This window comes from Mesorhizobium sp. M0833 (genome assembly GCF_040319905.1).
Taxonomy (GTDB): domain Bacteria; phylum Pseudomonadota; class Alphaproteobacteria; order Rhizobiales; family Rhizobiaceae; genus Mesorhizobium.
On record NZ_JAMYOQ010000006.1, the window covers coordinates 1 to 55,932 of the forward strand.

The 55,932-nt window shown below is 63.2% G+C and carries 51 protein-coding genes and 3 pseudogenes (1 of these 54 only partly in view); 22 read left to right on the forward strand and 32 right to left on the reverse strand.

Features of this window, described 5'->3' with window-relative positions; translation table 11 throughout:
• Positions 1-108: 108 nt before the first annotated feature.
• From NKH98_RS08800 to NKH98_RS08810, 3 genes and pseudogenes are all read right to left on the reverse strand, one after another.
• Positions 109-528, reverse strand: coding sequence for a VOC family protein (locus NKH98_RS08800; protein ID WP_352897721.1), 420 nt, complete (start codon positions 526-528; stop codon positions 109-111).
• 73 nt (positions 529-601) lie between these two features.
• Positions 602-1,430: pseudogene (locus NKH98_RS08805) on the reverse strand (helix-turn-helix domain-containing protein).
• 110 nt (positions 1,431-1,540) lie between these two features.
• Positions 1,541-1,711: a hypothetical protein gene (locus tag NKH98_RS08810; RefSeq protein WP_254818195.1), complete on the reverse strand. Its 171-nt coding sequence runs from the start codon at positions 1,709-1,711 to the stop codon at positions 1,541-1,543.
• A 190-nt stretch (positions 1,712-1,901) separates the two neighbouring features.
• On the opposite strand from NKH98_RS08810, the gene NKH98_RS08815 reads away from it, so the two are divergent.
• Positions 1,902-2,333 (forward strand): tellurite resistance TerB family protein, encoded by a 432-nt coding sequence (locus tag NKH98_RS08815; protein ID WP_352505767.1) that lies wholly within the window; start codon positions 1,902-1,904, stop codon positions 2,331-2,333.
• A 10-nt stretch (positions 2,334-2,343) separates the two neighbouring features.
• On the opposite strand, the gene NKH98_RS08820 is transcribed toward NKH98_RS08815, so the two are convergent.
• The 5 genes from NKH98_RS08820 to NKH98_RS08840 all read right to left on the reverse strand — a co-directional run bounded on the left by NKH98_RS08820 (position 2,344) and on the right by NKH98_RS08840 (position 8,916).
• Positions 2,344-3,966, reverse strand: a complete 1,623-nt coding sequence (locus NKH98_RS08820) for an ABC transporter ATP-binding protein (protein ID WP_352897723.1) — start codon at positions 3,964-3,966, stop codon at positions 2,344-2,346.
• A complete protein-coding gene (locus tag NKH98_RS08825) occupies positions 3,963-4,832 on the reverse strand; it encodes an ABC transporter permease (RefSeq protein ID WP_352897725.1) in 870 nt (289 codons plus the stop codon). Before NKH98_RS08825 ends, NKH98_RS08820 begins: the two co-directional genes overlap by 4 nt.
• On the reverse strand, positions 4,829-5,776 hold the full coding sequence (locus NKH98_RS08830) for an ABC transporter permease (protein WP_352897727.1): 948 nt from the start codon (positions 5,774-5,776) through the stop codon (positions 4,829-4,831). The genes NKH98_RS08825 and NKH98_RS08830 overlap by 4 nt, the downstream gene beginning before the upstream one ends.
• A gap of 241 nt (positions 5,777-6,017) precedes the next feature.
• A complete protein-coding gene (locus NKH98_RS08835; RefSeq protein WP_352897728.1) occupies positions 6,018-7,496 on the reverse strand; it encodes an ABC transporter substrate-binding protein in 1,479 nt (492 codons plus the stop codon).
• Positions 7,497-7,626: 130 nt separating this feature from the next.
• Entirely contained in the window at positions 7,627-8,916 is a 1,290-nt protein-coding gene (locus tag NKH98_RS08840) for an acetylornithine deacetylase/succinyl-diaminopimelate desuccinylase family protein (protein WP_352897730.1), read from the reverse strand.
• Positions 8,917-9,138: 222 nt separating this feature from the next.
• On the opposite strand from NKH98_RS08840, the gene NKH98_RS08845 reads away from it, so the two are divergent.
• Complete coding sequence (locus NKH98_RS08845) at positions 9,139-9,567, forward strand: L,D-transpeptidase (protein ID WP_254818202.1); 429 nt, start codon at positions 9,139-9,141, stop codon at positions 9,565-9,567.
• Between the two features lie 150 nt (positions 9,568-9,717).
• Here the strand turns inward: NKH98_RS08845 and NKH98_RS08850 are convergent, their stop codons facing one another.
• The 5 genes from NKH98_RS08850 to NKH98_RS08870 form a co-directional block, all read right to left on the reverse strand.
• Positions 9,718-10,710, reverse strand: a complete 993-nt coding sequence (locus NKH98_RS08850) for a lipid A biosynthesis lauroyl acyltransferase (protein ID WP_352897732.1) — start codon at positions 10,708-10,710, stop codon at positions 9,718-9,720.
• A gap of 2 nt (positions 10,711-10,712) precedes the next feature.
• Positions 10,713-11,741, reverse strand: a complete 1,029-nt coding sequence (locus NKH98_RS08855; protein WP_352477635.1) for a zinc-binding dehydrogenase — start codon at positions 11,739-11,741, stop codon at positions 10,713-10,715.
• Positions 11,742-11,776: 35 nt separating this feature from the next.
• Entirely contained in the window at positions 11,777-13,048 is a 1,272-nt protein-coding gene (locus NKH98_RS08860; protein ID WP_352897734.1) for a beta-ketoacyl-ACP synthase, read from the reverse strand.
• Between the two features lie 76 nt (positions 13,049-13,124).
• A complete protein-coding gene (locus NKH98_RS08865; RefSeq protein ID WP_352897735.1) occupies positions 13,125-14,312 on the reverse strand; it encodes a beta-ketoacyl-ACP synthase in 1,188 nt (395 codons plus the stop codon).
• Positions 14,313-14,350: 38 nt separating this feature from the next.
• On the reverse strand, positions 14,351-14,635 hold the full coding sequence (locus NKH98_RS08870) for an acyl carrier protein (protein WP_023719977.1): 285 nt from the start codon (positions 14,633-14,635) through the stop codon (positions 14,351-14,353).
• 714 nt (positions 14,636-15,349) lie between these two features.
• Here NKH98_RS08870 and NKH98_RS08875 point away from each other — a divergent pair.
• Positions 15,350-16,510 carry an alpha/beta fold hydrolase gene (locus NKH98_RS08875; protein WP_352897987.1) on the forward strand — a complete coding sequence of 387 codons (1,161 nt, stop codon included), beginning with the start codon at positions 15,350-15,352 and terminating at the stop codon, positions 16,508-16,510.
• 217 nt (positions 16,511-16,727) lie between these two features.
• Here the strand turns inward: NKH98_RS08875 and NKH98_RS08880 are convergent, their stop codons facing one another.
• The 3 genes from NKH98_RS08880 to NKH98_RS08890 all read right to left on the reverse strand — a co-directional run bounded on the left by NKH98_RS08880 (position 16,728) and on the right by NKH98_RS08890 (position 18,289).
• Positions 16,728-17,276 carry a histidine phosphatase family protein gene (locus tag NKH98_RS08880; RefSeq protein WP_254818209.1) on the reverse strand — a complete coding sequence of 183 codons (549 nt, stop codon included), beginning with the start codon at positions 17,274-17,276 and terminating at the stop codon, positions 16,728-16,730.
• A gap of 105 nt (positions 17,277-17,381) precedes the next feature.
• The gene (locus NKH98_RS08885) at positions 17,382-17,549 is read right to left on the reverse strand and encodes a hypothetical protein (RefSeq protein ID WP_352897737.1); all 168 of its coding nucleotides are present in this window, start codon (positions 17,547-17,549) and stop codon (positions 17,382-17,384) included.
• 92 nt (positions 17,550-17,641) lie between these two features.
• Entirely contained in the window at positions 17,642-18,289 is a 648-nt protein-coding gene (locus NKH98_RS08890; RefSeq protein WP_352897739.1) for a caspase family protein, read from the reverse strand.
• A gap of 149 nt (positions 18,290-18,438) precedes the next feature.
• On the opposite strand from NKH98_RS08890, the gene NKH98_RS08895 reads away from it, so the two are divergent.
• The 3 genes from NKH98_RS08895 (at position 18,439) to NKH98_RS08905 (ending at position 22,263) form a co-directional block, all read left to right on the forward strand.
• The gene (locus tag NKH98_RS08895; protein WP_352897741.1) at positions 18,439-19,389 is read left to right on the forward strand and encodes an AEC family transporter; all 951 of its coding nucleotides are present in this window, start codon (positions 18,439-18,441) and stop codon (positions 19,387-19,389) included.
• Between the two features lie 310 nt (positions 19,390-19,699).
• On the forward strand, positions 19,700-21,157 hold the full coding sequence (locus NKH98_RS08900) for an NAD-dependent succinate-semialdehyde dehydrogenase (RefSeq protein ID WP_352897743.1): 1,458 nt from the start codon (positions 19,700-19,702) through the stop codon (positions 21,155-21,157).
• Positions 21,158-21,237: 80 nt separating this feature from the next.
• Positions 21,238-22,263: an aldose epimerase family protein gene (locus tag NKH98_RS08905; RefSeq protein WP_352477643.1), complete on the forward strand. Its 1,026-nt coding sequence runs from the start codon at positions 21,238-21,240 to the stop codon at positions 22,261-22,263.
• A 111-nt stretch (positions 22,264-22,374) separates the two neighbouring features.
• Here the strand turns inward: NKH98_RS08905 and NKH98_RS08910 are convergent, their stop codons facing one another.
• The 5 genes from NKH98_RS08910 to NKH98_RS08930 all read right to left on the reverse strand — a co-directional run bounded on the left by NKH98_RS08910 (position 22,375) and on the right by NKH98_RS08930 (position 27,183).
• Positions 22,375-23,295 carry a phosphorylase family protein gene (locus NKH98_RS08910; protein ID WP_352897745.1) on the reverse strand — a complete coding sequence of 307 codons (921 nt, stop codon included), beginning with the start codon at positions 23,293-23,295 and terminating at the stop codon, positions 22,375-22,377.
• Between the two features lie 14 nt (positions 23,296-23,309).
• The gene (locus NKH98_RS08915; RefSeq protein WP_352897747.1) at positions 23,310-24,101 is read right to left on the reverse strand and encodes an ABC transporter permease; all 792 of its coding nucleotides are present in this window, start codon (positions 24,099-24,101) and stop codon (positions 23,310-23,312) included.
• Complete coding sequence (locus NKH98_RS08920; protein ID WP_254818216.1) at positions 24,094-24,981, reverse strand: ABC transporter permease; 888 nt, start codon at positions 24,979-24,981, stop codon at positions 24,094-24,096. Before NKH98_RS08920 ends, NKH98_RS08915 begins: the two co-directional genes overlap by 8 nt.
• A complete protein-coding gene (locus NKH98_RS08925) occupies positions 24,978-26,015 on the reverse strand; it encodes an ABC transporter ATP-binding protein (protein ID WP_352897990.1) in 1,038 nt (345 codons plus the stop codon). Before NKH98_RS08925 ends, NKH98_RS08920 begins: the two co-directional genes overlap by 4 nt.
• Before the next feature lie 127 nt (positions 26,016-26,142).
• Complete coding sequence (locus tag NKH98_RS08930; protein WP_352897748.1) at positions 26,143-27,183, reverse strand: ABC transporter substrate-binding protein; 1,041 nt, start codon at positions 27,181-27,183, stop codon at positions 26,143-26,145.
• A 147-nt stretch (positions 27,184-27,330) separates the two neighbouring features.
• Here NKH98_RS08930 and NKH98_RS08935 point away from each other — a divergent pair, with 147 nt between their 5' ends.
• Positions 27,331-28,380, forward strand: coding sequence for a LacI family DNA-binding transcriptional regulator (locus NKH98_RS08935; RefSeq protein WP_352897750.1), 1,050 nt, complete (start codon positions 27,331-27,333; stop codon positions 28,378-28,380).
• A 53-nt stretch (positions 28,381-28,433) separates the two neighbouring features.
• Positions 28,434-29,385: pseudogene (locus NKH98_RS08940) on the forward strand (NADP-dependent oxidoreductase).
• Here NKH98_RS08940 and NKH98_RS08945 read toward each other — a convergent pair.
• Complete coding sequence (locus NKH98_RS08945) at positions 29,378-30,307, reverse strand: sugar kinase (RefSeq protein WP_352897751.1); 930 nt, start codon at positions 30,305-30,307, stop codon at positions 29,378-29,380. The pseudogene NKH98_RS08940 and the gene NKH98_RS08945 sit on opposite strands and share 8 nt — an antisense overlap.
• 157 nt (positions 30,308-30,464) lie before the next feature.
• Here NKH98_RS08945 and NKH98_RS08950 point away from each other — a divergent pair, with 157 nt between their 5' ends.
• Together NKH98_RS08950 and NKH98_RS08955 are read left to right on the forward strand one after the other, a co-directional pair.
• Positions 30,465-30,911, forward strand: coding sequence for a FixH family protein (locus NKH98_RS08950; RefSeq protein ID WP_352897753.1), 447 nt, complete (start codon positions 30,465-30,467; stop codon positions 30,909-30,911).
• Between the two features lie 7 nt (positions 30,912-30,918).
• Positions 30,919-32,118, forward strand: coding sequence for a cytochrome-c peroxidase (locus tag NKH98_RS08955; RefSeq protein WP_352897755.1), 1,200 nt, complete (start codon positions 30,919-30,921; stop codon positions 32,116-32,118).
• A 66-nt stretch (positions 32,119-32,184) separates the two neighbouring features.
• On the opposite strand, the gene NKH98_RS08960 is transcribed toward NKH98_RS08955, so the two are convergent.
• Complete coding sequence (locus NKH98_RS08960; RefSeq protein WP_352897757.1) at positions 32,185-32,637, reverse strand: Lrp/AsnC family transcriptional regulator; 453 nt, start codon at positions 32,635-32,637, stop codon at positions 32,185-32,187.
• A gap of 163 nt (positions 32,638-32,800) precedes the next feature.
• On the opposite strand from NKH98_RS08960, the gene putA reads away from it, so the two are divergent.
• On the forward strand, positions 32,801-36,412 hold the full coding sequence (gene putA, locus NKH98_RS08965) for a bifunctional proline dehydrogenase/L-glutamate gamma-semialdehyde dehydrogenase PutA (protein ID WP_352897758.1): 3,612 nt from the start codon (positions 32,801-32,803) through the stop codon (positions 36,410-36,412).
• Between the two features lie 66 nt (positions 36,413-36,478).
• Here putA and NKH98_RS08970 read toward each other — a convergent pair whose 3' ends face one another.
• Genes NKH98_RS08970 through NKH98_RS08980 form a run of 3 tightly spaced genes read right to left on the reverse strand, consistent with a single transcriptional unit; the run spans position 36,479 to position 40,398 of the window.
• The gene (locus NKH98_RS08970) at positions 36,479-37,777 is read right to left on the reverse strand and encodes an energy transducer TonB family protein (protein WP_352897760.1); all 1,299 of its coding nucleotides are present in this window, start codon (positions 37,775-37,777) and stop codon (positions 36,479-36,481) included.
• A 36-nt stretch (positions 37,778-37,813) separates the two neighbouring features.
• Positions 37,814-38,245 carry a hypothetical protein gene (locus NKH98_RS08975; RefSeq protein WP_352897762.1) on the reverse strand — a complete coding sequence of 144 codons (432 nt, stop codon included), beginning with the start codon at positions 38,243-38,245 and terminating at the stop codon, positions 37,814-37,816.
• 5 nt (positions 38,246-38,250) lie between these two features.
• Positions 38,251-40,398, reverse strand: a complete 2,148-nt coding sequence (locus tag NKH98_RS08980) for a TonB-dependent hemoglobin/transferrin/lactoferrin family receptor (protein ID WP_352897764.1) — start codon at positions 40,396-40,398, stop codon at positions 38,251-38,253.
• A gap of 288 nt (positions 40,399-40,686) precedes the next feature.
• Here NKH98_RS08980 and hemP point away from each other — a divergent pair, with 288 nt between their 5' ends.
• From hemP to NKH98_RS09005, 5 genes are all read left to right on the forward strand, one after another.
• The gene (gene hemP, locus NKH98_RS08985; RefSeq protein WP_254818229.1) at positions 40,687-40,893 is read left to right on the forward strand and encodes a hemin uptake protein HemP; all 207 of its coding nucleotides are present in this window, start codon (positions 40,687-40,689) and stop codon (positions 40,891-40,893) included.
• Positions 40,894-40,902: 9 nt separating this feature from the next.
• The gene (locus NKH98_RS08990) at positions 40,903-41,961 is read left to right on the forward strand and encodes a hemin-degrading factor (RefSeq protein WP_352897766.1); all 1,059 of its coding nucleotides are present in this window, start codon (positions 40,903-40,905) and stop codon (positions 41,959-41,961) included.
• Between the two features lie 11 nt (positions 41,962-41,972).
• Positions 41,973-42,881, forward strand: coding sequence for a heme/hemin ABC transporter substrate-binding protein (locus NKH98_RS08995; protein WP_352897768.1), 909 nt, complete (start codon positions 41,973-41,975; stop codon positions 42,879-42,881).
• A gap of 5 nt (positions 42,882-42,886) precedes the next feature.
• Positions 42,887-43,984, forward strand: coding sequence for a FecCD family ABC transporter permease (locus NKH98_RS09000; protein WP_352897770.1), 1,098 nt, complete (start codon positions 42,887-42,889; stop codon positions 43,982-43,984).
• A 156-nt stretch (positions 43,985-44,140) separates the two neighbouring features.
• Positions 44,141-44,929 carry a heme ABC transporter ATP-binding protein gene (locus NKH98_RS09005; RefSeq protein ID WP_352897772.1) on the forward strand — a complete coding sequence of 263 codons (789 nt, stop codon included), beginning with the start codon at positions 44,141-44,143 and terminating at the stop codon, positions 44,927-44,929.
• 13 nt (positions 44,930-44,942) lie between these two features.
• On the opposite strand, the gene rirA is transcribed toward NKH98_RS09005, so the two are convergent.
• Positions 44,943-45,404 carry an iron-responsive transcriptional regulator RirA gene (gene rirA, locus NKH98_RS09010; RefSeq protein ID WP_352897774.1) on the reverse strand — a complete coding sequence of 154 codons (462 nt, stop codon included), beginning with the start codon at positions 45,402-45,404 and terminating at the stop codon, positions 44,943-44,945.
• Between the two features lie 191 nt (positions 45,405-45,595).
• Here rirA and NKH98_RS09015 point away from each other — a divergent pair, with 191 nt between their 5' ends.
• The 3 genes and pseudogenes from NKH98_RS09015 to NKH98_RS09025 all read left to right on the forward strand — a co-directional run bounded on the left by NKH98_RS09015 (position 45,596) and on the right by NKH98_RS09025 (position 48,043).
• Positions 45,596-46,894, forward strand: coding sequence for a DUF445 domain-containing protein (locus NKH98_RS09015; protein ID WP_352897776.1), 1,299 nt, complete (start codon positions 45,596-45,598; stop codon positions 46,892-46,894).
• A gap of 83 nt (positions 46,895-46,977) precedes the next feature.
• Positions 46,978-47,406: pseudogene (locus NKH98_RS09020) on the forward strand (phasin family protein).
• Positions 47,407-47,545: 139 nt separating this feature from the next.
• Positions 47,546-48,043, forward strand: a complete 498-nt coding sequence (locus NKH98_RS09025) for a MaoC family dehydratase (protein WP_254818237.1) — start codon at positions 47,546-47,548, stop codon at positions 48,041-48,043.
• Between the two features lie 38 nt (positions 48,044-48,081).
• Here NKH98_RS09025 and NKH98_RS09030 read toward each other — a convergent pair whose 3' ends face one another.
• Entirely contained in the window at positions 48,082-49,485 is a 1,404-nt protein-coding gene (locus tag NKH98_RS09030; protein ID WP_352897778.1) for an aminotransferase-like domain-containing protein, read from the reverse strand.
• 104 nt (positions 49,486-49,589) lie between these two features.
• Here NKH98_RS09030 and NKH98_RS09035 point away from each other — a divergent pair, with 104 nt between their 5' ends.
• Positions 49,590-50,513, forward strand: coding sequence for a DMT family transporter (locus NKH98_RS09035; protein WP_352897780.1), 924 nt, complete (start codon positions 49,590-49,592; stop codon positions 50,511-50,513).
• A gap of 180 nt (positions 50,514-50,693) precedes the next feature.
• Complete coding sequence (locus NKH98_RS09040; protein ID WP_352897782.1) at positions 50,694-51,551, forward strand: alpha/beta fold hydrolase; 858 nt, start codon at positions 50,694-50,696, stop codon at positions 51,549-51,551.
• On the opposite strand, the gene NKH98_RS09045 is transcribed toward NKH98_RS09040, so the two are convergent.
• The gene (locus NKH98_RS09045; RefSeq protein ID WP_502894218.1) at positions 51,520-52,950 is read right to left on the reverse strand and encodes an MFS transporter; all 1,431 of its coding nucleotides are present in this window, start codon (positions 52,948-52,950) and stop codon (positions 51,520-51,522) included. The genes NKH98_RS09040 and NKH98_RS09045 overlap by 32 nt on opposite strands.
• Before the next feature lie 139 nt (positions 52,951-53,089).
• Between NKH98_RS09045 and NKH98_RS09050 the strand changes: the two genes are divergently transcribed.
• Positions 53,090-53,983 carry a LysR family transcriptional regulator gene (locus NKH98_RS09050; RefSeq protein WP_352897784.1) on the forward strand — a complete coding sequence of 298 codons (894 nt, stop codon included), beginning with the start codon at positions 53,090-53,092 and terminating at the stop codon, positions 53,981-53,983.
• A gap of 19 nt (positions 53,984-54,002) precedes the next feature.
• Here NKH98_RS09050 and NKH98_RS09055 read toward each other — a convergent pair whose 3' ends face one another.
• The 3 genes in view from NKH98_RS09055 to maiA are tightly spaced (at most 60 nt apart) and all read right to left on the reverse strand, a layout consistent with a single transcriptional unit that may run on beyond the window.
• The gene (locus tag NKH98_RS09055) at positions 54,003-55,043 is read right to left on the reverse strand and encodes a zinc-dependent alcohol dehydrogenase family protein (protein WP_352505802.1); all 1,041 of its coding nucleotides are present in this window, start codon (positions 55,041-55,043) and stop codon (positions 54,003-54,005) included.
• Positions 55,044-55,103: 60 nt separating this feature from the next.
• Positions 55,104-55,580, reverse strand: coding sequence for a DUF4262 domain-containing protein (locus NKH98_RS09060; RefSeq protein ID WP_352897786.1), 477 nt, complete (start codon positions 55,578-55,580; stop codon positions 55,104-55,106).
• Positions 55,570-55,932 carry the 3' portion of a maleylacetoacetate isomerase gene (gene maiA / locus NKH98_RS09065; protein ID WP_352897788.1) on the reverse strand. The gene runs 288 nt beyond the window's last position, so only the last 363 of its 651 coding nucleotides appear in the window; its start codon lies beyond the right edge, outside the window; it ends in the stop codon at positions 55,570-55,572. Before maiA ends, NKH98_RS09060 begins: the two co-directional genes overlap by 11 nt.

Below are 55,932 nucleotides of genomic sequence, written 5' to 3' on the forward strand. Positions count from 1 at the left end.
CTCCGCTGCACTCTTTGATCAAGGTTACGGCATGGATCCCAGGGTCTCCGCGACGGAGCTTCGCTCCTGCTTCGCCCTGGGATGACGAAGTTGGGGAGTGCGGCCAATTCAAGCCTTTTCGTCAGCCTTCGGCCAGTAGGTGCCGAACGACCAGAGATTGCCTTCCGGATCGCGGCAGATGAATTCGCGGCTGCCATAGTCGCGGTCGGTGAGTTCTTCCAGAATCTCGGCGCCGGCGGTCTTTGCCCGCGCGTATGCCGCATCTGCGTCAGCGACCGCAACGTAGATCGACTTGCCGCCGCCCGAACCGGGCGCGCCGACCATCTTGCCATAGGCATCGTCGCGCGCCGTGCCGAGCATGATGATCGAGGAGCCGAAAGCGAGTTCGGCATGGTGCACCACGTCGCCTTCGCCATGGCGGGCGCGAACGCTGAAGCCGAAGGCCTCGCACAGCCAATCGATCATCCTGCCGGCATTCCTGTAGCGCAGCGCCGGATAAAGCCGCGGTGGTTCGGTGGTGTTCGGCATGACTGATCTCCTTCAGCGGGTTGGTCGATCAACCCAGTCTGGGCGAAGGCTGGTTGCGCGTCTTGAAGAAATGTTACCTCGCGGCGACAGTGGTCGGCGTGACGCCTGCGAGGTCGCGGAACTCGCGCACCAGATGCGCCTGGTCGGCATAGCCGCAGTCGGCGGCGATTTCGGCCCAATCACTGTTGGCCTGTCTCGACAGGCCAAGCGCATGGTTGAAACGGACGATGCGCGACAGCGTTTTTGGGCCGGTGCCGACTGCGTCCGAAAATTTTCCGGTAAGATGCTTGCGGCTCCAGCCAAGCTTTTCGGCCAGCGTCGAGATGCGGGTCCGCCCACGCGTCGAGACGATCGTCTCATAGGCCCAGACCATTTCGGCCTGAGTGCGGTCTGCGGTTGCCAACCGATCGCCGACGAAGGCCTCGGCGATGGCAAAGCGTGAGCTCCAATCCGGCGCATTGCCAAGCCTTTCGCGAAGCGCGATGCCTTCGACGCCGAGCACGTCATCCAGGCCGACCATGCGGTCGGTCAGTTCGCTCATCGGGCGGCCGAAGAAGCGACGAGCGCCGAGCGGAGTGAAATTTGATCTGCACACAGCAGGCGCCGCCGAAGGATTCGATCACCACCGGCCCGGCATAAAGGCCGGCGGCAAAACTGGCGAAGCGGTCATTGTCGGTGGGGTTCCTGCCGAGCCCGATGGCAAAGGGTTCGGCAAAGCTGATGACCAGCGGCACGGTCAGCGAGGCATATTCGATCGCGCGGAAATGGCCTGGCATGGTTTCGCGAAAGCCGCACATGTCAGTGACGGCGCCCTGAAGCCGATGGCTCGGCGCGCGCCGCACCATCTCGAACCGATCGAGCTCCGGGCCGTCGTGGCGGCTGCCGTCTTCGCTGGTGGGCATGTGCTTTCCCTGGTCCAGGAATTCTAACAGACCATCCTGCAGAATCAAAAGCGCCCGGCGTTTGGCCGGGCGCTCCGAGTTGCCTGAGATTCCGAATTGTCTGGACGTGTTTAAGCGCCGCGCATCAGACAGCCGGCGGCCAGCACGATGTAGGCGATGACGACAATCCACACGGAAGCCAAAGGGATAAACGCAAGAACGCCAAGCGCGGCGAGAACGCCGATGATGGCGATGACAAGGGATATGATAAAAATAAGCTGGGTAGGTGCACTGAGATTCATGTCCGGTCCCTCCTCAACATGATTCGTACAGCGGCATGGTATCAGTCGCACGGTCACACACCAATGAGCGCAGCGGCTTGCCGGATTGGCCGGCAGCTTTCCTGCGAGAAAACATGCGGCTCCAGCACGCGCACCCCCGTTTGCGCCAGGCCGATTCCGCGCTACCTTCCGAACGAATCGGAAGGGGCTGATGGCGATGGGATTGCTGGACCAGATACGCTCGATTTTCGACGGCGACCCCGGCGTGCGCAAGGTGGCGGACGATCCGGTGCTGTCGGCGGAGCTACTGATGCTGTTCCGCATGATCCTGGCCGATGGTTCGGTCAGCGAAAGCGAAATGACCGCCTTCAGGCGTATCTGCCGGGACGCCTTCGGCATTCCCGAAACCAGCGTCGACAGCGTCATCGAATACCTCAACGAATTCGGCTACGAGACCAACGGCTCGCAGGCCATCGCGCAGTTCCGCGACCTCGATGTCGAACGGCGCAAGCTGCTCGCCCGCCATATGGCCGAGATCGCCAAGGCCGATTCGCAACTTGCCGGGAGCGAGATGCAGCTGTTGCGCCGCACCCTCGACCTGCTTGAAATCAGCCCTGCCGATGTGGTGAAGCCGCAAGGCTAACGGTCGCAGCTCACCCCTGTTCCTGCAGCCGTTTCGCGATCGCCCGATGCAAATCGGGAGCGGCGGCGACCAACGCCTTGGCGGCTGCGGATTGCGGGTGGTCGAGCACTTCGCTCGTCCTGCCGCGCTCGACGATCTTGCCGTCATGCATCACCATCACTTCGTCGGTGATGGCGCGGGCGACGGTCAGATCATGGGTGATGAACAGATAGGCGATGCCGAGCTTCTGGTTGAGCTCGGCGAAGAGGTCGAGGATCTGGGCGCGGATCGAGACATCGAGTGCCGAGACCGGCTCGTCGGCGACGACCAGCTTCGGCCGCGTGATGATGGCGCGGGCGATCGACAGGCGCTGACGCTGGCCACCCGAAAACTCATGCGGATACTTGTCCATGTCGCCTGGTGAGAGGCCGACCTCGTGCAGCGCATGCGCCACCATCTCGCGCCGTGCGGCGGGCGCCGGCTTCTTCTCCAGCACATGCAGGGGCTCTGCCACCAATCTTTCGACCTTCTGGCGTGGGTCGAAGGAGCCATACGGGTCCTGGAATACGACCTGCATGTCGCGCCGCGCCGGCTTGAGCTCCGCCTCGCTCTTGCCGGTGAGGGTGTCGCCGCGGAAGCGGATCGTACCGGTCGTCGGCTTGTCCAGTGCCAGGATCATGCGGGCAAGCGTCGACTTGCCACAGCCGGAACGCCCGACCAGTGCCACCGACCGGCCGGGCGCCATCGCGAAGGAGACATCGTCGACGGCGCGGATTGGAGCCGCGCGTTTCAACAGCGATATGCGCCGTCCCGGATAATCCCGCGTTACGTTCTCTACCTGAAGCAGCGGTTTGGCCGATCCGCTGTCATGTGTGCGGGCCCGCGCCGGCACATGCATCGAGGCCTGCGCCAGCTGTCGCGTGTAGGGATGAAGTTGTTCCGACAGCGTGCGCGCGGTATCGCCGGCCTCCATCACCTCGCCATGGCGCAGGATGATGATGCGGTCCGCCATCTCGGTCACCACTGCGAGGTCGTGCGAGATCAGCAGCAGGCCCATGCGGTTTTCCGCTACGAGATCTCGCAGCAGGTCGAGGATCTGCGCCTGCAGCACCACGTCGAGCGCGGTCGTTGGCTCGTCGGCAATCAGCAGCTTGGGCTTCAGCGCACAGGCGATGGCGATGACGACGCGCTGGCGCTGGCCGCCGGAGAGTTCGTGCGGATAACGCGAGAGCGGGAATTGCGCTCCCGGCAGGCCGACCCGGTCGAGCATTTTTCGCGCCCGTTCCTCAGCGTCGGCGCGGCTCGCCCCGGTGTGCCAGCGAATACCCTCGGCGACCTGCTCGCCGATGGTCTTGACCGGATTGAGCGCCGTCATCGGCTCCTGGAACACTATGCCGATGTCGTCGCCGCGCAGCGCGCACATCTGGTCCTCGCTGGCGGCAAGGATGTCGATGCCGTCGAAGGTGATGCGTCCGCTGGCATGCGCAGCCCAGGGCAGAAGCTGCATGACGGTGAGCGCCGTCATCGACTTGCCGGAGCCGGATTCGCCAACCAGCCCCATCACTTCGCCCGGCGCGACGGAAAGTTCGATGTCTCTGAGGATACGGGTGCTGCCGATGGTCAGCGACAGCTTCTCGATTTCGAGCAGGCTCATCGCTGCCGCCGCGATTTCGGATCGAGGATGTCGGCAATGCCGTCGCCAAGCAGGTTGAGGCCAAGCACCGTGATGACAATCGCCATGCCCGGAAAGATCGCCATCCACGGCGCCACCACCATGCGGGTCTGGGCGTCGAACAGCATGCGGCCCCAGCTTGGCATCGGCGGCTGGGTGCCCAGCCCGACATACGAAAGCCCGGCTTCGGCCAGTATGCCCAGCGCGAACTGGATGGTGCCTTGCACCAGCAGCAGCGTGGCGATGTTGGGCAGCACATGTTCGATGCTGATCAGCGTCTTGCTCTTGCCGGCGGCGCGCGCGGCGAGGATGAATTCGCGCGGCCAGATCGCCAAGGCGCCGGCCCGGGCGACACGCGCGAACACTGGGATGTTGAAGATGCCGATGGCAATGATGGCGTTGAACGCGCCCGGCCCGAAGATGGCGGTGATCATGATCGCCGAAAGCAGGGCAGGGAAGGCGAATACCAAATCGTTCAGCCGCATCAGCACTTCGTCGGCGATGCCGCCGCGCGCCGCGGCAAAGGCGCCGAGCGGCACGCCGACGCCCATGCCGATGCCGACCGCCACCAGCGCCACGGCAATCGAATTGCGGGCGCCGACCATGATCATCGACAGGATGTCGCGACCGAAATGGTCCGTACCGAACCAGTGCGCCAGCGATGGCGCCTGGGTCTTGTCGGAAATGACCAGCCTGGTGACGTCGTAAGGTGTCCACAAGAAGGAGATGATCGCGACCGCTGCCACCAGTGCGGTGATGACGAAGCCGGCAAGGAACGAACGGTTTTTGAACGCCTTGACCAGGATGCTGGCAAGGTTCTCGTCGGGGATGTCGATGTGCAGCGTCATTGCCTGCCTCTCAGGCGCGGATCGACCACCGCATAGGAGAGATCGACAATGAAATTGACGACGATGACGGCGGCAACCAGCAGCATGACGACGCTCTCGACCACGATCAGGTCACGCTGATTGATCGCCTGGAACACCAGCCGGCCGAGGCCGGGCAAATAGAAGACGTTCTCGATGATGATGGTACCGGCAAGCAGGAAAGCGAATTGCAGGCCTAGAATGGTGACCACCGGGATCATGGCGTTGCGCAGCGCATGCCGCCACAAGACAAGGCGATAGGGCAGGCCCTTGGCGCGGGCGGTTCGGATGTAGTCCTCGTTCAGCACTTCGATCAGCGCCGAGCGGGTGACCCGGGCGAGGATCGCCGCCTGTGGCAGAGCGAGGGCGACCGCCGGCAGAAGCAGCGATTTCAGTGCCGGCCAGACGCCGGCGCTCCAGCCGGGAAAGCCGCCGCCCGGCACCAGCCGCAGCCAGACGGCGAACAGATAAATCAGCATCAGCGCAAACCAGAAATTGGGCACGGCGACGCCAAGCTGGGCGGCACCCATCGCGATTGTGTCGCCGGCCCGGCCGCGCCGGCTGGCGGAAAACAGTCCGACCGGAATGGCAATAACGGTGGATAGCGCCAGCGCCATCAGTGCCAGCGGCAGCGAGACGACGAGGCGCTCACGGACCAGATCGATAACCGGCACCGAATAGGTATAGGAACGGCCGAAATCGAGGCTCAGCAAGCCGCCGGCCCAATGCAGATAGCGCAGCACGACAGGAGCGTTGAGACCCATCTGGTTGCGCAGCAATTCGATCTGGTCGGCACTGGCGTTCAGGCCAAGCATCAGCCGCGCCGGGTCGCCGGGAATGATCTCCAGCACGGCAAAGACCACTATCGAGGCCAGAACCAGCGTGACGACGGCGATGGCGAGCCGCTTGAGGAGGTAGGCGGTCATGGACGTTGAGGAACCGCTGTGTTGGCGAACGCAGAAACCGGGCGAAGCTTGCGTTCCCGCCCACCCTCTGTGCCGGACATCTCCCCCTCAAGCGGGGAGATTGAGCCCTCTTCGCTAACCACTAGCGTTGCAAGGACAGAGCCAGCGTGGAAACGGCCAGTCTCCCCCCTTGAGGGGGAGATGTCCGGCAGGACAGAGGGGGGTATGACGGAGTGCAACTTTCGCCCCTTCTGTCAGCGCCTCAATCCGTCCACTTCACCTTGGTCAGGTCGTTGGCCTGGATCGGGGCGTTTTCCCACAGGCCCTGCAGTTTGGCGTCCCAGACGCCGACCTTCGGCAATTCGTACAGGAAGCCGACCACGGCGTCATCTGCCAGGACCTTCTGCGCCTCGCCAAGCAGCGTCGTGCGCTTGGCCTCATCGGAGGTAAGGTTCAGCTCCTCGATGATTTTGTCGAAGGCCGGATTGTCGTAGTTGAAGTAATAGTCCTTACGCGAATAGATATCGATGTCGTTGGGCTCGGTATGGGAAACGATGGTCAGGTCGTAATCCTTCTTGGTGAAGACCTGGTCCAGCCATTGCGCCCATTCAACCGGTATGATCTCGAGATCGATGCCGATTTCGCGAAGCTCGGAGGCGATGATCTCGCCACCGAGCCGCGCGTAGGAGGGCGGCGGCAGCTTGAGCGTCGCCTTGAAGCCATTCTCCAGGCCGGCTTCCTTCAGCAATTCCTTGGCCTTGTCCACATTGTGCGGATAGAGGCCGGTGAGGTCGACATAGGCCTTGCTGGCGGGCGACATGTGCGAGCCGATCGGCACGCCGAGGCCGGCCGAGGCGCCGTCGATGATCGCCTTGCGATCGAGCGCAAAGGAAATCGCCTGCCTGACCTGTAGCTTGTCGAACGGCGGCTTCTTGTTGTTGATCGACAGGATGGTTTCACCCTCGGTCGAGCCGATCACCACCTTGAAGCGTGGGTCGTCCTTGACCTGGGCGACGCTGTCGGGGTCGAAGAACGGAAAGGCCTGAACGTCGCCGGAAAGCAGCGCCGGAACGGCGGCGGCGGCATCCGGAATGATGCGGAACTCGGCCTTGTCGAGGAATACCGGGGCGCCCCAGTAATTGTCCGACTTGACCAGCGTGATCGATGAGCCCTTGGCCCAGTTCTGGAACTTGAATGGGCCGGTGCCAACAGGCTTTTCCTTGTTGGTGTCGGCTGTCTCAGGCGCCACGATAACCGCGTCGCCCCAGCCCATATTGTAGAGGAACGAGCCTTGCGGGTTCTTCAGCGTGACCTTTACCGTCGCGGGATCGACAACCTCGACCTTGTCGATGGCGGCAAACAGGCCCTTTTGCGCGTTGACGGAATTTTCGGCGCGGGCACGGTCGAGCGAGAATTTCACGTCGTCGGCGTTGAAGTCGGTGCCGTCATGGAATTTCACGCCGGTATGCAGCTTGAAAATGTAGACCTTGCCATCGTCGGAAATGCTCCAGCTTTCCGCGAGATCGGGCAGCACCTCGCCGTTCGGGCCGATGCGGGTCAGGCCCTCGAAGACATTGGCATAGAGTACCTCGTCGATTGCCGCGGCGGCACCCGCGGTCGGGTCGAGATGCGGGGGTTCGAGCGTAATGCCGATGACCAGGTCGGTGCGCGCGGCCATCGCCGAGGTTCCGGCGGCCAACGCCAGCGCCGCGGCGGCCAGAATGGTTTTCCACAATTTCATCGTGCAACTCCCCAAATCTAAAACACCTGCTCAAACCCGGCCGGATAGAAGCGTGAATTCGCCGCCGAGTAAATTGCGTTTCGTACCGTCGGCGGTCGCCGGGAGGAATGTTTTTTCGCCCATGGCCGGATCATCGCGGGCCGGCGTCCCTCAGCAGAACGTCGAGGCCGATCGCCATCACCTTTGCCGAGTCCAGCATATCGGCAATGCCGACCCATTCATCGGGCCGGTGGGCGAGATCGAGGATGCCCGGGCCATAGGCGATGCAGTCATAGATGTGACCGATACGGGCGATGTGCTTCTGGTCGTAAGTGCCGGGCGAAATCACGTAATCCGGTTCGCGGTCGAATATCTGCATGATGCCTTGCGCGACCGCCTTAACCACCGGCGCGTCGCGCTCGGTCATCAGCGGCAGCACCTCCATCAGATCGCGGATTTCGTAGTCGAACTTTTTGCGCTCGCGCTTCAGCCGTTCGAGGATATCGGTCACCTCGCTCTTGACCATAGCGAGATCCTCTTCGAGCAGGAAGCGGCGGTCGATGGTCAGCCGGCAGGAATCGGGCACGTTGGGCGAGGGCAGGCCGGGCCGGAAATCCTCCGTCTGGCCGCCATGGACCGAGTTGATGTTCATGGTTGAGCGTTTTGCGCCTTCGGGCACGACCGGCATGCGCGTCATCTTGCGGTCGAGCGCCGGAAACAATTCGTCCTCGAAGGCGCGCAGCACGGCGCCCATATGGCGCACCGCATTGTCGCCGAGGAACGGCATCGAGCCGTGCGCGATCTCGCCCCTGGTCTCGATCTCCGCCCACCAGACGCCGCGATGGCCAAGGCAGATGCGATCCTTGTTGAGCGGTTCGGGAATGATGACGTGGTCGACCTTCGGCCTGGAGAAATAGCCGAGCTGGGCCAGATGCGCGACGCCGCCAAAGCCGCCCGACTCCTCGTCGACCGTGCCTGAAATCTCGATGGCGCCGGGAAAATCGGGAAAGACCTCCATGAAGGCTTCAGCGGCGATGATCGAGGCGGCAAGCCCGCCTTTCATGTCGCAAGCGCCGCGGCCATAGACCTTGCCATCCCTGACGATGCCGGCGAACGGATCGAGGCTCCATCCATCGCCGGGCTCGACGACGTCGATATGCGAATTGAAGTGCACGCAAGCACCCGGCGCCCGGCCATCGAAGCGGGCGACGACGTTGACGCGCGGGTAACGATCAGTGTCGCCAGGTGTGCCCTCGGCACGGATGAATTCGGTCTCAAAACCACGCTTCTTCAGCCGCGCGCCGATATATTCGGCACATGGCCGATAAGCTTCGCCGGGCGGATTGATGGTCGGAAAGCGGATCAGATCCGCAGTCAGTGCAACCAGATCATCGGCTCGGTCATCGATAGCCTTGAGGAGCCGTTCGTTCGGTTCGTTCATTCGGCGAATTGAGCAGCGGATGAGGGGGTTTTGCAAGCCCGATGGCGAATTGCCAGGCGATTGCGTGTCGTTACGGCAACTATTGCGGGAAATCGTTCAAATTCGCTGCTTGGGATTGGTGAAATCGTCAGGGAGTAAGTGTTAGCTCGCTGGCTTGCCATCAAAACGCTGGAGAACAGCGTGAGGGCAGGCAGGCAAGGGGCATCAAAGGGGTTTGATTGCATGAAAAACACTGTTCTCATGGCAGCGGCATTAGTAGCGATGCTGTTCGGTTCGTCGTTCGAGAGCCGTGCGGCCAGCCTGGTCGCGAACATCGATATTTCCTCACAGACGATGACGGTAAGATACGGGCTTTCGTATTACCGATGGAGCGTTTCCACCGCCCGCAAAGGCTACATCACGCCACGCGGCAGCTATCGTCCACAGCGGACGGCCCGGATGTGGTATTCGCGCAAATACGACATGTCGCCGATGCCCTATTCGGTGTTCTTCCGCGGCGGCTATGCCATCCACGGCACCGGCGCGATCCGGCAATTGGGGCGCCCGGCATCGCATGGCTGTGTGCGCCTTCACCCCAGCAACGCGGCCGCATTCTATTCGATGGTGCGCAAAGCCGGCTTCGGCAATACGCGGATTCTCGTGACGAATTAGTGTCTGCTCCCCGGCCCGCAACAAAAAACCCGCCGGAGAGGCGGGTTCGTCGGGGCCAAATAGCACCATAACTAAATTTGTAGCATAGCTGCCGGCACAAAGCAAGAACAAAATACGTCAGTAGCGGAAAACGCTTGCTATGGTTTCCGCTCAAGCGGCTTTGTCGCGCATTGTCATCGGCCGCCGCTTTTTGCGCTTGCTGATCTCCCAGCGCTTGTGGAACCACATCCACTGGCCGGGGTCCTCGCGCACCCAGCGCTCGACGACGTCGTTGAGAAGCTGGGTGGTGGCGGGGACGTCGACACTGCCGCCGACGGTGCGCGGCAAGGTGAGCTTGTCCTCGATCTCGAGCCGGAAACGATTGTTCGGCAAGCGCACGCAGCGCGCCGGGTAGACATCGCAATCGTAGTGCCGCGCCAGGGTGCCGAGGACCCGGTTGCTCTCGCAGGGGCGGCCGAAGAATGTCGTCTCGAGCCCGCCGGTGAATTTCTGGTCGACCAGCACGCCGATATTGCCGCCCTTCTCCAGGACGGCCGCAAGCGCGAACGAGGCACCGGTCGAAGACGGCAGCAGCGATCCCATGCTCGAGCGGCGGGTCGAGAGGATGTAGTCGGCGAGGTAAGGGTTGTTGGGCGGGCGAAACAGCGCCGTGATGTTCATGCCGAAAGTCGCCGCCGCCACCGGCAGCAGCTCGAAATTGCCGAGATGCCCGGTGAAGACGATATGCGGCTTGTCCTCGCCCGCGATGCGCACGAAATGCTCCACGCCCTTGACCTCGACACGGCCCGGCTTCGTCGCAGCGGGATCGTAGTCGAACAAAGCATCGAGAAAGATGTATTCGGCGGCCAGGCGGGCCATGTTGCCCCACATGTCGGAAGCGATCGCTTCGATCTCGGCATCGCTTTTTTCCGGATAGGCCTGGCGCAGATTGTCGACCGCAACCTGATGGCGCGCCACCCAAGGGCCGATGCGGCGGGCGGCGCGGTCGGCAAAATTGAGCGCGCTATCGGGCGGCAGCAGGCGCAGCGCGGAGATGATGATCATCGCGACCCGCGCGACCAGCCAGTAGTTGAACTGGCGAAGCCGCCTGCCATAGCGGAATCCCAGGTCCCTGCGGATCTTCCTGAAGGCGTTGCCGATCATTCTCAGCCGACGCGCAGGATGATCTTGCCGAAGACGTCGCGGCCTTCCATGCGTTTCAGCGCCGCATCGATGCCGTCGAAGCCGACCTCGGTGTCGATCACCGGCGCGACCAGGCCCGCCGCCATCTTCTGCATGGCGTCGGCCATGTTTTCCATGCGGCAGCCGAACGAGCCGAGCAGCTTCAGCTGCTGCTGGAACAACTGCATCAAATTGATCTGCGTCGAAACGCCGGAGGTCGAGCCGCAGGTGACCAGCCGGCCGCCGCGTTTGAGGCACAGCATGGACGCGGCAAAGGTGTCGGCGCCGACATGCTCGAACACCACGTCGACGCCCTTCTTCTTGGTCAGCTTGCGCACGACGCCCTCGAAGCGGTCGTCGCGGTAATTGATGACATGGTCGGCGCCGAGCGCCTTGGCCTTGTCGATCTTGTCGTTCGAGCCGACGGTGGTGATGACCGTGCAGCCCATCTTCTTGGCCAGCTGAATGGCGGCGGAGCCGATGCCGGAGCCGCCGGCATGGACCAGTATCGTCTCGCCGGGCTGCAGCCGGGCATTGTCGAACAGCATGTGCTCGACCGTGCCGAAGGTGACAGGCGCCACCGCCGCGCCGATTTCGCTCACGCCTGGCGGGGCGGGGACCAGAAGGCGCGCCGGCAGGTTGATCTTTTCCTGCGCAAAGCCGTCGAGATGGAAGCCGTGGACGCCCGAAACATGCTCGCAGAGATTGTCACGGCCTTCGCGGCAGGCGCGGCAAAGCCCGCAGGTGCGGGCGCCATAGATCGACACCAACTGTCCGGGCAGGAGGCTGGAAACGCCGGGGCCGACCGCCTCGACCTCGCCGGAGGCCTCGGCGCCGACGACCAGCGGCAGCTTGCGCTTGGCGAAGGCCATGCCGCGCCAGCCCCAGACATCGATGTGGTTCAGCGCCACGGCCTTGATGCGCAGTGTCACCTCGCCGAGCGACGGCGGCGGCGGTGGCGGCAGGTCCACCGTTTCAAGCCGGCGGTCCTCGATAAGTTGCAATGCGCGCATGGTGCCTGTCGGTTCAGTCCGGCTGAAAAGGTCGCTTAGACCGGTTCCCGCGCCATGACAAGGCAGGTGTTCTGGCCGCCGAAGCCGAAGGAGTTCGACAGGACGGTGCCGACCTCGGCGGCGCGCTTGGTGTTCGGCACCACGTCGAGCACGATCGCCGGGTCGGGATTGTCGTAGTTGATGGTCGGCGGAATGACGCTTTCGCGCATCGTCATCAGCGAAAATGCGGCCTCGACGGCACCGGCAGCCGATAGGGTGTGGCCGATCATCGACTTGTTCGACGAGACCGGCATCGATGAGATCCGCTCGCCAAATACCGTCGACAGCGACAAGTGCTCCATCTTGTCGTTTTCGGGCGTCGAGGTGCCATGGGCATTGACATAATCGATCCCGTCCTCGCTCAAGCCGGCATCGGCAAGAGCGGCGCGCACCGCCGCGATCGCGGGCGAACCGTCTGGCTTGGAGCGGGTGCGATGGAAGTCGTCGGCCTTTTCGCCGCAGCCGCGCAATATGCCGAGAACGGTGGCGCCGCGGGCAAGTGCTGCCTCCAGCGATTCCAGTACAAGGGCGCCCGAGCCTTCGGCCAGCACGAAGCCGTCGCGGTCCTTGGAGAAGGGTTTTGAGGCCTTTTCGGGGATGTCGTTATGGGTGGAGAGCGCGGACAGAAGCGAGAAGCGGATCAGCGCCTCGGCGGTTGCCGAGCCGTCGGCGCCGATCGACAGCGCCCTGTCGCATTCGCCGCGGCGGATCGCCTCGACGCCGAGCTGGATCGCCGTGGCGCCCGAAGCGCAGGCGGTCGACAGCGTGATCGGCAGGCCACGCGTGCCGAAACGGTCGGCAAGCCGGTCGGCGATCGAGCCGAACTGGGTGGTCTCGAAGATGTCGAGTTCCCTGAGGCCGCGCGCTACCCGCAGCAGCCTCTCTGCACCGGTGTCGTGCGTGTCGGAATTGTAGAGCGAAAAGCGCTCGCTCCAGTCGAGCTCGACCGGCGGCGAAGCGAGGAAGAGCGGTCCGCCGAAATCGCCGGCATCGAGGCCGGCCTCCGACATCGCTTCCTGGGCGGCGGTTTCGGCAAGCTCATAGGTGAGGAGACTGGCGCCCTTGGAACTCGATGGCAGGAAATCGACCATGCCGGAAATGCGGGTGTTGAGATGATCGACCGGGAAGCGGGTGATCGGATGGATGCCGGATTTGCCTGACGTAAGTGCCGCCCAATTGTCGGCTTTGCCGACACCGAGCGACGTCACCACGCCGATGCCGGTGACCGCGACGATAGGCCTGCCCATATGGTCGTTCAGATTGGCCATTTGTTGTCCAGAAACCTGTTTCTCTTGCAGCAATCGGATCGCCCGAAAACCGCATCACACTTTTCGGTCCGATGCTCTAGGCGGCTTTGATCAGCGCCATGCCCTCGAATTGGTGATAGCCGATCGCCGTTGCAAGGACGGTCTTCGGGACGCCGGAAAACGGTTTTTCGACTGTGGCGTCGAAGACAGGGTAGGCCGCCTTGCGGTCGACAGCCAGGGCCGCCAGCGCAACGGCAAAGGGGAACTGCGCTTCCTTCAGGTGGCCGGTCAGCGTCGAAAAGCCGCGTGCGGCGATCGCCGGATTGGCCTCGAGTGCCGATTTCTCGGCGGCGGTCGCGGCATGGGCGCCCGAAGCGCCGGAGATCGCCAGCAGTTCGCCGTTCGGCAATGCGGCTTGCTTCAACAGCGCGGCGATCTCACCGTCGAGTTCGCCCCGCCGGCGCCTGGCGCGACCGGACAGGACCGGGCCGAGTTCCGCGTAGATCTTCCGGCGACGGCTTTCCGCGTGCTCGCGCTGCTCCAGGACGAGAAACGCGCCGCCGGATCCGGTCACCACACCGCCGCCTTCGGCGCCTTGCCTCTGCCAGACCGGCCGCCACGCGCCGCGATGCAGGTAGCCGGCCAGTTCATAGCCGAGCAGCATGTCGGAATGTTCGGTCTGAAAAGCGCCGCCGACCAGTATATGCGTCGACTGGCCGGAGCGGATGCGCGCGGCCGCCGTCTCGACCGCGGCAACGCCCGCACCTTCCTCGCCCATGAAGGTGCGAGAGGAGCCTGTCACCTTGTGGACGATCGAGATGTTGCCGGCGAGCAGGTTGGAAAGCTGTGCCAGAAACAGCGTCGGGCGCAATTCCGTGGTCAGCTTCTCGTTGAGCAGCACGTCGCGGTCATTGCGGCTTTCCGATGCCGCGAGAATGGCCGCATCGACCGCCTCGTCGCGCTCGCCGCCGCCGGCGGCCACCACCATGTCCATTGTCGCGCAGAGTTCGTCATTGCCCTTGATGCCGGCATCGTCGAGCGCAAGGCCGGCCGCATAGGTGCCGAGCCTCTGCCAGGTCTCCATCTGCCGCTGGTCGCCGCGCTTGGCGATCTGCAGGTTCCAGTCGATCTCCGGCAGCGGATGGACCGTATAGGGGGAGAAGCGCGAAGCCTCCAGAACCGGCTCAAGGCGCGGCTGGACAAGCTTTTGCCAATGCGCATCCGGACCCTCGCCCAGCGACGAGACAAGGCCGATGCCTGATATGACGACGTCGTGGGGGTTCATGGGAGGCTGTTGTGGGTCGGGCGCGTCAAGCGCTGTGTTCACGTGGCGTTCTTGGCGGCGACGAGCGCGTCGATCTTGGCGCACAGGTTCTTCATGACGAAATAGTCGTCGGTCGAAGCCTTGCCGTCGTTGACCTCCTGCGTCCACTTTTCCAGCGGCACCTTGATGCCGAATTCCTTGTCGATGGCAAAGACGATGTCGAGGAAGTCGAGGCTGTCGATGCCGAGATCGTCGATGGTGTGGCTTTCGGGCGTGATCGTCTCGATATCGATCTCGCTGGTGTCGGCGATGATCTTGGCGACTTTGTCGAACGTGGTGGACAAGGGCTTTTCCTTCGATTGCGGGCGGAATCTGTCCGCATGTGTTTGGCGCTGTCTAATCGGTTTTTCCGGGCAGGAAAAGGCCTGATGCGCCGACCGCAGCTGGGATTGATGTTCTGGCAGAGCAATAGGGGTCGCTGGCAACCCCTCCCGGCGATATGCCCAAACCGTCCCATCTCTGGTCATTGCGTGTACCAATGTACCACGAAGATCTATGACTACAGAAACGCGTGCAGACCGGGTGCGCCTGGAAAAACGATTGGTGAAAGGTGCTCAAGGCCTTGGCTGAGCATCGCGACATGAGCCTGGCTGGGCGGCTGGCGCATCGCATCCGCTATGTTCGCGTTACGCCGGATTCGCGTGTCGGATTTGTCGAGGTCGCCTGCCGACCGACACTAACGGAGGCACGGAGGCGTCGATTACCTATGCGTTCACGGCCTTGAGCCCGGCAGGAGCATCGTATCTGTCCGAACTGACGGAGGACGCGTTCGCGGACATGATCGAGAGATGGAAGCTCCGTGTCGACGCTTGGCTGGTAGCGGTGAAAATCTGACGCCAGGTAACTTAAACGAATTGCCACCGACGGTGGAATATTACCTTCGTCTCGTAGATGGGAACGAGCAAGTAGCGAACAAAGCGGTCGCTCAGTGAGTTTTCCTTCGTTCTGTGCCTTGATGGGACAACTCTTCGCCGCTGATCGGAGCAACACCCGTGGCCATGCATTCCTTCCACATCCACATCCCGGATGAACAGATCGAGTACCTCCAGCGTCGTATCCAAGCGACAAGATGGCCGTCGTCGATCTTCGCATACGGATGGGAGGACGGTACTGACGTTGATTTCCTCAGAAAGCTTTCACGTTACTGGGAATACGATTTCAGGTGGCGCGATCACGAAAAACGTCTGAACCTGTTGCCTCAGTTTAGGGTCACGATAGACGGGTGCGACATCCATTTCGTTCATCAGAAAGGAAAGGGGTCAGCGCCCTTGCCGTTGATCCTCACTCATGGCTGGCCCGGCTCCTTCGCCGAGTTCGAGCATGTCATTCCGCTGCTCACGGATCCTGCCAAATACGGCGGGGATGCCGATGACGCCTTCGATGTCGTCGCACCGTCGCTTCCGGGTTTCGGCTTCTCGTCCCCGCCGCGTCAGGCCGGCGTTAGCTCAAAGCATGTCGCGAAGCTGTGGCGGGGGCTGATGCGCGAACTGGGATATGATCGCTTTGCCGCACAAGGTGGCGACATCGGCGCCGGAGTCTCGACCTGGCTCGCTCGGCTTTACCCAGAGGACCTTATGGGATTGCACCTGAATTACATTCCAGGCAGTTTCCGCCCGACCCTCGGTCGCGACGACCCACCTGTCACGCCGGAGGAGAAGGCATTCCTCGACAGTGCGGCGAATTTCGCCGCGACGGAGGGGGCCTACGCTTTTCTGCAGGGGACCAAGCCCCAGACGCTAGCCTTTGCACTGACAGATTCCCCAATCGGGCTAGCCGCATGGATTGCCGAGAAGTTCCGCAGTTGGAGCGATTGCGAAGGCGAACTCGAACGCGCCATCCCTCTAGACACGCTGCTTACCGACATCTCGCTCTACTGGTTCGGTAACACGATCGAGGCCTCGCTCCGGATTTACAAAGAGAACCGGCTCTGCCCCCTGACCTTCGGGCCAAGGGAGCGAATAACACCGCCCCTCGGCGTTGCAGTCTTCCCTCGAGAGCTTCCTATGCCACCTCGCTCCTGGGTCGAGCGAGTCTTCCGTCTCGAGCGCTGGACCGACATGCCGAAAGGAGGACATTTCGCGGCGATTGAGCAACCCGAACTCCTGGTCGAGGACATCCGGGCGTTTTTTCGGCCGCTGAGGCTCCGGCCGGCAAAGTAAAGGACGAAAACCTCGCCCGTTGTCACGGCTCGGAAGTCCTGATGAGACGGTACCATCGCATTCGCTTTCGTTGAAAGCGCTCGTTGGTCCTGACTAAGGGTCAATGTCGACCTTGGACTCGATCAGACCTCATCGCGGGTCGGAACCGGTATTCCGCTTAAGGTACCAAACCCTAGATTTCACTACTAGCGAACGCTTCAACCAGCTCCGGCGCAGATCAGAAAGTAACGCGGCCGAGTACCCGCAGGCCGTCGCCCTGCGGCTCGACGACCACGGCCTCGCCTTCACGCGGCGAGATCCCGGTCAATTCCTTGATGTTTTCGAGATGCGTGACCATGACCAGATTGTCGGAGCCGGAATAGCCGCGGATCTCGGCAAGGATCGCGGCAATCTGGTCGGCCTTTTCCTTTTCGTCGGTCTTCAGCAGGTCAAGCGGTGCGAACGGCTCCGGCTCGCTTTCGAAAGCGATGCGGGCGGTCTCGAGGCAGCGGCAATAGCGGCTGGACAGCACGCGCTCGACCGGTGCGGCGCGGGCGCCAAACAGCGCGCCGATCTTGCGCGCCTGTTGCTTGCCGCGTTCAGAGAGATTGACCTGGGTCGCGCATTTGCCGAGGTCGAAATTGGCCGCATCGGTGGTGCCGGTGACCATGGCATGGCGAAGCAGGACCACATGCCCGCCGTCGCGCAGCAGCGCCCAGCCGGCTTCCGTCGCATGGGCTGTGGCGGAAACGGCAAGCAGCAGCAGCGCCAGCACAAATCGAAGCATCAGACATCCTTTTCGGTGACCGGCAGGCAGGTCCCCGGTGACCGGCATATAGGGACGGCAAAGCCGGCTGAAAGACAAGCCGAGTGCAACCTGCGGCCGAGACGCCTATTTCTTCGCCATCTGGAGTGCATAGCCGGCTTCGGTAAAGCCTCGCTTGGCGTTCTCGAAGAATTCGATCGCCTTTTGGTATTCGGCATTGCCGCCGCCATAGCTGCGGCGGTTCCAGTGGACGTCGCCGAGATTGTTCTGCTCGAAGGCCCATTGCATCGGCATGCCTTCGCGAGTGAAGACCTTGAGCGTCGCCTCGAAGGCGGCTTCGGCTTCGTCCAGATATTTGCCGGTCCGTTCGAGATTGCCGAGATTGATCAGGCAAAGCCGATCACCGTTCCCAAATTTTCCGTCGCGGTCGCGTTTGCCCGTGCCCTGGCACCGCGCACCGGCTCCAATCCGCCGGCGCTGACCGGCGAGGCCGAGGCCGTCGGCGCCCGGCGCAGCACCGCATCCGCCGGAAACGGGTTGGTGCGGCAGGCATCGAGCAGCATGATCGTTACCGGCACGGTCGTCTTCAATTCGCCCATGACGGCGGAGATCGGCACCAGGGCCTGATCGGCGTCCTTCAATGAAGAAACGTCGGCGTCGACCGGCACCAGATAGTTTTCGCCGCCGGCCTCGATGCCGTGGCCGGAATAGTAGATCAAGGCGACGTCGGCGTCCTCGGCATCCTCAGCGAAACGCTCGAGGTCGCGCTTCACCTTTGCCGCGTCGCGGTCGGTGACGCTGCGCGCGTCGAAGCCGAGATCGGTCAGCATCTTGGCGATGTCGCGGGCGTCGTTGGTGGGGTTGGGAAGAGCCGCTATATGCTGGTATTTCGACTGGCCGACAATCAGCGCCACGCCCTTGAGGCTCGCCGGCTCAGCGGCATGAGCCGAGGTCACCACGAGGCAAAGCATGGCGCCGACGAAAGCCGTCAGCCACCCCTGCTTGAAGAAGTGCTGATTTCCGACAAGGCCCATTCGCCGCGTGTCCCCCGACAGCCCTGCATAGCGCTGGCATCCAACCATGGGCAAATTCGGACAAGATCCGAGCGGCCGGATTGTTGGCCGGTACATTCGCGAGGGAAGGGCGGTTGCGCCGCCGCCCGGCCTCGCCTATCACGGGAAAAATGTCTCCGCTTACCGAAACCGTCCTCTTCGTCTTCAGTCTCGTCGGGCTCGGCTATCTTGCCGGGTTGACCGGCTATTTGAAGCCGGCGAGCGGCGAGGGCGTATCCGAATTCGCCATCAACGTGGCAATGCCGCTTTTGCTGTTCCAGACCATGGTAAAGGCCGATTTCCACGGCGTGGCGCCGTGGCCGCTATGGGGCGCTTATTTCGCGGCGGTCGCGCTCACCTGGGCCACCGGCCATCTGGTTATTACGCGCATCTTCGGGCGGGACGCCCGCGCCGGCGTCGTCGGCGGCGTATCGTCGTCCTTCTCCAACGTTGTCCTGCTTGGCGCGCCCTTCATTATCGGCGTGTTCGGGCCGGCCGGGTTCGAAGTGCTGTCACTGCTCGTTTCCATTCACCTGCCGGTGATGATGATGGCCTCGATCATCCTGTTCGAGATGTTCGGCCGCGGCGGCAGCGAGCCTGTGCATCCGCTCCGCGTCGTCAGGAGCTTTCTCAGGAGGGTATTCATCAATCCGCTGATCATCGGCATACTGGCCGGGCTGGCGTGGCGCTTCACCAGTGCGCCACTGCCGGTGCTTGCGACGCGGCTGAGCGACGCGCTGGCCGGCACGGCCGCCCCGGTTGCGCTGTTTGCCATGGGGCTCAGCCTGCGCCGCTTCGGCATCTCCGGCAATGTGAGGCCGGCGCTGGCGCTGTCGGCGCTGAAACTGTTCCTGATGCCGGCGCTGGTTCTCGGCCTGGTGTGGCTGATCGGCCTGCCGCCATTGACGGCCAAGGTGGCGGTGATGGTTGCGGCGTTGCCGTCCGGCATCAATTCCTATCTCATCGCGGTGCAGTTCAACACCGGCCAGGCGCTGGCGTCGAACCAGATGACCATCGCCACCGCCTGTGCTGTCGTGACCACTGCGTTTTGGCTGACAGTGGTCGTCCATGTTTTTGGGTAGGGTATGTCGATATTCAGGTGATGCCGGCCTGCGAATGGCGGTTTCCTGCGCTTCCGGTACTCACGGACCCGAATGTCCGCTCCGTTCCGGTTCTCGGAACCCCCCCTTCTCGACTCGGCCTGAATTTCAACATACCCTGGAGCCTTGGCTGCATCGCTCTCGCTTTAGCTGGCCCAAACCCTATATGCCATCTTGTGATTGCTTGCGGGGCTTGCCCTGGGCTAAGAGCAGTGGCTCTAGCGATGCTATCGCGCACGTCCATTCACGAAATCAGCGACCGGCCCGCCAGGTGCCGAACGGAGGCGAGATCATGCTTCAGAAAACCAGCCATTTCATGCGGCAGGCCAATCTCATCAATGGCGAATGGGTGCAGGCCGATTCAGGCCAGACGATCGACGTCAACAATCCTGCTACCGGCCTCAAGATCGGCACTGTGCCGAAGTCGGGCAAGGCCGAGACCCGCCGCGCCATCGAAGCCGCCGACGCTGCTTTCCAGACATGGCGCAAGACCACCGCGCTCGAACGCTCGAAGCTGTTGCGCAAGCTGCACGACGCGATGATGGACAATCAGGACGTGCTGGCCGAACTGCTGACCATCGAACAGGGCAAGTCGCTGTTCGAATCGAAGGGCGAGATCGGCTCGGCCGCATCCTACATATTGTGGTTCGCCGAAGAAGGCCGCCGCACCTATGGCGACGTCGTGCCGTCGCCCTGGGCGGACCGCCGTATCCTGGTGACCAAGGAACCGGTCGGCGTCATCGCCGCCATCACGCCATGGAATTTCCCGTCCTCGATGCTGGCCCGCAAGCTTGGCCCGGCGCTTGCCGCCGGCTGTACCGCCGTGGTCAAGCCCGCGTCGCAGACGCCTTATTCCGGCCTTGCCTGGGGCGCGCTTGCCGAGGAAGTCGGCTTCCCCAAAGGCGTAATCAATATCCTGACCGGCGCTGCCGGTGAGATCGGCGACGAGATCTGTGCCAACCCGCTGGTCAAGAAGATCACCTTCACCGGCTCGACGGAGGTCGGCAAGATCCTGATCCAGAAGTCGTCGGTGACCGTCAAGAAAGTGTCGATGGAGCTCGGCGGCAATGCGCCGTTCATCGTCTTCGACGACGCCGACATCGAGCGGGCCGTCGCCGGCGCCATCACCGCCAAGTACCGCAATTCCGGCCAGACCTGCGTCTGCACCAACCGCTTCCTGGTGCAGGCAGGCATCTATGACCAGTTCGTCGAAAAGCTCGCCACTGCGAGCAACGGGCTGAAGGTCGGTTCCGGCCTCGAAGACGGTGTCCAGCAGGGACCGCTGATCGATGAGAAGGCGGTGGAGAAGGTCGAGGAGCTGATTGCCGACGCTACCGCCAAGGGCGGCAAGGTTGTCGCCGGCGGCAAGCGCCACGCGCTCGGCGGCTCGTTCTTCCAGCCGACGGTGATCGCCAATGCGACGCCGAAGATGCGCTTCATGAAGGAAGAAATCTTCGGCCCGGTAGCACCGGTATTCAAGTTCGAGACCGAGGAAGAGGCCGTAGCACTCGCCAACGACACCGAATTCGGCCTGGCCTGCTATTTCTACACCGGCGATCTCGGCCGCGCCTTCCGGGTCATGGAAGGGCTGAAATACGGCATGGTCGGCGTCAATGAAGGGCTCATCACCACCCCTGAAGCGCCGTTCGGCGGCGTCAAGGAATCGGGCCTCGGCAAGGAAGGCGGCCATCAGGGCATCGAGGATTATCTCGACACCAAATATGTCTGCATCGGCGGACTTGGTCTCTAGAAACCTGATGCGGTAATACCGAAAACGACCCTGGGCCGCTTCGAAAGGCCAGGCTGGCATCGAGCAGCGAACTTGCGAGCATGGCAATGAAGGACGGCGAGGTTTTCGGCACGACGCAGGCGGGCGAGGCCGTCCGCCGCTTCACCATCCGTGGCGGCGGCCTTACCGCCAACATCATCGGGCTGGGTGCGATCATCCAGGATCTGCGTCTGGCCGGGCACGACGCGCCGCTGGTGCTCGGCTATGATCGTTTCGAGCACTATGAGAAGGACACCGCCTTCTTCGGCACCGTCGTCGGGCGCTATGCCAACCGTATCCGCGACGGCCGCTTCACGCTTGCCGGCAAACGCTATCAGACCGAGCGCAATTTCCTCGAAAAGCACACGCTGCATGGCGGTTCGCAAGGTTTTTCGCGCCGGGCCTGGGCGGTTTCACTACATGGCAGGGATTTTGTCACGCTGACCCTGCACGACCCGGACGGCATGATGGGCTTTCCCGGCGCGCTCGACGTGACCTGCACCTACCGGCTGAAGATCCCCGGCACGCTCAGCGTCGAACTGACCGCCACCTGCGAGGAGCCGACGCTCTGCAACCTCACCCAGCATTCCTATTTCAACCTGGATGACGGCGGCGCCGGCGACATTCTCGACCACCGGCTGATGCTGAATGCCGGCGCTTATCTTCCTGTCGACGCCGATCTGATCCCGACAGGCACGGTCAAGCCTGTCGACGGCACACCTTTCGACTTTCGCCAGGCGCGGCCGCTGCGCATGGAGACCGAGGGCGAACAGCTCCCCTATGACCAGAATTTCTGCCTCGCCTCGACGCGCGGGCCGCTGAAACAGGCATCATGGGCGCAGGGCGCGAATTCCGGCGTCGAGATGGAGCTCTGGACCACGGAGCCGGGCGTCCAGCTCTATACCGGCCAGTACCTGGCGCCGTCTTCGCCTGGATTGGGCGGACGCCAGTACAAGGCCTTTTCGGGCTTTTGCCTGGAGCCGCAAATCTGGCCGGATGCGCCCAACCGGCCGTATTTCCCGCAAGCCACGCTGTGGCCCGGGCAGATCTACCATCACGTGACGGAATACCGGTTCAGGCTGCCTTAGGGCAGGAGTGCCGCTGCCGAAGCGTACGACTCGAGCGTCGCGAACATGCCCAGCGCGGTGCCTTCGGGATCCTTGGTCTGCGGCAGAGCTTCAGCTATCTGGCGGGTTATCTCAGAACCGGCTGGAACGTTCTTTCGGCTGAGGCGACTTCAAGCCGTGACAGGAGCATTCCGGATCAGCGGGAAGTCGCGCGGCGGTCTCCAGCGCGACCCGCGAGGCTGTCATGGAAAGATTGGGCAGCACGTCCTCCTGCAGCAATTTCTGGCGATTGCGATCCATATAGTCGTTGAAGCCCGCCGTCACGAACGCGCAAGGCACGAAACACGCGCCGATCTCGCGCGACAAGGTCGCCTCAGGGGCGATGGAATGGTTGAGTACATCCGCCCCCATGCCCCGATACGCCAAGGCTTCGGCTGGCGTTGTCAGCCGGGGCCCATAACAGTGGGCAGCCACCAACTGCTGTTCGATGCCATAAACGCGGCATTCGGCTGGCCAATGACGGCGGGCCGTTTCGACCAGAACCGCCGCACATCTTGGACACACGATTTGCTTGCCCGAACAGTCAAAGCTCTGGCGGTCAGGCAACAGTGAAAACGGGGTCTGCGTCAGTTCGATGATGTCGGCGGTCACCACCATGTCGCCCGGCTGGATCGCCTTGTTGACGGCGCCAACCGTCGAGCAGGCGAGAATTTGCCGTACACCCGCCCGCATCAATACCCAGAACGCGCGGCGGTGGCAGGAATGGTCGATACGGTCGCGGGGATTGCCGTGCGAATACATGCACAGCGCGCGTTTTGCTCTCCCTTCCGCTGTGATCGACGCATCGAACTCGAGCAGCTTCCAGTTGTCGGTGCGACCGAAAGGTGTTTCAAAACTCATGTCGCGCCGCAAGGTGCGCACACCATCGAATTCGACATCTTCCGGGAAGGCAAGCCCCCAGTTTGCCGACCCGGTGATGATGGCCAACCCTACCTGAGGGATGTCCGTCGAATGATCCGTCAGATCGTCGGCTGCATGGTAATTGGCGGGCATGTTTCCAGTCTCGGTCAGGATTTTTGCCGAAGGGTCACAATCAGGACCACGGCCACGACGATGACGGTCCACAATGTCGAGATCGCCGCAATGGTCGGATCGATCTGATCGCGCAGCGACAGGAACATAAGCTTCGGCATCGTGCTGTTGCGACCGCTTGCGATGAAGATCGAAATCACGGACTCGTCGAGCGAAGTCAGGAACGCCATCAATGTCGCCGACAGCAAGCTGATCCGAAGTTGCGGAACGATGATTCCGCCAATGGCTCTGGCCCAGTTTGCACCGAGGCTGCGCGCCGCCTGAACCTGGTTCCAGTCAAAGCGGGCGAGAGCGGGTAGCAACACAATGCAGGCGACCGGAACGGCCAGCACCACATGTCCGACCAGCACACCCAATAGCGTTCCGACCAGATGTTGTGCGGCCAACACAAAGAAGAGACCGATCGCAAGCAGGATACCTGGGGTAATCGAGGGGGTCAGCAGGACGCTCTGGATGGCCGCAGCGGTCTTTCCGCCCAGCCGGTTCATTGAAATGCAGGCGAGCAGCGCGAAAGGCACCGCGATCAACGCCGTCAACGTCCCAAGGATCAAGCTCGTTCTGAGCGCAGCCATCCACGTTGGCGAGCCGAAGAAGTTCTCGTACCAGCGCAACGAGTAGGCGTGCGGCGGAAACTCGAGGAGATTCGATGCCGAAAAGGAAAGCGGCACCACCACGAGCGTCGGCAGCATCAGAAATGCCATGACAAGAGCGGCAAAGCTCCAGAGCAAAATGCGGGCGAGCCTGTTTTGCGGATAGGCTTCAAGCATGGGAGGCTTCCACGGTGTTCTGGGCCACCAGCCGGCGTGCCGCCAGCAACATCACACCGATCAGCGCCATGAGAACGAGGAGCAGAATGCCCAGGACGCTCGCCGACCCCCAGTCCTGAAAGGTCGATAATGTACGCTCGATCCGGGTAGAGAGCGGATTTACCTTGCCGCCGCCAAGCACCGCCGGCGTGATGAAAAAACCTATGGCGTAGATGAGGACGATGATCGAACCCGAGAAGATGCCGCCCGCCGAAAGCGGCATAATGACGGTGCGGATGACCTGCCTGAGAGTGGCTCCCATGCTCGCTGCCGCGCGAATGAGATTTGGGTCGATATCGCGCATCGCAGCATAAACAGGCAGCAGAAAGAGTGGCAGCATGTAGTGCACCATGCCGATGAGCGTTCCCGTGAAGTTGTAGACCAGCGGCAATGGCTCCGCCGTCAGGCCTGATCCGGTCAACGCCGCGTTGATCAGGCCGTCGCGCCGCAAAAGCACGAGCCAACCATAGGTACGCACCAGAATGGAGGTCCACAGCGGCAGCATGACGAACGCCATGAGCACGTTGGCCAACCTTGGTCTGACGCTGGCCAGAGCGAGCGCCAGAGGGGTGCCGAGGAGAATGCAGGCCGCTAGCGTACCCAAGGACAGTTCGAGGGTCGTGACGAGCGCCGACCATGTCAGTCCGCTCGAAAGGACCTTCTGGTAATTGCCGACGGTGTACTCACCTCCGGTGGTCAGGAAGGATTGCCGAATTATCCAAAGGATGGGCAGTATCGCCGCCAGTCCAACGATGAACAGCGCCGGGAGCGAAAGCGATAGAAAAAACCGCCGCTCGCGCCGTGCATCCGCTGCGAGCGCCGGATCCCGGACGACGGTCACGCCGTCGCTCCCGGTATCGCGTGAACCTTCGCTGCTGGTGCATATGCGGTCATCCGCTGACCGGCGGCAAGCTCGGCGCAACCGCCGGCCAGCGCTGCCGGAATGCAGACAAGAACCTCTTGCCCACCGTCAAGCGCCAGCGTCAAAAGCCAGTTCTCGCCGCGGAACGCTTTGGTGCGCAGTATTCCGTCGAGGGCCACTCCGTCTCCTCCGACGAGCTTCGCATCAAGATGGAAGCTTTCGGCGCGGATCATCAACGTTTCGCGTGATGCTTCGGCGCCGTCGATTCTGCGTGCCGAGCCCGGGGCCACAATGTTGGCCTCGCCCATGAACTCCGCGACGAAGCGGGTCGATGGACGATCATAAATCCGCTGCGGCGTATCTATCTGCTGGATGCGGCCAGAATTCATCACCGCAATCCGGTCAGACATAATCAGCGCTTCGCGCTGGTCGTGGGTCACATAGATTGTGGTGATCCGTAGATGATCATGCAGACGCCGGATCTCATACTGCATGGTCTCGCGCAGGTTCTTGTCGAGCGCCGACAACGGCTCATCCATCAACATCACGCGCGGTTCGAAGACGATAGCCCGCGCCAATGCCACCCGTTGACGTTGGCCGCCGGATAGTGCGGCAATATTGCGCTCCGCCAGGCCATCCAGCTTCACGCGGGCCAAGGTATCAAGCGCCCGCTGACGCGCCTCCGCTCTCGGTACCTTGCGCAGCACCAGCGGATACGCGACGTTCGCCAGGACGTTCATGTGGGGAAACAAGGCGTAATTCTGGAATACTATGCCGATGTCTCGTTTGTTGGGCGGCAGGCGGGTGATGTCTCGATCGCCCAGGAAAAGTTTACCGGAATCCGGCCGGACAAAACCGGCCAGAGCCATGAGTAACGTGGTCTTGCCCGATCCCGATGGCCCTAGCAGCGTGAGGAATTCGCCAGCCTGAATGTCGAGCGAAACATCATCCAGTGCGACGTAGGACCCATAAGCCTTGTGCACGCTTTCGATGGTGATCGCGAGCGACTTCATCATGTGCTCCAGCCTTGAAGCGCGTCGCGTTCGACCGGCTTCACGCTACGCGCTTCAGGTTCTTGTTTTCATGCATGTCGTTGTCGCGCGCTGCACATTTTTGCGCGACATGCGTCAGAGCTGAGAGTCAGCGAGCCATCATTTCATCGAAGGCTCGTTGGGCAGCCTCGCCATTCTTGACCCACCATTCTGAATTGGAAAACACCGAAGTGCCAGCATTTTCAGGGGCGGTCGCAAGTGTCTTCAGACGGCCCTCGGGAATAAGTCCACCCTCATATGCCGCAGGATTGACTGGGCCATAGGCAATGAAATCGGTCAGCTTGGCAACCCGCGCGGGCTGCGTCATCGCTGCAATGAGCTTCATCGCGGCTTCCTTGTTCGGCGCTCCCTTCGGCACCCCAAGACAGTCCGTGCCGATGACCGAACCCTTGAACGTGTAGTCAGCCGCGCCGCCATCGGCTTTCACGGTTTGGGCGCGTCCGTTCCAGGTAATGACCAAATCCGCCTCACCGTCTTTCAGCAACTGCGCGGACTGGGCGCCCGAGGTCCACCACACGGCGACATTTGGTTTAATCGCTTCAAGCCGCTTGATGGCGCGCTCTAGCCCTTCCGGCGTGCTGAGCACGGAATAGACGTCCGCCGGTGGCACGCCATCGGAGAGAAGCGCGATCTCGATCGAGTCTTGCGCATTGGCGCGCAACGCGCGACGGCCAGAAAATTTGGCAACATCCCAGAACTCCGCCCACGTCTTCGGCGGGTTCTGGCCATAGGTCTTGGTGTTCCACGACATGACGGTGCCATAGGAATCGAACGGATAGCAGTAGTCGGACTTTGCGCCGTCCGGCACGGATTTCGGATCGATGATCTTGTAGTCGAGCGGCTCCAGCAGCGATTGCGCGGCAGCCTGCGCCCCTTCCGGCGAACCCAGGTGGACGATATCGGTCGTGACTGCACCCGAGGTAACCTGCATCTTCAGGGCGGCCAGGCCGTCGCTCTGCGTCTCTTCGCGAACATCATAGCCGAGCTCTTTTGCAGCCGGGCCCCACATGGCCTCCTTGATGGCGTTGCCATAGTCGCCGCCCGCGGTCGTGATGGTGACCGTCTGCGCATGCACGGGCAGGGCAGCCGAGATTGCGAATGCTGTTAAGGAAATGCGTAGCCAGGACATAGGTTTTCCTCCCCAACTTTTATGGAATATTGCTTGAAAGAGCCATTATTTTGTAATCGTAACGTTACGATTGCATCTGGATACGTTAGAGTCAAGCTGCTTCCTATGGGAGTTCGGATTGACCGGGATGTCGAATTCGGTAACGCTATGGCGGTCAGCAAATCAGCCGGCGCTTTCGCAAATGAAGTCGGGCGAACAATGGCCAATCTAAAGCAGATCGCCGCGGAACTTTCCCTCTCGGTGACGACGGTGTCCCGCGCTCTGAAGGATGGGCCGGAAGTGCAGCCCTCGACCATAGCCCGCGTCAAGGAGGCGGCTAAGCGGGTCGGCTATTTACCAAATCATCATGGTCGCGCGCTCAAAACCGGTCGAACGCAGACGCTGACGGCGGTGCTCCCGATGGAGACACGAGACCATCTGTCCGATCTGTTGAAGCTTCCTTTGATCGAAGGCATGACGCTGGCGGCGCGGCAAGCCGGCTATAGTCTGTCCATCTATTCCACCACTCCCGACGACGATCCCGTTGAGAGTGTGCAGCGGCAGCTTCAGGCGCGCAGCGCAGACGGCCTGATCATCACACGCCTGGTGTCGGCTGATCCGCGCGTCAGGCTGCTGCTGGATCAACGCATGCCATTCGTCGCGTTTGGAAGAACCGACCTGGATATGGCCTATCCCTATGTCGATGTCGACAATGAACAGATTGCCTACGAGGCGACCCGGCGGCTCATGGATAAGGGCTGTCGACGCATTGCGCTGCAACTTCTCGTTCCGGAGGACCAGGCGAGTGCCATGCGTCTTTCCGGGTATGGAAGGGCAATGGCCGAGGCCGGTATTCCGATCGACCAGTCGCTGATCGGTCATGGCATGTTCACCATGGAATCGAGCGCCGGCTGGTTCGATCGCTTGCTGGCGTCATCAGATCCGCCAACGGGCTTGGCGTGCGCCAACGAACTGGGCCTTCTGGGAGCGTTGCACGCTCTCGGCAAGCGGGGTCTTGCAGCAGGTCGTGACGTCCACATCGTCACCCGCGACAGCACGCGGCTGGCACGCTTCCTGCCCGCAAAGATCGGAGTTCATTCCGTCGATATGGCGGGTGTTGGACGCAAACTTATCGAAGTCCTGGAGAGCCGGATCATCAATCCGCTTGGGCCGGTGGAGACAGTCTTGGTACAAGGCAGATTCGAGCCGGCCGAATAGTCCGGGCGGCCCTCAGGAGGCCACCTCGTTTTGAACCGGCCGGATCAGCGCCTTTGCGGCATCTGCCGGAACCGGAGCTCCAGGACGGCGATGTCCTGGTAGCGGTCCATGCTGCTGGGGTGAACCTGCTCGATTCCAAGGTCAGAACCGGAGAATTCAAGCTCATCCTGCCCTATCGGCGGCCGTTCATCCTGGGCCACGACGTGGCCGAACGGTTATCCGCGTGGGACCGAAAGTTCGCAAGTTCAAAGCCGGCGACGATGTCGATGCGCGGCCGCGCGATGGCCGGATTGGGACATTCGCCGAATTCATTGCCGTGGATGAAGCCGACTTGGCCTTGAAGCCTGAGAATCTCAGCATGGAAGAAGCGGCCTCGATTCCCCTGGTCGGACTGACCGCCTGGCAGACGCTTATCGACAGGGCAAACCTGACGAAGGGACAGAAGGTCTTCATTCAGGCTGGTTCCGGCGGCGTCGGAACATTCGCCATTCAGTTGGCCAAGCACCCCGGCGCGACCGTTGCGACAACCGCGAGCGCGGCGAGTGCCGATCTGCTGAAAAGCCTCGGCGCCGATGTCGTCGTCGACTACAGGAAAGACGACTTCGAGAAAGTTTTGTCGGGCTACGATGTCGTCTTGAACAGCCAGGACGCCAAAACACTGGAAAAATCCATGAGCGTGCTGAAAGCGGGTGGGAAGCTCATCTCCATTTCCGGTCCACCGGATCCCGAATTTGCCAGGAAAAGGGACTGAATTTGATGCTGAGGCCAGTGCTGCGCGTCCTGAGTCTCGGAATTCGGGCCAAAGCCAAGCGCCGCGGCGTGCAGTTTTCGTTCCTTTTCATGTGGGCGCAGGGCGATCAGCTGAGCAAAATCACCTCTCTCATCGAAGCCGGCGCGATCCGCCCGGTTGTGGATCGAGTCTTTCCATTCGAAGCGACCAATGACGCCCTGGCCTATGTCGAAACAGGACGCGCCAAGGGCAAGGTCGTCATCAAGGTCAGATAGCAGTTGCCTCGAACGCAGCCCGCAGCGTCTCGAACGGCGCCAGGGCGCCGCGCACCTGCACGACGGCGGCGGCGACGCGATGAGCGCGCAGCACGGCTTCTGCCGGGGCATGCCCGGCAAGGCGGGCAGCGAGGTAGGCGCCGTTGAAGGAGTCGCCGGCGCCGGTGGTGTCGACCGGCGCGGCGACATGCACCGCCGGCGCCGATTGCAAGCCGCCGTTCCGGGCGATCAGCGCCGGCTCCTCGCCGTTCTTGACGACGACTTCGCCGACCAGCTTTCGCATCCGTTCGGCTGTTTGCTGCGGTGTCGTATCACCAAACAGCACCTGCTCGTCGGGGAAGGTCGGCAGCGCGATGTCGGCAACTGCGAGCGCCTCGAGCATGACGGCCTGTGCTTCCTCGCGCCGGCGCCACAGCCGCGGCCGGTAATTGGGATCAAAGGCGATCAGCGAGCCGGCCGCGCGCGCTGTGGCCACGGCCGTCAGCAGTACCTTGCGTGGACCCTCGTCGAGAATTGCCAAAGTGATTCCGGAAAAATAGACAAGCGCCTGGTCTTCAAGGCTTTTCTGCAATGCGGCTGGGTCCGAAGCCAGCTGCCTTGCGGCCGCATCGGCCCGCCAATAGGTGAAAGAACGTTCGGCGCCGCTCAGCGTGATCGCATAGAGGCCGGGGCGGGCGCCCGCTATCACCGGGCTGGCGCCGATGCCGATGCCGTTCTCGGCCAGGAACTTGATCTGGTCGCGCGAGAACGGGTCGTCGCCGAAGGCCGACACGTAGGTCGCCGGCCGCTCGCTGCTCAAGGCATGCAGCGCCCATAACGTGTTGAACGTGTCGCCGGCAAAGCCCATGCGCCAGTTCGGCCCGGTCTGGCCCGAAAGCTCGAGCATGCACTCGCCAATCGAGGCGATGCCGTTTCCTGCCATGAAGCACTCCTCCATCCTGCAATTGCGGTGCTGTAGCTTTTTGCGGCCGGCAGCGCCATGCTTGGCGACGGCGGATTCTTGCGCTGGGCGCGATTTCCCACAGGGGCGTGGGACGCGATCTGCCCAGCGAAACGTTATCCGCAGAACAGGAATTGGTTTGGCATCGGTATGGCGTTATCTTCTTGGAGGCCTCGGCCTGGCTGCCTTGCTTGCCGGCGTGCTGACCGTCGTCTATCTGACGGCGCCGCATGCGCCGCAACCAAGCTCGGATGTAGGCCGTTCCAAGACGACGGCGAACAAGCTGTTCGTGGCGACTTTCGAGCCCGAGAAAGGCATCATCCGGCAGGGCGAACTGGAATCCTGGCTGCTGACGCTGAATACCGTCGACGGCGCGCCGGTGGAAGGTGCTGCGATAACGATTTCCGGCGGCATGCCGCAGCACAAGCACGGTCTGCCGACCAGCCCACAGGCGACCGATTACCTCGGTGCGGGGCGCTATCGCATCGACGGGGTCAAATTCACGATGAGCGGGTGGTGGCAATTGCATTTTGCCATTTCCGCTGCGGCCGGTTCGGACACTGTCGTCTTCAACGTGGTGCTGTGAGCCGCTGATGAGCCGGTTTTCCAGTCTTCTCGTGTTGGTGGTGGTGGCCGTGCTTGCCGGCTGCGGCAGACCGGAGTTTTCCGATGCCGAAAAGCAGACCATCGCCTCATTGGCGCTGTCCAGGCTGCCGCCGCTGAAGCCCGACACCACCAATCGCTTCGCCGATGTGCCGGCCGCCGCGGCACTCGGCTCGACGCTGTTCTTCGACACCGGGATGAGCGGCGACGGCACGGTATCGTGCTCGACCTGCCACAAGATCGACCGCCAATTCCAGGACGACCTGCCGCAAGCGGTCGGCGTCGGCCGCACCAATCGTCGTACCATGCCGTTGGCCGGCGTCGCTCATGATCCCTGGTTCTTCTGGGACGGGCGGCGCGACAGCCTGTGGGCGCAAGCGCTGACACCGCTTGAAAATCCGCTGGAGCAGGCGGGCAACCGCGCCGCCTTCGCGCATTACATCAAGGCCCGCTTCGGCGAGCGCTATGAGCGCATCTTCGGCCCGCTGCCGAACCTTTCGGGCGTGCCGGCCAATGCCAGCCCGCTCGGCACCGATGCCGAGAAGGCGGCCTGGAAAGCCATGCCCGCCAGCCAAGCCGAGGAGGTCAACCGCGTCTTTGCCAACATCGGCAAGGCGATCGCCGCCTTCGAGCGCTCGATCGCGCCGCCGCAGACACGCTTCGACCGCTTTGCCATCGATCTGGCTGCGGGCGCCGAGCCGAAAGGCGACGCTGCCTTTTCGCCGGAGGAAATCCTCGGCCTGAAGCTGTTCATCGGCAAGGCCAATTGCGTGACCTGCCACAATGGTCCGCGTTTTACCGACGGCAGCTTCCACAACACCGGCGTGCCGCCCGTCGCGGGCCTGCCGCCGGATCGCGGCCGCGTCGACGCGGTACGCCAAGTCGAGGCCGATCCGTTCAACTGTTTCGGCGCCTTTCGCGACGGCGATACCAACGCCTGCCGCGAACTGCGCTTCATGGTCAAGGCCGGGCCGGAACTCGTTCGTGCGTATAAGACGCCGTCACTGCGGGGTGCCGCCACCCGGCCTCCCTACATGCACGCCGGGCAGTTTTCCTCGCTCGACGAGGTGGTGGCACATTATTCCAAGGCACCGGCAAGCGTCGAAGGCGTATCGGAGATCCATCCGCTGCAGCTTTCGGATCGCGAACGCGCGGCGCTGGTGGCGTTTTTGAAGACACTGGCGGAGTGAGGGTGGCTCAGCGCGCTGTGTAGCGATCCTTCGCTGTCCCGCCAACATTACCGCAACAGCGCTCTCCTACCGATCCTTCACCGTCTCCATCGCGACAAACGTCGAGGTCTGGGCAACGTGCGGCAGGGCGGAGATCCGCTCGCCGAGCACGCGGCGATAGGCGGCGATGTCGGTGGTGCGGACCTTCAGCAGATAGTCGAAGCTCGACGCCATCATGTGGCACTGCTCGATCTCCGGCACCGCCTGCACGGCGCGGTTGAAGGCGTCGAGCGCGGCCAAGCGGGTGTCGGACAGTTTCACTTGGACGAAGGCGACATGACCTTCGCCCATCCGCTCGCGGTCGACGATCGCCTGGTAGCCTCTGATAAAGCCGTCCTTCTCCAACCGTTTCACCCGCGCCTGCACCGGCGTCTTCGACAGGCCGACTTTTGCCGCGAGTTCCGACATGGAAAGCCGGCCATTGCTGCCCAGCGCCGACAGGATGTTCCTGTCAATGCGGTCCAATTGGTCTTCTGTCATGAAAATTCTGGTCAAATTGACGGGCATCAGTCATCATGATAGATCAATCGACCTGCGCTGTCGATTTCTTTGGACCGACTGCGATCGGGCTTTGTGCTAGCTTTGCGCCATTCGGTCCGGCGACCGCCGGCCCGCTCCCTGATGCTCGCTCTACAGGACCGTCATGCCAGCGCTCGATGCCATCCGCCAGCAGATCCGTGCCAATTACCTGCCTGACGAAGACGAGGCTGTGAAGCGGCTGGCCGAGGCGACGGGGCTTTCAGGGAAAGACCGAAAGGCGATCTCGGCCCGCGCTGCCGATCTGGTGCGGGCAGTGCGCGGCTCGTCCGATCCGCGGCTGATGGAAGTCTTCCTGTCCGCCTACGGCCTCTCGACCAAGGAGGGCGTGGCGTTGATGTGCCTGGCCGAAGCGCTGTTGCGGGTGCCCGACACCGAGACGATGGACGACCTTATCGCCGACAAGATCGCGCCGCACGACTGGTCGGCGCATGCGGGCGGCTCGAGCTCGATCTTCATCAATGCGTCGACCTGGGCGCTGATGCTGACAGGCCGGGTGCTCGACGAAGGCGAGGGCGGCATCGAAGGCACGCTGCGCGCCATGGTGCGCCGGTTGGGCGAGCCGGTCATCCGCAAGGCGGTGGCGGCTGCCATGCGCGAAATGGGCGAGCAGTTCGTGCTCGGCCGCACCATTGCCGAGGCGGTCAGGCGCGGCCGGCCGATGACGCAGAAGGGCTATCTCTATTCCTTCGACATGCTGGGCGAGGCGGCCCGCACCGAGGCCGATGCCTTGCGCTATCTCAAGGCCTATGCCGACGCCATCTCGTCGCTCGATGCCGGCGCCAACGGCCCCGACATCCGCCAGAACCACGGCATCTCGGTCAAACTGTCGGCGCTGCATCCGCGCTATGAAGTGACGCAGAAGGAAAAGATGCTGCCGGTCATGGCCGAGCGGCTGCTGTCGCTGGCGCTCGCAGCGCGCCATTCGCGCATGGGCCTCAACATCGACGCCGAGGAAGCCGACCGCCTCGATTTGTCGCTGGACGTCATCGAGCGGGTGCTGGCCGAGCCGGAGCTTGCCGGCTGGAACGGTTTTGGCGTCGTCGTGCAGGCCTATGGCCCACGCGCCGCGTTCGTTATCGACTGGCTCTACGAACTGGCGAGGAAATATGACCGCAGCATCATGGTGCGGCTGGTCAAGGGCGCCTATTGGGACACCGAGATCAAGCGGGCGCAGACGCTCGGGCTCGACGGCTATCCGGTCTTTACCCGCAAGGCCAACACCGACGTCTCCTACCTGGCTTGCGCGAAGAAGCTGTTGGCGATGACCGATCGCATCTATCCGCAATTCGCCACCCACAACGCCCACACCGTCGCCGCCATCCTGTCGATGACGACGGACCGCGATACATTCGAATTCCAGCGGCTGCACGGCATGGGCGAAGCTCTGCACGAGACGGTGCGCAAAGCCGAAGGCACGCGCTGCCGCATCTATGCGCCGGTCGGCGCCCATTCCGACCTGCTTGCCTATCTAGTCCGCCGGCTGCTGGAGAACGGCGCCAATTCCTCCTTTGTCCACCAGCTCACCGACGAGGAGGTCGAGCCCGAGGACATTGCCCGCGACCCGCTCGATACGGTGGAGAAGCAAGGTCCCGCCGCCAATCCGGCGATCGTGCCGCCGTCGGCGATCTTCGGTCCCGGCCGGCGCAACTCCAAGGGTTTCGATATCACCGACACGCTGACGCTGGCTGCGATCGACAAGGCGAGGGCCGAGTTCGCCGGGCCGGAGCGCTGGCACGCCAAGCCGGTCAGCCGCGCTGCCGGCTACGGCAAGCAGCGTCCGGTCGTCAATCCGGCAAAACCTTCGGAAGTGGTCGGCACGGTCAGCGAGGCCGCCGCCAAGCAGGTCGAGACCGCGGTGCGCATCGCCGTCGAGGCACAACCGGCGTGGGCAAAACGCCCGGTTGCCGAGCGCGCCGCCATCCTCAACCGGGCGGCCGATCTCTACGAAGCGAACGCGGTCGAGTTCTTTGCACTCGCCGCCCGCGAGGCCGGCAAGTCGCTCGCCGACGGCGTTGCCGAGGTGCGTGAAGCGGTCGATTTCCTGCGCTACTATGCGGCCGAGGCCGCAAATGCCGAGGCGGGAACCGAGGCGCGCGGCGCCATCGCCTGCATCTCGCCGTGGAATTTTCCGCTCGCCATCTTCACCGGGCAGATCGCGGCAGCACTCGTCACCGGTAATTCCGTCATCGCCAAGCCTGCCGAACAGACGCCGCTGATCGCTTTTCGCGCCGTCCAGCTGCTGCGCGAGGCCGGCGTGCCGGAAGACGTCATCCAGCTTCTGCCCGGCGACGGCCCCTCGGTCGGCGGCCCGCTGACCGCTGACCCGCGCATTGCCGGCGTCTGCTTCACCGGCTCGACCGAGGTCGCCAAGCTGATCGAAAAGCAACTCGCCGAGACCGCTGCGCCCGATGCCATGCTGATTGCCGAGACCGGCGGCCTGAACGCCATGATTGTCGATTCCACGGCGCTGCCCGAACAGGCGGTGCGCGATATCCTGGCCTCCGCCTTCCAGAGTGCCGGCCAGCGCTGCTCGGCATTGCGCATTCTCTACGTGCAGAAGGACGTCGAGAAGAAGATGCTGGAGATGCTGAAAGGCGCGATGGAAGCACTCAGCCTCGGCGACCCTTGGCGGATATCGACTGATGTCGGCCCGGTCATCGACGACGAGGCGCAAGCGTCGATCCGCGACTACTGCACCAAAATGGGCCTGCAGGGCCGGCTGATCGCCAAACTCGAAGCACCGAAGGATGGCCGCTTCGTTGCGCCGCACGTCTTTCGGGTCAAGGGCATCGAGGAGCTGGAGCGCGAGGTGTTCGGGCCGGTGCTGCATGTCGCCACCTTCGATGCCGACGAGATCGATGCGGTGATCGCCGCGATCAACCGCAAAGGCTATGGCCTGACCTTCGGCCTGCACACCCGCATCGAAGGCCGCGCGCAGCATTTCGTCGATGGTATCAATGCCGGCAACATCTACGTCAACCGCAACCAGATCGGCGCCGTCGTCGGCGCGCAGCCGTTTGGCGGCGAGGGGCTTTCCGGCACCGGGCCGAAGGCTGGCGGCCCGCATTATCTCCGGCGCTTCCGCAAGGGGCCTGAGGCCGGCACCCATCTTGCCGAAGGCCGCAAGGTGACGGCGACCGAGCTCGCCGACAATCTGCCGGACCCGGCGCTTGGCGGCTGGTCGACGCGGCCGGATCGCGTCGCCATCCTGAGGAAACATCTGCGCGGCAAGGGCGCCGCGGCCATCGGCGCTGCAGCCGCCATCGATTTCGGCCAGGTCGACCTGCCCGGGCCGACCGGCGAGGCCAACACGCTGTCGCTGTCGCCGCGCGGGCGCGTGCTGTGCCTCGGTCCCGACGCGGATACGCTGCTTGCTCAGACCATCCAGGCGCTGGCCGCCGGCAATGCGGTGCTCGCCGTCGCGCCCGGCGCGCCGGCGGCGCTATCGGCGCTGACCGGCAAGGGCCTGCCGCTGGCGGCGATCGACGGCCGGCCGGACCCGGTCGAAGCGCGCTCGCTGCGGGTCGATGTCGTGGCCTTTTCCGGCACGCCCGAGGCCGCGCGCATCGTGCGCAAGGTCATCGCCGAGCGCGCCGGCCCGATCGTGCCGCTGGTCAGCGAAGTCTATTATCCGGCCGCCTATGCGCACGAGCGCGCCGTCTGCGTCGACACCACGGCGGCGGGCGGCAATGCCAGCCTGCTGGCCGCGGCCTGAGGGTTTCGCCAGGGCTCGCGTATCGCGGGCAGCGGCGGCGCCGGCTTTGGTGGCTGAGAGCGATAGTTACCTGATACCGAGCGGCACCTCGAACTGCCAAGCCGAGCGACCGGCTCCTTCCGGAATGGGAGGAAACGGAGAAGCCCGGCGGACTGCGTCGAGTGCGGCCTTGTCCAGCGCGGCAACACCCGAACTGCCCGTCAGCCTGGCCGACCGGACGCTGCCATTCGATGCGACGGTAAAGGCGACGGTGGCCGTGCCGGTGGCGCGCGTGCGTGTCGAATTGAACGCCCGCACCAGCTTTGACCGGATCTTGCCGGGATAGTTGGTGACGGCCGCATTGCCGATGCCTGATTTGCCGCCCCTGCTGGCGGTCAGGATCTTGCCGCCCTTCTTGCCGTCGGCCGCGCCGTGCACGACATCCGTTTCGTCGCGGCCGCCGGAACCGGTCTTTTTCTTCTTGGAATCGGCTTTGGCAAGTCCCTTGCTCGCCTTCTTGCCCAAGGCCGGCTTTTCGGGCTCGTTTGGTTCGGCTTTCCCGGCCGGCTTTTTCTGCACGGTTGCCTTTTTCGGCTGCTTGGGCTCCGGCCTGTCCGGCTTCGGTTCTTCCGCCGCGCCGACTGTCTCGGTCGTCTGAACCGTTTCGGCCAGCGCCGGGTCGGCTGGTGCCGGAGCACTCGTCTCGGCAGGCTCGGCCGTTTCGACCGCGCTGACTGGCGGCGGCACGGCATTGTCGTCGGCAGGCACCAGCCTGTCGGTCGCAAGAATGTCGGGCGATGGGCCCTGGCGGGCAGGGTGGACGGGTTGGGCAGGTGCGGGCTCGGTGCGATCGGCAGGCGCAGCAGCTTCCGTGGCGGCCTCGCTGACCGGCTCGACCACTTCTGTTCCGGAAGCTTCGGCCGCGCCAGTGACCGGCTGAAGCGTCTCCTCCGCCGCAGTCGCCTGTGCCTCGACCGTTTCGACGGGCTTGGCGTCGAGCATGGTCACCATCGTTACGTTGGCCACTTCCGGGTCGTCTCCGACATCGCCGGCTGCCTGCTGCGGGTCGGCGCCGAGCAGCATGTCGCCTTGCTGGTCGGCACCTTCGATCCTTGGCCGGTCGTCCGGCAGCGTGAGAAAAGCCAGCGCCACGGCTACGTGGAATGCGCAAGAGCAGGCGATCGCCACCGTCCAGTTGCGGCGCCGCTGCTTCTGTCGTGCCTGCCGCATTGGCTCCACAGGCACCGTAGGCAGGTCGCCGTCGGCATCGACGATGTAACCGTCTTCCGGTCTGTCGCGCAGCGAAACACGCAGCGGCTCGCGCGGGATGGCGAAATCCGGATCGTCCGGCTCCGGCGGCAGGAAACCGGCTAGCGGCCAGGCCACGGCGTTTCGTGCGAAGGCGGGTTCCAGTCCCAAAATTCAGACCCCGAAGGCGATGCCGGTCCTGGTCTGCGTCTTCAGCCCGCGCATGCAGGCATTCGGCTCGGCGCCGGCGCATTCCGTGGCGCTGTTGATCAACACGCGTCTGAGCTTGCTGCAATCGGTGCCGGCAAGGTCGAAACGCGTCACCTTGGTCTTGCCTGCCGGCAGCTCCTTGAAATCGAGCACGGTCAGCCGATCGACGACACCGACTTCGTTGAACAGCGCGATCTCGAATGCCGCCTTGGACAGATCGGCACCGAGATTGTTGGTGACCACGAAGGTCAGGCGGCAGCCCTTGTCGGATGGTTGCGCGCCGTTCAGTTCTAGGTTCAGCGCCGGCGCTGGCTGCTGTGTCCATGCCGGAGCCGCCGCAAGCGATATTGCCAGCACCGCAGCGAACAGACGAAGGGATGCCGTCATGCCTGTCATTGTCGTCAGCCTCCAAACCTCATGGTCGCCGCCAGCTTCAGGGTGACGCCGGGCTCGTAGACGACGCTCGTCGTCGATGCGTTCAGCGGGTTGGCGTATTTGACGCCGAACAGATTGTCGGCGCGAAAATCGACCTTGAAATTGTCGGTCGCCTGGTAGCTGGCGAAGGCATTGACCAGCGTATAGTCCTTGGCCACCGCGTTGCCCTGCGGCTTGCCGTTGTATTGCACCTCGCTGCCGATTGTCAGCCTGTCCTCGAGGAAGCGAAAGCCGAGTTGCCCGGTGACCTGGGAGGAGGGGACGGTGACAAGGTCCGCCCGTTCGCCTTCATAGGAGATGGTGTGGCCGTCGGTGACCGACGCCGACAGCCCGGCAAAGCCCCAGGCGGCGTCATAGACGCCCTCCATCTCGAAGCCGTGGATCCTGGCCTTGGCGAAATTCTGGTACTGGAAGCAGATCGGGATGCCCGGACCGAATGGGCAGCCGCTGGTCGGGTCGAACGGCGACAACGTCACGCCGTCGATGTAGTCATCGACGTTGTTGTTGAAATAGGCCGCCTTCAGCCGCAGCGCGTCATCAGCCTCGATGACGCCATTGGTGCTGTAATTGACGCCAAACTCCACCGTCTTGCCGATTTCGGGCTTCAAATTCGGATTGGGGAGAAACGGGAAGCTGACGCCTGACGGATGATTGCCGCTGATCAGCGTCTCCGACAGCGACGGAGAACGGTAGCCTTCCGCATAGGTGCCGTAGAATTGCAGCCCGGAAAGGCCGGCGGTTTCGAAGGGCGAAACGCCCACTGTGATGCGTGGCGATAGCCGGTTGCCAGAGGTTTCGCCGACATCGCTGTCGAGCTTGTAGCTGTCGTAACGCAGCCCGGCGATGACCTCGAGCCAGTGCCAGGTGAGCTGGTCCTGAACGTAAGCGCCGGAGACGTTTCTATCGCCCGAGGGCGTGTAGAAACTGTCGCCGCCCGCCGCGCCGCCTGTCTCGACATCGTCGCCGACCCAGTCGCCGCCATAGGACAGCTCATGCGCGATTCCAACGGTCTCGAATCTCGACGTGTTCCAGATGTCGATGCCGGAAGTTCCGATATCGAATGTCGACATCGAACCCGCTGGCAGGACGATCGGAAGACCGGTGACCGGATCAAACCGGTTTTGCGCGACAAGGGTCGTCAGATCGAGCTTGGTCTTGTTGTAAGACGCGTTGATGTGGAGATCGAGCCAGCTCCTGTCTTCGTCGGTGATGTTGTAGCGGGCCGTGAAGGTATTCGCCTTCAGGTCGGCGTCGTTCACCGGCGCACTGCCGCTGGTTTCGGTCCATCCGTCGTTCGAGCCGATCCAACCGAGCTTCAGCTCGCTGTTGTCGCTGGGGCGGATGGTCGTCTTGAGCAGCCCGCTCAAGACATCGAAGCCGGTGCCCGCTACAGTGTCGCCGCCGCCATGCCTGTAGTCGTCATAATCGCGGTAGACGATGTTGCCGAGCACGTCCCAATTCTCGTTGATCCGATAGGCACCGCTGGCACTGGTGGTCCAGCCTTCGCCGTTGGTTTCGTAGCGCCCGGTCGCTGCTGCTGCCCAGGTCTCGTCGGACTTGAGGAAATCCTGCGCATCCTTGGTGTCGAAAAAGACGACGCCGCCGATCGCCCCGGAGCCATAGGTGTTGGCGACCGGGCCGCGGATCACGTCGACGGATTTGATTAATTCGGGATCGATGTAGAAGGTCGATTGCGTGCCATGATCCGAGCGCTGGAAATTCTGACGGGCGCCGTCGACGATGACGGAGACGCGGCCGAAATCCTGCAGGCCGCGGATGTTGATGCTGGAGCTGACACGCCTTGCGTCGGCCTGGACGGCGACACCCGGCACACCGAACAGCATTTCGTTGGGCGTCGTCGCCATGCGGCGCTCGAGCTGTTCCTCGTCGACATGGCTGGCTGAAGCAAGCGATTCGATCGCCGTCTCGCCGGTGCGGCTGAGGATCAGGATCTTGTCGAGCAGCGTGGTACCCGTCGGAGCCGGCTTTGCCTGTTCGGGCTGTTGTGACGGGTCAGTCCGTTGCTGGCCGGTTGCCGGTTGGGCGGCCTGCTGGGCGCCGGCCGGCGTGGCGAGCAGCGGGATCGCCGCCGCGCCGGCCAGCAACGCGGCCATTTTGCTTGCCGTAGACCCCATTTTTCTTGCCGTCGACCAGTGTGCCAGGCCGCTGCCCGCCGGCCGTCCCCAATTCGCCAACCCCATGCTGCAACTCCAAGAATCCATGTTCGATGCTGGCTGGCTTGGGGCTCGCTGGCATTTTTCATCGCGTCCGGCGTCTTAAATGTTGACTCATTTACTCCGGTATTGCACTGCTAGATAACATGACCATTCGAGTCAAGAATTGAATCGGCATTTCACGCAGGCGCCGAGCCAGATGCCCGGCACAGGAAAGGGATCGAACCAATGAACACGCACAATCCCAGCGACTTTCGCTATCGCGTCCGCCGTTCCGACGAAAATTCCATCCGTTTCGAGCGGGTCCAATCGGCCGTGAGAACGCTGTCCAGCAACACGCTGTTCCAGGGTGAGCACGAGATCGGCATCGAGCATCACGGTGCGCTGTATCGGCTGAAGATCACCCGGCAGGGCAAGCTCATCCTCAACAAGTAGGTGGTAGAAATGGACCAGCGCGTAAAACCCGCCCCGCACGAGATCCGGCGGGCACGGGCAGACAATCCGAAGATGCGCGAGCGTGAGCTCGCCGCCCAGCTGAGGATTTCGGAGGCCGAACTGGTCGCCGCGCATTGCGGCGACGGGGTCGTGCGCGTCGAGCCGCGTGTCAACGACCTCTTGACTGGCCTCGAAGCTGTCGGTGAGGTGATGGCGCTGACCCGCAACGAAAGCGCGGTGCACGAGAAGATTGGCGTCTACGACAAGGTCGTCACCGGCAATCACAATGCCATGGTGCTCGGCGAAAACATCGACCTGCGCATTTTCCCAAAAGTCTGGGCGCACGGCTTTGCCGTGGAAAAGCGCGATGGCGCCGACATCCGCCGCAGCCTGCAGTTCTTCGACACCGCAGGCGAGGCGGTACATAAGGTGCATCTCAGGCCAGCCTCCAACCTCTACGCCTATCAGAAACTGGTGGCCGGGCTGGAATCGCCGAACCAGGAGCCGACGATGGCGATTTCAGCGGGCACGGCTGACGAGACCGAGACTGCGGACAATTCGGCGAGCGTCGACGATCTGCGCAACCGCTGGAGCCAGTTGACCGACGTGCACCAGTTCTTCGGCATGCTGAAGACACTGAAGATCAACCGCCGACAGGCGGTGCGCATGGTCGGCCAGGACTACGCCTGGCTGGTCGACAAGGATGCAGTGAACGCCATGTTCAACCACGCCGCTGCCGGCGCCATTCCGATCATGTGCTTTGTCGGCAATCGCGGCTGCATCCAGATCCATTCCGGCCCCGTCGCCTCGATCAAGCCGATGGGACCATGGCTCAACGTGCTCGACGAGACCTTCCATCTGCACCTGCGGACCGACCACATCGATGAGGTCTGGGCCGTGCGCAAGCCGACCAAGGACGGCCATGTCACGTCGCTCGAAGTCTATGGCGCCGACGGCAAGATGATCATCCAGTTCTTCGGTAAGCGGCACGAAGGCGAAAGCGAGCGCGAAGACTGGCGCTTTCTGGCCGAAAACCTGCCGCGCATTCCAAGCCCGACCGCAGCCTGAGGACAACGACTATGGTGTCTTTGCTCAAACGGGCGCGTGTTTTCAGAATGGCGCTCGGGCCGGCGATCGCCCTTTTCCTGGCCTTTGCCGCATTGCTGCCGGCCCACGCCACTGAAGGCACGGAGGTCTTTGCGGACCCGTCGAAGATAGCCGCCATCGGCGGCTCGATCACGGAGATCGTCTTTGCGCTCGGCGAGCAGGATCGGCTGGTCGCCCGCGATTCGACCAGCCGTTACCCCGAGGCGGCGCTCAAGCTGCCTGACATCGGATACATGCGCCAGCTGTCGCCGGAGGGTGTGCTGTCGGTCAATCCGTCGGGCATATTGGCCCTGCACGGCAGCGGACCGAAGGAAGCCGTCGACGTCTTGAAGAAATCAAGCATCCCGTTCATCGAGGTGCCCGAGCGCTATGATAATCAAGGCATTCTCGAAAAGATCCATATCGTCGGCAAGGCGCTCGGCACCGAGGCCAAGGCCGATGCGCTGGCGGCCCAGACAGACGCCAAGCTGAAGGCAGCTGAAAAGCAGACCGCCTCGATCAAGGAGCGCAGGCGCATCCTGTTCGTGCTGTCGATCCAGGGCGGCAGGCTGCTTGCCGCCGGCAGCGACACCGCCGCCGACGGAATCATCAAGCTGTCGGGCGGCATCAACGCCATCGATGGCTTTGCCGGCTACAAGCAATTGTCGGACGAAGCAGTCATCACCGCCAGGCCCGACGTGATCCTGATGATGAACAATGCCGGGCGGGCCACCGCGGATGACGAATTGTTTTCGAACCCTGCCGTGGCTTCGACGCCGGCGGGTGCAGCCCGCACGCTGATCCGCATGGACGGCGGCTACCTGCTCGGCTTCGGTCCACGCACGGCCGACGCCATCCATGATCTCGCCGTCTCGCTCTATGGCAGCCAGGTCGCGGATTGAGCGCGATGGCCGATCATTCGATCGCCGGTGCGACGGGCATTATGGCGACGGCAGGTGACCGTTCGCGGCGTGCCCGCCTCGTCATCGTGCTGCTCTGCGTCGGGCTGGTTATCGCCGTGCTGTTGTCGCTGACCTCCGGCGCGTCCGATGCCTCGGCCATCGGCGTCATGCACAACTGGCTGTTCGGCGCGTTGCCCGGCGACGCGGCGTTGAGCGCCCGCGACCGCCTGATCGTCCATGACATCCGTCTGCCGCGCATCATTCTGGGCGTGCTGATCGGCGCATCGCTTGCCGTCTCCGGTGCCGTCATGCAGGGGTTGTTCCGCAATCCGCTGGCCGACCCCGGCCTGATCGGCGTTTCGGCTGGATCGAGCCTCGGTGCGGTCGCCGTCATCGTGCTTGGTTCGACCATGCTGGCGCCGCTGACTTCAGCGCTCGGCACGACGGCTTTGCCGCTGGCTGCGTTCTGCGGCGGGCTGGCGACGACATTGCTGCTCTATCGGGTCGCGACACGACAAGGCCGGACCTCGGTCGCCACCATGCTGCTCGCCGGCATCGCGCTGGCGGCGCTTGCCATGGCGCTGACCGGCATCCTGATCTTCATGGCCGACGACCGGCAATTGCGCGACCTGACCTTCTGGCAGCTCGGTTCGCTGGGCGGCGCAACCTGGCAGAAGATCGGCTCGGTCGGGCCGGTCATCGTGCTGGCGCTGGCGGCAATGCCGTTCCTGGCGCGCGGCCTCAACGCGCTGGCGCTTGGCGAGGCCACCGCCGGCCATCTCGGCATCCCGGTGCAGCGGCTGAAATACACCGCCATCATCGGCGTCTCGGCAGCGGTCGGCGCCTCCGTCGCGGTCAGCGGCGGCATCGGCTTCGTCGGTATCGTCGTACCGCATTTGCTGCGTTTGCTGATTGGCCCGGACAACCGCTATCTGCTGCCTGCATCGGCACTGCTTGGTGCGGCGCTGCTGCTTTTGGCCGACGCCGTCGCCCGCACCATCGTCGCCCCGGCCGAATTGCCGATCGGCATCGTCACCGCGGTCGCCGGCGCACCGTTCTTCCTGTGGATACTGCTGCGTAAGCGCGGCGTCATAGACCTGTGAGAGACCGTTTGGAAACTCTACTCTGGCGGCCATCTGATGGCGTTTTTCTGCGCTTCCGGTGCTCACGGACCCAAATGTCCGCTCCGCTCCGGTTCTCGAAACCACCACATATGACTCGCCAGAGCGAATTTCGAAACAGTCTCTAAGAGGGTTTTTATGATCGAAGCGCGGGATGTCTCGGTGGCGATCGGCGGCAAGCGCATTGTCGCCCATATCGATTTCGCGGCTCGGCCCGGCGAGGTCGCGGCCATCGTCGGCCCTAATGGTTCGGGCAAGACGACCTTTCTCAGAGCACTGTCCGGCGATCTTGCTTATTCGGGAGAGGTCGCCATCAACGGCCGCAATCTATCCGCGATGAAGCCGGTCGAGGCGGCGACGGTGCGCGCGGTGCTGCCACAGGCGACGACGCTGTCCTTCCCGTTCACCGTGCGTGAGATCGTCAGGCTAGGCCTGGTCGGCGGGCGCTCCGGCGCGTTGCCCGGCGAGGACCAGCGCCTGCCCGAACGGGCGCTGGCTCGCGTCGACCTCGACGGTTTTGCCGGCCGCTTCTACCAGGAGCTGTCCGGCGGCGAGCAGCAGCGCGTGCAGCTTGCCCGCGTCCTGTGCCAGGTATGGGCGCCGGTGCTCGACGGCAAGCCGCGCTATTTGTTCCTCGACGAGCCGGTGTCCAGCCTCGACATCAAACACCAGCTGATCATCATGCACATCGCGCGTGATTTCGCCAGGCGCGGCGGCGGCGTGGTCGCCATCCTGCACGACCTCAATTTGACGGCGATGTATGCCGACCGGATTTTCGTCATGCATCGAGGCAGGCTCGCCGCTACAGGTTCGCCGCAACAGGTGCTCAGCGACGAGCTGATCGAAAAGGTCTTCGATTGCCGGCTGAAGGTCGGCGTGTTGCCGGCGGCAAACATGCCGTTCGTACTGCCGCAATCGGCGGCTTAGGCAATCAGAGAACTCAAGCGGCCGGCGCCCTTTGCACCAGCATGTCGATGCCGAGCAGGTGCCGCACATTCGGGCGCGCCGCCACCAGATCGGCGATCGTGTAGCGCGACAGCACGGCGAAGAAGGCGTTGAGCGCTTCGCGCAATGCCGAATTCAAGGCGCAGCTGTCGACCAGCGGGCATTCGGCGGCGTCGTTCTCGAAGCACTCGGCCATGGCAAAGCTTTCCTCCGTCACCCGCACGACATCGAACAGGCTGATTGAGTCGGCCGCACGGCCGAGCCTGACGCCGCCATTCCTGCCGCGCACCGTTTCGATCAGCCCGTGCTCGACCAGCGGCTGCAGGATCTTGAACAGGAAAAGTTCCGATACCGAATAGGCGGCGGCGATCTCGGGGATGCGGCTCAACCGTTCGGTGTTGGCGGCGCAATACATCAGAATGCGCATGGCGTAGTTTGTCTGACGGGTAAGCCGCATCGTGTCCTCACATAGCAATGGTTGGCGTCAATATGGCCTATAGTTTGGAACAATTCCAGACTGGCGCTGCATAATAGATGAATTCCGGCCTCAAGTTTGCGTGCACGATTGCGCGCGCTGAAACCAGCGGCGCGCTTTCCGGGGCAGGCGGCACTAGATAAGTTCGCATACACGATCAGGAGCGGCCCATCATGTCTCGACCAGCCCCGGCATTTGCATCTGTCGCGTCCGCCCGGTTCGATGCCGATGCCAGGCTTTCGGCGCTCAGGCGCACCAAGTTCGTTGCCGCCGCAGCACTTGCGTTTTGCGTGCTGGTCTTTGCGGTGGCGAAATCGCTCGAGAGCCGGCATGCGTGGCTGGGCTTCGTCGCCGCTTTCGCCGAGGCGGCGACGATCGGCGGGCTGGCCGACTGGTATGCGGTGGTGGCGCTGTTTCGGCGGCCGCTTGGCCTGCCAATCCCGCATACGGCCATCATCCCGGAAAACCAGAACCGCATCGCCGACAATCTCGGCCGCTTCATCGAGGTCAATTTCCTGGCGCCGGAACCGGTGCGCGAAAAGCTCGCCGAGGTGGACTTTTCGGCGCTGGTCGCGGACTGGCTGGCCGACCCGAACCGCGCCGCCGATTTGTCGCGTTTCGTTGGCCGGCTGGTGCCGCAGACGCTGGCAGCGGTCGAGCAATCCGGGCTGCGCGGATTCGTCACCAGCCGCATGCTGGAGCAGATCGAGAAGGTACCGCTGGCGCCGCTTGCCGCCGAGCTGCTGTCGGCGCTGACCGACGATCGCCGCCACCAGAAATTATTCGACGAGTTCACCAAGGTGGTCGGCCGCTTCCTGAGCGACGAGCAGGCGCTGGCGACGATGCGCGAGAAGATCCGCGAGGAACTGCCGTCGCTGTTCAACCTGTTTCGCGCCGACGCCTATCTGTTGAAGAAGATCGTTGCGTCGGCCGGCTCGCTGCTCGATGAGGTGCGGGCCGATCCGCACCACCCGATGCGAGCCGAATTCGACCTTTTCGTCGAAACCTTCGTCGAGCGGTTGAGGACATCCAAACAATATGCCAGGCGCGCCGAAAAGCTGAAGCGCGATTTCCTTGCCCGGCCAGAGCTCAGCGCGTTGGCCGGCGATATGTGGGACAGCCTGCGGCTGTTCATCGAACAGGACGCCAAGGCGCCGAATTCGATGATCCGCGACCATCTCGCCACCATGTTCGTCGAGGTCGGCCGCCATCTTGCCGACGACGCGCAGATCAGGGCCGACATGAACCAGGGCTTCATCGTGGCGCTGGCCTCCTTCGTCGAAAGCCAGAAAAGCGGCGTGTCGAAGTTCATTGCCGACCAGGTCAAGCGCTGGGACCTCGCGCAACTGACAAGGCTTATAGAAATGAACATCGGCAAGGACCTGCAATATATCCGCTTCAACGGCATGATCATCGGTGGCCTTGCCGGGCTCGTGCTCTACATCGCCGAACGGCTGTTTCTCGTCGGCTGACTCGTCCGAATGGACCGCTGAGCTTCGCTGCACTATCTTCGGTGCAGTGGCGGCGTTCACGGCAACAGGGGGAGAGAACCAGCATGGCAAAACGACCGGAGTCTGAGTCCTTCATCGAGATGTTCGGCAAGTTCGGCCGCGACCTGAAGCTGCCGAATGTCGACGTCGAGGCGATCCTCGCCCACCACGCCAGGAACCTGGAGGCGCTGGAGAAGTCGGCCCGGGCGAGTGCCGCCGGAGCGTCGGCGCTGTTGTCAAGGCAACGCGAGATGCTGCAGGACACACTGCGCGAAATCACCGACATGGCACAAAACTACTGAGCGCCCGGCACTCCGCAGGAAATGATGCAGAAGCAGGCGGCGTTCGCCAGGAAATCCTTCGAGACCGCGCTGAAGAATGCCGGCGAGATGGCGGAACTGGCGAGGGCGTCCGGCACCGAATCGATCGAAATCCTGCGCAGCCGCATCAAGGAGGCGATGGAGGAGATCCGCGCCGGCCATCATAAGGGGTAAGCTGTTCCCCGGCAGCACGCTTGCCGGCAGCGACGACCGGCGGTTCGCGGCCGAAGATTATGGGCTGGAATCGCACTGGCGAATTGACAGGGGGGGGCCGGTCGTGGTCCGGAACAGGCAAGCGATCGGGAAAGCAGGAATGACGCAGATACGGCCGAGGACGCCGCCGACCTTCGAGCAACTCAGGGCGATGGCCGGGCAGGAGTTGGGCGTTTCGGACTGGACGTTGGTCGATCAGCACCGCATCGACCAGTTTGCCGAATGCACTGGCGATCATCAATGGATCCATGTCGATCCCGAACGGGCGAAGCGGCAAAGCCCGTTCCGCACCACGATCGCGCATGGCTATCTGACCCTGTCGATCATCGGCGCGCTGGCGCTCGAGATGGGGATCGTGCCCGAAAACACGCAGGCCGCGTTCAACTACGGTTTCGACAAAGTGCGTTTCGTGGCGCCGGTCAGGGTCGGCTCGCGAATCAGGCTGCGCACCACGCTGTTGTCGATGGAAGACAAAGGTCCGGGGCAGTATTTGATGAAGGCCGCCAATACAGTCGAGATCGAAGGCGAGCAAAAGCCGGCGCTGACCGCCGAGACGCTCGTCATGCTTTATGCACGCCGCAAGCGGGCAGGGGCCTGAGAACACAGCCTCAGGCCAGCAGGCTTCCGGCAGCGCAATCAACGCGACATCGCCTCTTCAAGCGCCCTGAAAATCCGGTCGTCTCCCGATTGGGCGACGTTGAAGCGCATGTAACGGCTGGCCGAACGGGACAGGCTGAACGCATTGCCGGGCGCAAGCACGACGTTGGCCGACAAAGCGTGACGGGCGACGTCCGCGGCATCTATTCCCTCCGGCAGCCTGCACCATAAAAACATGCCGGCCGGCTGATCTATCCACGGCACAATGCCGATTGCTCTGAGCCGGGTGCCGGTTTCTTCCATGGCGCGCGAGAGCCGCGCGCGCAGCAGATCGACGTGCTTGCGATAGAGGCCGTCCTTCAGCAACGTCAGCACCAGTTCGGATGCAAGTCGCCCGCTGCCAAAGGATGTGGCAATCTTGAGATCGATCAAACCTTCCATCCAGTCGCGAGGAGCGGCGATGAAGCCGCAGCGCACCGATGCCGACAGCGTCTTGGAAAAGCTTCCGATATGGATAACCCGGCTGAGGCCGTCGAAGGCCGCCAGCCTGGGCGCGGGCGTGTGTTCGAAATCGGCGAAGATATCGTCCTCGATGATCGTCAGCCCCGACTGGTCGGCGAGCTTCAGCACCCGATGGGCAACGACCGGGGACAATATCGCGCCGGTCGGATTATGGAGCGCCGAATTGGTGATGTAGAGGCGCGGCCGGTGCTCGCTCAGCGCCTGCGCGAACAGTTCGATGTCCGGCCCCGAGCGCGTGTAGGGGACACTGATCACCTTGGCCCGATGGGCGCGCAACAGGGCATGGAAGTTGAAATAGCAGGGATCGTCGACCAACACCGTGTCACCCGGTTCGAGCAGGAACCGGCACAGCAGGTCGATCGCCTGAGTGCCCGATTCCGTCAGCATGATCTGTTCCGGGGACGCTTCGATGCCGTGCTCGGCCATGCGCCGCGCCAGCAGGTGTCGCAACGCCGACAACCCGAGCGGCGTGCCGTAATCGGTCAGCGCTGCGTCGTCGGCGCGGGCCATCGTCCGCAGCGCGCGACGCAATCCAGCCTCGGGCATCCATGACGCCGGCAACCAGCCGCAACCCGGTTTCAGGACGCCGTCGCCGGCTTCCAGCGATTGGCGTGAGACCCAGAGCGGGTCGACAGCACGGTCAAGCCTGGGGCCGATCTCGGCTAGCGACAGCGGAGCCAGCGGTCCGGCGGCATAGAAGCCCGAGCCTGGCCGCGAGCGGATCATGCCTTCCGCCGCAAGTCGTTCATAGGCTTCGACCACGGTGGATTTGGAAACCTGCATGGCCTTGGCGAAAGCCCGGATCGAAGGCAGCCGCATTCCCGGTGTCAGGCTGCGCGAGGCGATCCTGTGCCTGATCGTCGCCATGACGCTTTCGACAAGCGTCCGGCTGCCTTCATCTGTTGTCGTCTGCTCGTCCATCCGTACTGCTCGCCCCACCATGACAGTTTTGTCAAACTGTACCTGATTATCTCTGGCGGAGCCATACGCTCGGCCCGATAGAGGGCGAAATCAGCGGGGCATCTATGGACAAGGCGGCGAGTAGCTGGGCGGCGAGTAGCTGGGCGGCGAGCAGTTGGGCGGCGAGTGGCTGGGCGGCAAGTGGCTGGGTCAACGGGTTCATCGGCGTGCTGATCTTCAGCGGTTCGCTTCCGGCGACGCGCGTGGCGGTGATGGATTTCGATCCGGTGTTCGTAACGGTCGCCCGTGCGGCTTCGGCGGGCATCCTCGGCCTGGCGCTGCTGCTTCTCTTTCGCCAGAAGCGCCCGGAGCGGCGAGATCTGTTCCCGCTGGCGATCGTGGCGCTTGGCGTCGTGGTCGGCTTTCCCCTGCTGACGGCGCTGGCGCTCAAACACATCACGTCGGCTCACTCGATCATTTTCGTCGGCCTGTTGCCGTTGGCGACCGCGATCTTCGGCGTGGTTCGAGGCGGCGATCGCCCGAAGCCGGCGTTCTGGCTGTTCTCGTGCCTCGGCAGCGCCCTTGTCGCCGGTTTCGCAGTCACCCAAGGCCTGTCGGTCTCGCCGCTCGGCGACATCTTGATGCTGGCCGCCATCATCGTGTGTGGATTGGGCTATGCCGAAGGAGCGGCGCTGTCGCGCAAACTCGGTGGTTGGCAGGTGATTTCGTGGGCGCTGGTGCTGTCGCTGCCGGTCATGCTGGCGCTGACGTTCATCACCATGCCGCCGTCGCTCGAAAGTGCCGGCAGGGGCGCATGGATAGGCCTGGCCTATGTTTCGCTGTTCAGCATGCTGATCGGTTTCGTGTTCTGGTATCGCGGCCTGGCGCAAGGCGGCATCGCCGCGGTCGGGCAGTTGCAACTGCTGCAGCCCTTCTTCGGCCTTGGGCTGGCGGCAGCGCTGCTGCATGAGCAGGTCAGTCCCGCCATGATCGCCGTCACCGCCGCCGTCGTGCTTTGCGTCGTCGGTGCCAAGAGATATGCAAAATAGGTGCGCCAGCGCACTCTTGACTCGATACAATCGCGTCCAATTGATACCAAGAGCTGCCGACCTGGCGGAACGACGTCTCGAGGTGCCGAGTCGGCCAGAGTGGCACAAGGCGCGAGGTGGCCTCACGTCGGCGTGGAGGAAAGAGGGACGATTTTGGTGCCTGGGGTCCAGAAGATAGTCTTGTCCTCCGGCGGCGAGGTGGCCGTCCGGACGGCTGGTGACGCTTCCAAGCCCGCGCTCGTGCTGCTGCACGGCTTTCCTAGCTCTTCGCGGACGTTTCGCGACGTGATCGCGCCGCTCTCCGGCAGCGCCTATGTCGTGGCGCCTGACCTGCCGGGCTTCGGCGCGTCCGACCTGCCGCCCGAGCCATCGTTCGACATGCTGGCCGGCGCGATTGAAGAGCTGCTCTCGCGTCTCAACGTTGGCCGCAGGTTTCTTTATCTGCATGATTTCGGAACCCCGGTAGCGCTTCATCTCGCCATGCGCGCGCCGGAACTCGTCGAAGGCCTCGTTATCCAGAATGCCAATGCCCACCGCTCCGGTTTTGGTCCGCAATGGGCAGACACATTGGACTTCTGGGCTGCGCCGAATGCGGCGAATGAGCAGGCCGCCACCGCCCATCTGACCCTCGAGGGAACCCGCGACCAGTATGTCGCCGGCCTGCCCGGCGAGATCGCGGCGCAGATCGATCCAGGTGGTTGGATTGAAGACTGGCGGGTCATGTGCCTGCCGGGACGACTTGATCTGCAGAAGGCGCTCATTGCCGACTACGGCCGATATGTCGACCGGTTCGGGGAGGTGGCTGATTATCTGGCGAAGCATCAGCCCCGAGCGATGCTTCTTTGGGGTCGCCACGATGCCTTCTTCGACATTGCAGAGGTTCAATCCTGGCTTGTGGATCTTCCCCGGATGGAGGCTCACGTCTTCGACGCAGGACATTTCCTCCTGGAGACGCATGCGCTCAAGGCTGCTGAACTGATGCTGGAGTTCGTCGCCGGCGGCTCAGCTAAGCGCGCTGGCCGCGGCGACCAGAAATAGTCGCAAGGATCAGCGCCGCCACTACCAGGGCCGTCGCCACCTGGAAAGTGACCTGCATCCCTCGTGCGGCTGCCGCAGGTGCTAACATGGCCAAGCCAGCTCCTTCGCTCCCGGCAGCCGATGCGAAGGCAAACACCGCGCCCATCACCGACGCACCGGTGATCAGGCCGAGATTGCGCGACAGATTGAGAAGGCCGGAGACGACGCCGCGCTGGTCGGATGCCACGCCGGTCATCACGGCTGAATTGTTGGAGGTCTGAAACAGGCTGTAGCCGGTGCAGACGATGATGATCGGCACGATATAGCCGGCAATACCGAATTCCGCCCGCGACAGAGCAAAAGTACCAATAGCGAGATCGAACAGGCCGACGATCGTGATCCGGTGCGCCCCGAAACGATCGACCAGGCGTCCGGCCGGCAGCGCCGCCAATGCGGTAACCAGAGGGCCGGTCGACAGAACCAGCCCGACCATGGCTGCGTCCAGCCCAAGCGTGCGCGACAGATAGAACGGCGCGACCACCAGCGTCGCCATCATCACGGTGGCGACGATCAGGCTCATGGCGAGGCTTGCGTTCAACGCCTGATCGCGGAGCCTCGCAGGTTGAATCAAAGGGTTCTCGGCCCTTGTCTGCGCAATCACGAACAGCAGGCCAGCCACGGCGGCGGCAATCAGCAAGCCGACATTGAGAGAACCAAAACTGCCGCGCCCAAGAGTCATAGCGAGCGCATAGGCGGCCAGCGTCAGCGCGAGCAAAGCCGTGCCTATGCCGTCGAAACCGCGCCGATCTGGCGTCTTTTTTCCGGCCGGCAGGACGCGCCTGGCAAGCGCGAAAGCCAGCGCCCCCAACGGCAGATTGATGAGGAAGATCGCGCGCCAGCCGAGACCGGCGATCAGCAATCCGCCAAGCGACGGGCCAAGCGTGGTGCCGATCGCCGACATGGCGCCGAGCAGGCCCATGGCGCTGCCGGTTTTTCCCCGGGGAACCGTGTCCGCGACAAAGGCCAGCGTAAGAGCCATCATGACAACCGCGCCGAGCCCCTGTGCCGCCCGTGCGGCGATCAGCAGCCAGAGCGTCGGGGCAAGCCCGCAAAGCACGGATGCGAAGGTGAACAGGGCAATGCCGCCGAGCAATAGCGGGCGGCGGCCGAATATGTCGGCGAGCCGCCCGGCGCTGACGACCAGGGTGGTGATGGCGAGCAGATAGGCAAGAACGACCCATTGCACGAGCTGGAACGATGCGCCGAACGCCTGCATCAGCGATGGCAGCCCGACGCTGGCGATGCTGGTGGCGAGCGACGACAGCAGCGTTGAAAGCGACAGGCTTGCCAATGCCCATCGGGTCGAGCGTGCGCTCACCGGGGCAACTTCGTCCCAGGTCTTTTCAGCGGTCGATGCCAAGGTGAACTCCTCTGCCGTCAGCCCCAAATCGGAGCTGTCGGAGGCTATTCCTTCGCATGATGTGGCGGAAGGCGCAGTATTTGCATCTTATTCGTGCATGAAACGCCACATTACGGCTGAGCTGTGCTACGGTCCTTCCATGTCGTCGCCCGATCTCAATCTGCTTGTCGCCCTTGATGTGCTGCTGACCGAGGGCAGTGTGGCGCGCGCGGCCGGGCGGCTACGCCTCAGTCCCTCGGCGATGAGCCGGACGTTGGCGCGGTTGCGCCAGGCGACAGGCGACCCATTGCTGGTTCGGGCTGGCCGTGGCCTGGTTGCGACGCCGCGCGCGCTCGAATTGCAGCAGCAAGTGGGCCGCGTCGTGCAGGATGCGGAAGCGCTGCTGCGCCCGGTCAGGCCCCTCGACCTCTCCGCTCTCGACAAGGTCTTCACGCTGCGCGCCAACGAAAGCTTCGTCGAAGAGTTTGCACCGCCTCTTGTGACCCGTGTCGAAGCGGATGCGCCCGGCGTGCGGCTGCGTTTTGCGCCGAAATCCGACAAGAGCGACATGTCGTTGCGCGACGCGGCGATTGATCTCGAAATCGGGGTTGCCAGTGAAACGAGCCCTGAAATGCGCATTCAGGCGCTGTTTCGCGACCGCTTCATCGGTGTGGTGCGAACGGGACATAAACTGAGCGAGGGCCCGGTGAGCCCGGAACGTTATGCGGCCGGTCGCCACATCAGCGTGTCGCGGCGTGGCCGCGAAAAGGGCCCGATCGACGAGGCCTTGAAACTGCTGGGTCTCCAGCGGACGGTTGCGTGCATGGTTTCCAGCTTCTCGGCCACGCTCGCCATGGCGCGCGCCTCCGATCTGATCGCCAGCGTCCCCGAACGGCACACGCTGGGCGCGCGCGCAGGCATGTACAGCTTCCCGTTGCCGGTCGATATCGAGGAGGTCACCATTTCGATGCTCTGGCATCCGCGGCTCGATGTCGATCCGGCGCAGCGCTGGCTGCGAGCCTGCGTGCGGGAGGTATGCGCGTCGTTTCGTTGATCCAGAGTCGGGGCGTGATCTAGAATCTGGTCACCACGCCGATGCCGATGCCTTCGAAGCCGCCCATCGCCATCAAAGCGGCCGGCGCTTCCTCGAGGCTGATCTTCTTGCCGACCAGGAGTTCGGGTTTGAGCTTGCCGGTGCGGATCATCTCCATCATCGCCTGGTAGCGAAACGCCTGCATGCCGTGGCTGCCGCGGATTTCGAGCTCGAATGCGATCACCTTGTCCATCGGAATCTGCGGCCTGGCATGGTCGCCGAGCATCAGGCCGACCTGCACGTGGCGCCCGCGGCGGCGCAGGTTCGCGATCGAATTGAACGAAGTACTGGGGTGGCCGAGCGCGTCCATCGACATATGCGCGCCGCCATTGGTGATCTGCTTGACCGCCTTGACCACGTTGGGCGTCTTTGCCGCGTTGATCGTCGCCACCGCGCCGATCTTTTTGGCAAAGTCCAGCTTCTCGTCGGTGAGGTCGATGGCGACGACATTGGCGCCCATGGCGCTGGCGATCATGATCGCCGACAGGCCGACGCCGCCGCAGCCATGTACGGCCACCCATTCGCCGGGAGCCACGCGGCCCTGATCGACGATGGCGCGGAACGAGGTGACGAAGCGGCAGCCGAGGCTGGCGGCGGTGGCGAATTCCATCTCGTCGGGCAAGCGTACGAGATTGGTATCGGCATGGTCGATGGCGACATATTCGGCGAACGACCCCCAGGCGGTGAAGCCGGGCTGGAACTGGTGCTCGCAGACCTGGTGGTTGCCCGACGTGCATTCGAAGCAGCGGCCGCAGCCGACGGCAAACGGCACGGTGACGCGCTCGCCGCCCTTCCAGCGGGTCACCTGGTTGCCTGCGGAGACCACGACGCCGGCCAGTTCGTGGCCCGGCACATGCGGCAGCCGGATGCCGTCGTCGTGGCCCATCCAGCCATGCCAATCGCTGCGGCAGAGGCCAGTCGCCTCCACCTTGATGACGACGCCTTCCGGCGAAGGCGTCGGATCCGGCACCGTCTGAATCGTCGGCGCCTCGCCGAATTTTTCGAAGACGACGGCTTTCATGACAAGGCTTTCATAAGTTTCAATTCACCAAGGGCGCATTCGTCAGGCGGTTGTTCGGAGTTAGCTTGATGCCGGCGGCGTGTCGAGAAGCGGTTGCCGCTTTCGAAACCACTCGCTCGCTTCAGTATCCCACGGCCAGATGCCTTCGGTCGTAGGATAGATAAGCTGCATAACCCGGAAGCCCAGGCCGTCGTAGAACCAGATGTCCCAACCGAAATGTTCAGGATAGTGCTCAACATGGACCGAGCCGAACTGACAGTCGAAGCCGCCTATGAAACCAGACGATCGCCGCCCGATGCGGAAAATCTCGCCGTTGCACACCCGTCTGCAGTATTGGTTGATGACAGACTGGGAAAGCTCTGGCTTCAGCCCGACAACGACCAGTTCAGGAGCATTGAAATTGTGCTCTATCCCCACCGAGTAGCTGAAAGGCGGATGCTCGCCTTCTTCCAGCACATACAGAATGCGGCAGCCATATTCTTCGATATCGGCGAGCGTTTTCGCTTCATCTGGATCTTTGGCTTCTCTATTCGGCATCGATCTGGTTCTCCGGCGCGGCCTTCCGGCATGCCGGCAGCGCCATGCAGGCGGCATTGATGCGCGCGATCGTCGGGTAGGGCGTCATGTCGACGCCGAAGCGGGCATTGCTGGTGACCTGCGCGACCAGGCAGATATCGGCCAATCCCGGCGTGTCGCCGTGGCAGAATGTCTTTGTCTCGGCCGATGAAGCCAGAATCTTTTCAAGCGGCTGGAAGCCTTCGTTGACCCAGTGCCGGAACCAGTTGACGACGTCCTGGTCACCGGCGCCGAACAGCGTGCGCAGCGAGGTCAGCACGCGCAGATTGTTCACTGGATGGATGTCGCATGCGATCATCTGCGCCAGCATTCT

What these genes read in the sequence shown, in the direction of transcription:
- NKH98_RS08800 (WP_352897721.1), bottom strand. Translation starts at nt 528, where the DNA reads ATGCCGAACACCACCGAACCACCGCGGCTTTATCCGGCGCTGCGCTAC.
- NKH98_RS08810 (WP_254818195.1), bottom strand. Translation starts at nt 1,711, where the DNA reads ATGAATCTCAGTGCACCTACCCAGCTTATTTTTATCATATCCCTTGTC.
- NKH98_RS08815 (WP_352505767.1), top strand. Translation starts at nt 1,902, where the DNA reads ATGGCGATGGGATTGCTGGACCAGATACGCTCGATTTTCGACGGCGAC.
- NKH98_RS08820 (WP_352897723.1), bottom strand. Translation starts at nt 3,966, where the DNA reads ATGAGCCTGCTCGAAATCGAGAAGCTGTCGCTGACCATCGGCAGCACC.
- NKH98_RS08825 (WP_352897725.1), bottom strand. Translation starts at nt 4,832, where the DNA reads ATGACGCTGCACATCGACATCCCCGACGAGAACCTTGCCAGCATCCTG.
- NKH98_RS08830 (WP_352897727.1), bottom strand. Translation starts at nt 5,776, where the DNA reads ATGACCGCCTACCTCCTCAAGCGGCTCGCCATCGCCGTCGTCACGCTG.
- NKH98_RS08835 (WP_352897728.1), bottom strand. Translation starts at nt 7,496, where the DNA reads ATGAAATTGTGGAAAACCATTCTGGCCGCCGCGGCGCTGGCGTTGGCC.
- NKH98_RS08840 (WP_352897730.1), bottom strand. Translation starts at nt 8,916, where the DNA reads ATGAACGAACCGAACGAACGGCTCCTCAAGGCTATCGATGACCGAGCC.
- NKH98_RS08845 (WP_254818202.1), top strand. Translation starts at nt 9,139, where the DNA reads ATGAAAAACACTGTTCTCATGGCAGCGGCATTAGTAGCGATGCTGTTC.
- NKH98_RS08850 (WP_352897732.1), bottom strand. Translation starts at nt 10,710, where the DNA reads ATGATCGGCAACGCCTTCAGGAAGATCCGCAGGGACCTGGGATTCCGC.
- NKH98_RS08855 (WP_352477635.1), bottom strand. Translation starts at nt 11,741, where the DNA reads ATGCGCGCATTGCAACTTATCGAGGACCGCCGGCTTGAAACGGTGGAC.
- NKH98_RS08860 (WP_352897734.1), bottom strand. Translation starts at nt 13,048, where the DNA reads ATGGCCAATCTGAACGACCATATGGGCAGGCCTATCGTCGCGGTCACC.
- NKH98_RS08865 (WP_352897735.1), bottom strand. Translation starts at nt 14,312, where the DNA reads ATGAACCCCCACGACGTCGTCATATCAGGCATCGGCCTTGTCTCGTCG.
- NKH98_RS08875 (WP_352897987.1), top strand. Translation starts at nt 15,350, where the DNA reads ATGCATTCCTTCCACATCCACATCCCGGATGAACAGATCGAGTACCTC.
- NKH98_RS08880 (WP_254818209.1), bottom strand. Translation starts at nt 17,276, where the DNA reads ATGCTTCGATTTGTGCTGGCGCTGCTGCTGCTTGCCGTTTCCGCCACA.
- NKH98_RS08885 (WP_352897737.1), bottom strand. Translation starts at nt 17,549, where the DNA reads ATGCCGATGCAATGGGCCTTCGAGCAGAACAATCTCGGCGACGTCCAC.
- NKH98_RS08890 (WP_352897739.1), bottom strand. Translation starts at nt 18,289, where the DNA reads ATGGGCCTTGTCGGAAATCAGCACTTCTTCAAGCAGGGGTGGCTGACG.
- NKH98_RS08895 (WP_352897741.1), top strand. Translation starts at nt 18,439, where the DNA reads ATGTCTCCGCTTACCGAAACCGTCCTCTTCGTCTTCAGTCTCGTCGGG.
- NKH98_RS08900 (WP_352897743.1), top strand. Translation starts at nt 19,700, where the DNA reads ATGCTTCAGAAAACCAGCCATTTCATGCGGCAGGCCAATCTCATCAAT.
- NKH98_RS08905 (WP_352477643.1), top strand. Translation starts at nt 21,238, where the DNA reads ATGGCAATGAAGGACGGCGAGGTTTTCGGCACGACGCAGGCGGGCGAG.
- NKH98_RS08910 (WP_352897745.1), bottom strand. Translation starts at nt 23,295, where the DNA reads ATGCCCGCCAATTACCATGCAGCCGACGATCTGACGGATCATTCGACG.
- NKH98_RS08915 (WP_352897747.1), bottom strand. Translation starts at nt 24,101, where the DNA reads ATGCTTGAAGCCTATCCGCAAAACAGGCTCGCCCGCATTTTGCTCTGG.
- NKH98_RS08925 (WP_352897990.1), bottom strand. Translation starts at nt 26,015, where the DNA reads ATGAAGTCGCTCGCGATCACCATCGAAAGCGTGCACAAGGCTTATGGG.
- NKH98_RS08930 (WP_352897748.1), bottom strand. Translation starts at nt 27,183, where the DNA reads ATGTCCTGGCTACGCATTTCCTTAACAGCATTCGCAATCTCGGCTGCC.
- NKH98_RS08935 (WP_352897750.1), top strand. Translation starts at nt 27,331, where the DNA reads ATGGCGGTCAGCAAATCAGCCGGCGCTTTCGCAAATGAAGTCGGGCGA.
- NKH98_RS08945 (WP_352897751.1), bottom strand. Translation starts at nt 30,307, where the DNA reads ATGGCAGGAAACGGCATCGCCTCGATTGGCGAGTGCATGCTCGAGCTT.
- NKH98_RS08955 (WP_352897755.1), top strand. Translation starts at nt 30,919, where the DNA reads ATGAGCCGGTTTTCCAGTCTTCTCGTGTTGGTGGTGGTGGCCGTGCTT.
- NKH98_RS08960 (WP_352897757.1), bottom strand. Translation starts at nt 32,637, where the DNA reads ATGACAGAAGACCAATTGGACCGCATTGACAGGAACATCCTGTCGGCG.
- putA (WP_352897758.1), top strand. Translation starts at nt 32,801, where the DNA reads ATGCCAGCGCTCGATGCCATCCGCCAGCAGATCCGTGCCAATTACCTG.
- NKH98_RS08975 (WP_352897762.1), bottom strand. Translation starts at nt 38,245, where the DNA reads ATGACAGGCATGACGGCATCCCTTCGTCTGTTCGCTGCGGTGCTGGCA.
- NKH98_RS08980 (WP_352897764.1), bottom strand. Translation starts at nt 40,398, where the DNA reads ATGGCCGCGTTGCTGGCCGGCGCGGCGGCGATCCCGCTGCTCGCCACG.
- hemP (WP_254818229.1), top strand. Translation starts at nt 40,687, where the DNA reads ATGAACACGCACAATCCCAGCGACTTTCGCTATCGCGTCCGCCGTTCC.
- NKH98_RS08990 (WP_352897766.1), top strand. Translation starts at nt 40,903, where the DNA reads ATGGACCAGCGCGTAAAACCCGCCCCGCACGAGATCCGGCGGGCACGG.
- NKH98_RS08995 (WP_352897768.1), top strand. Translation starts at nt 41,973, where the DNA reads ATGGTGTCTTTGCTCAAACGGGCGCGTGTTTTCAGAATGGCGCTCGGG.
- NKH98_RS09000 (WP_352897770.1), top strand. Translation starts at nt 42,887, where the DNA reads ATGGCCGATCATTCGATCGCCGGTGCGACGGGCATTATGGCGACGGCA.
- NKH98_RS09005 (WP_352897772.1), top strand. Translation starts at nt 44,141, where the DNA reads ATGATCGAAGCGCGGGATGTCTCGGTGGCGATCGGCGGCAAGCGCATT.
- rirA (WP_352897774.1), bottom strand. Translation starts at nt 45,404, where the DNA reads ATGCGGCTTACCCGTCAGACAAACTACGCCATGCGCATTCTGATGTAT.
- NKH98_RS09015 (WP_352897776.1), top strand. Translation starts at nt 45,596, where the DNA reads ATGTCTCGACCAGCCCCGGCATTTGCATCTGTCGCGTCCGCCCGGTTC.
- NKH98_RS09025 (WP_254818237.1), top strand. Translation starts at nt 47,546, where the DNA reads ATGACGCAGATACGGCCGAGGACGCCGCCGACCTTCGAGCAACTCAGG.
- NKH98_RS09030 (WP_352897778.1), bottom strand. Translation starts at nt 49,485, where the DNA reads ATGGACGAGCAGACGACAACAGATGAAGGCAGCCGGACGCTTGTCGAA.
- NKH98_RS09035 (WP_352897780.1), top strand. Translation starts at nt 49,590, where the DNA reads ATGGACAAGGCGGCGAGTAGCTGGGCGGCGAGTAGCTGGGCGGCGAGC.
- NKH98_RS09050 (WP_352897784.1), top strand. Translation starts at nt 53,090, where the DNA reads ATGTCGTCGCCCGATCTCAATCTGCTTGTCGCCCTTGATGTGCTGCTG.
- NKH98_RS09055 (WP_352505802.1), bottom strand. Translation starts at nt 55,043, where the DNA reads ATGAAAGCCGTCGTCTTCGAAAAATTCGGCGAGGCGCCGACGATTCAG.
- NKH98_RS09060 (WP_352897786.1), bottom strand. Translation starts at nt 55,580, where the DNA reads ATGCCGAATAGAGAAGCCAAAGATCCAGATGAAGCGAAAACGCTCGCC.